The organism is Bradyrhizobium ferriligni, assembly GCF_056837965.1.
Genome location: NZ_JBXEJO010000001.1, coordinates 115,344 through 171,777, shown reverse-complemented (window position 1 = coordinate 171,777; position 56,434 = coordinate 115,344). Strand labels below are relative to the sequence as shown.

The window sequence follows — 56,434 nt, the reverse complement described above, 5'->3', positions numbered from 1 at the left end:
GGTGAGGCAAGCGGCTCGATACATCAAAACCGCAAATATTGGATTTTGACCGTGCCGCATATCGTCAAGAGCACGATCCTGGATGCACCGACCGACGCGGTGTGGGCCGTGCTGCGCGATTTCAACGGCCATGACCGCTGGCATCCGGCGGTCGCAACCAGCGGCATCGAGCGCGCACAGCCGTCCGACAAGATCGGCTGCGTCAGGCGCTTCAAGCTCAAGGACGGCGCCGAGCTGCGCGAGCAATTGCTGGCGCTGTCCGACCTTGAACAATCGTTCAGCTACTGCCTGCTCGATACGCCGATCCCGATGTTCAACTACGTGGCGCATGTCCGCCTGCTACCGGTCACCGACGGCGACCGCACCTTCTGGCACTGGGAGTCGCGCTTCACGACGCGGACCGAAGACAGCGAGCGCATCACGCAGATGGTTTCGGAAGACATCTACCAGGCCGGCTTCGACGCCATCCGCCGGCATCTGAAGGAGGCCGCGTAAGCGGGGAACGACATCATGCCCATTACGGTGAAGACCTTCACCAGCACCCATGACGCCGCGGCGGCGCTGTCGTCGGATCGCGGCGCCCGCTATCTCGGCGGCGGCACGCTGGTGATGCGGGCGCTGAACGAGGGCGACGTCTCGATCTCGACCGTCGTGCGCGCCAGCGACCATGCGATGACACGGATCGATGCCACGGGCTCGCGCATCACGCTGGGTGCCGGCGTCACCTTCGCGCGCATCCTGGCCGAACGCGACATCGGCTTCCTGCACGCCCCGGCGCGGTCGATCGGCGGACCGGCGGTGCGCAACATGGGCACCGTCGGCGGCAATCTGTTCGCGCCGGTGCCGTATGGCGACTTCACGGTCGCGATGCTCGCGCTTGATGCCACAGTGTCCGTCCAGGGCGGCCTCGGCGGGCGCGATATCCCGATCGAAGAGTTCCTGCAATCGCGCGACCGGCAGGCCGGATCGCTGGTGCTGGCGATCTCCTTTGCCAGGCCCGGCAGCACTGAGGCCTTCCGCTACCGCAAGATCGCACGGATCAAGCCCAAGGGCGGCGCGGTCGTCACGCTCGCGGCGCACCTGCCGGTCAACGGCAGCCGCATCGTCGGCGCCCGCGTCGCACTGGGCTCGATGGCGCCGACGCCGATCCGCGCCCGCGCCGCCGAGCGCGCGCTGGAAGGCCGCGCGCTCGACGCCTCGACCATCAGCGCGGCCGCTGCAGCAGCGGTCGAAGGAACGTCGCCCGGCGACAATGCGCTCGCCAGCGCCTGGTATCGCCGCGAGATCGTCGGCGTGCATCTCCGCCGCCTGTTGTCCGGTCAGGAATAAATCGTGATGGCCAAGACTGCCCTTCAATTCCAGCATAACGGCCGTGACGTCGCGATCTTCGTCGACGGCGGCACCAACCTTTTGGTCGCGCTGCGCGAGCTGATCGGCGACATGACGCCGAAATTCGGCTGCGGCCAGGGCGGCTGCGGCACCTGCAGCGTGCTGATCGACGGCGAATTACACCTCTCCTGCCTGACGCTCGCCGAAACGGTCGCCGGCCGCTCGGTCGAGACGCTCGACGGCATCAAGGACGGCCCCAACCTGCACCCGCTGCAGCGTGCCTTTGCCGATAATTTTGCGGCGCAGTGCGGTTATTGCACGCCAGGGATGCTGATGGCCGCGAAAGCGCTGCTCGACCGCAATCCGCAGCCCAGCCGCGCCGAGGTCGTCGAGGCGATCTCGGGCAATATTTGCCGCTGCACCGGCTATGAGCCGATCATCAACGCCGTGCTGGCAGCCGCGTCCGGCGGCCGCGCCCGCGCGTAAGGAAACAGTGCCATGCTGGAACTGCGCAAGGACATCTTCGCCGACGAGCGCGACGACAATCTGAAGGAGATCGGCAAAGGCACGCAGCGCCAGGACATGCTCGGCCATGTCACCGGCACCTCGCCCTATTTCGACGATCACAAGCTGCAGGGCATGCTGCATTTGAAGGTGGTCCGCAGCGCCCATTCTCACGCACGGCTGCGCCGCATCGACACGTCCGAGGCCGAGCGGTCGCAGGGCGTGCGGCGCGTGATCCGCGCCTCCGACGTGCCGCGCAACCTGAACACGCTGCTCAGCCTGATCAATTTCGGCAAGGATGACGAGCCGTCGCTCGCGGTCGACAAGGTGCGCTACAAGGGCGAGCCGGTCGTCGCGATCGTCGCGGACAGCCCGCGCGAGGCCTATGAGGCGATCGCCAAGGTCAAGATCGACTATGAACCGCTGCCGGGGGTGTTCGATGTCGAGGACGCGCTGAAGCCGGGCGCGCCCGTGGTCAACGAGGTCTATCCCAAGAACACCTTCACCTATCACGAGACCTACGATCACCAGCAGCTGCGCTTCGGTGACGCCGACCACGCGCTGGCTGCGGCCGATCATGTGCTGGAACAGCGCTACCAGATGTCGCCGATCGAGCACGCGCCGACCGAGACCAACGGCTCGATCGCGGCGCCCGACACCAACGGCCGCTACATCGTCTACACCTCGACGCAGGCGCTGTTCTTCTCGGTCGACACTTGCGCGAAAATCCTCGACGTGCCCTCCAACACCTTCCACTTCATCGGCGGCACCGTGGGTGGCGGCTTCGGCGGCAAGGTCGATACGCTGACCGAGCCGCTCTGCATCCTCGGCGCGATGCTGACCGGGCGCCCGGTGCGCTATGTGTTCGGGCGCGAGGAGGAGATGCAGTACGGCCCGCCGCGCGGCGCCGAGCGAATCTACATCAAAGACGGCGTGATGCGCGACGGCCGCATCGTCGCCCGCAAGGTGCGCGCCTATTTCGACAGCGGCGCCTATACGCGGCTGTCGAGCTATGCGGCAGTGAAATGCGCCGCTCATCTGCCCGGCCCCTACACGATCCCGAACGTCCATGGCGACGTCTACTGCGTCTTCACCAACCGGACGCCGGCGACCGCGATGCGCGGCTTCGGCGTCACGGCGATGGATTTCGCGATCGAATGCCAGATGGACAAGCTCGCTCATCTGGTCGGCACGGATCCCATGGAGTTCCGGATCCTCAATGCGTATCGCGACGGCGACATGAAGGCGCACCGCCGCGAGGCCAAGAACACCGCGCTGATCGAATGCGTGCAGGTCGCCGCGGAGAAAGCCAAGTGGCCGCTCCGCGAGGACTTCAAGCGGATGTCGTCGCGCAAGGATGGCGGCGGTGCGCGCGCCGCCGTGACGCCAACCCCGCGCGAGACGCATACGCCACCGGCCGCACCGTCCCAGCAGCGCACGACGTATGACCGCGCCCCGGCCGCAACCCGCGAGCCGCCGCCACCGCCGCCCTCTTCGCCGCCGCCGTCGTCTCCGCCGCCACGGCCGGCCGCGCCGTCGCATGGCGCCGCCCGATTCTCCTCCGTCTTTGGCACCAGGAGGCGCTGACCATGACCCGGCACCGTGGACGCGGCATCGCGTCGGTCAATTATCCCATCGGCATGAATCTCGGCGGCGATCCGAGCCAGGCGCTGGTGCATTCTAACCCGAGCGGCAAGTTCACCGTGGCGCTGTCGTCGATCGATCTCGGCCAGGGCATGAAGTCGGTGACACGGCAGATCTGCGCCGAGACGCTCGGCGTGCCGGTCGAGGACGTCTATGTCGATACTGCCGACTCCGACACCGGCCCGCACTGCATGGGCTCGTTCGCCTCGCGCGGCACGCATCGGGTCGGCAACGCCGTGATGGCGGCGGCGCGCGAGGCGCGCGGTGTGATGATGGAGGCGGCGGCCGAAGAGCTCGAAGTGAATGCCGCCGATCTCGAGACCGACGGCCGCGGCAATATCCATGTCAAGGGCGCGCCGCATCGCTCGATCTCCACCAAGGACGTCGCGATTGCCGCGCAGTTCAAGCAGGGCAAGACGATCTCCGGCCGCGGCATCTTCCTGGTGCCGCTGTCGGACGTCGATCCCGAGACCGGCGAGATGTCGCCGGCAACATGCTACGCGCATGCCTGCCTCGTCGCCGAGGTCGAGGTCGACGACGAGACCGGCGAGGTCGACATGGTCCGGATGGACTCCGCCTATGAACTCGGCCGCGCGCTCAATCCGCGCCTGGTCGAGCAGCAGCTGGTCGGCGGCGCCTGGATGGGCGTCAGCCATGCGCTCTACGAGACGCCGGAGCCCTATTATCCGGAGCCGGTGCACGGTCCGCGCGACTTCGTCGAATATCTAATGCCGGGTCCGGGCGACATCTGCCCACACGACATCGCAGTGCTGGAGCGCCCGGCACCCGACGGCCCGTTCGGCGCCAAGGGACCGGGCGAGATGTGCGCCAATCCGGTGCTGCCTGCGGTCGCCAACGCGATCTTCAACGCGGTCGGGGTGCGGATCGACGATCTGCCGATCACGCCGGAGAAGGTGCTGCGCGCGATCAAGGCGCAGGGCGGCGCGCGGCCGCAGCCGCGGCGCTGAGGTCTCGCCATGCCGGTCCGCAGCAACATCGTCGGCATCGACAGCCCCGAGGCGCTGGAGAAGGCGCTGCGCGCGGCCTATTACCTTGCCGACGACGGCATCGCGACCGCATCCTATCTCTCGCTCGCGCTCGGCAAGCCGCTGCTGCTCGAAGGCGCGCCGGGTGTCGGCAAGACCGAAGCCGCCAAAGCGATCGCCGCCGTGCTCGGCCGCAGGCTGATCCGCCTGCAATGCTATGAGGGCATCGACGCCGCCGCTGCCCTCTACGAATGGAACTATCCGCGCCAGATGCTGGCGATCCGGCAGGCCGGCGAGGAGAGCATCGACATCTATGGCGACGCGTTCCTGATCGAACGACCGATGCTGGCCGCGCTGCGCGCGCCTGATGCGACGGTGCTTCTGATCGACGAAATCGACCGCGCCGATCAGGAGTTCGAGGCCTTCCTGCTCGAATTCCTCTCCGACTTCCAGATCTCGATCCCCGAGCGCGGCACGGTGCGCGCTGCCGAACATCCCGTCGTGGTGCTGACGTCGAACCGGACGCGCGATCTGCATGAGGCGCTGCGGCGGCGCTGCGTCTACCACTGGATCGATTATCCGAATGCCGAGCGCGAGGCGCGCATCGTGATGATGCGGGCGTCCAGCGTGGCCGAGGCCACCGCCCGCGCGGTGGTCGCCGCCGTCGGCCGGCTGCGCCGCGAACCGCTGAGCAAGGCCCCGGGGATCGCCGAGGCGGTCGACTGGGCGGAGGCCGCGACCTTACTCAACAAGGGCGGCGCGCGCTGGCCGGATGCGTTCAAGCGTTCGATCGGCGTCGCGCTGAAGGACGAGGAGGATCTACATTTCATCTCACCCCGGCTCGATGCGATCATCGCGGATGCGGCCGCATGAGCGACGACCTGCAACTGCCGCGCGCCGCACGGATATTTGTCTCGTTCGTCGCGCTGCTGCGCGCCAACGGCTTCGCGGTCGCGCCGGAGCAGACGACGAGCTTCCTCGCCGCGATCGAGCTGCTCGGGCCGCGCAATCTCGAGCACATCCGCCAGGCGGGGCTCGCGACGCTGGCGCCGCCGCCGGAGCGCCGCGCGACGTATGACCGGCTGTTCGACATCCACTTCCGCGGTGCCGAGGCGATCGAGCAGGCCGAGGGCGAGGACGAGGAGACCGTGCGGCTGCAGGAGGAAGGCCGCGGCGAGGACGAGCCGCCGCTTGCCGATGAGGCCAATGAATCCGGCCTCGCCGCGGCGCGGGCCGAGGCGCTGGTCGAGCGCCGCTTCGCCCAGACCGCGACCAGCGATCCGCTGCGAAAACTGTCGCGTGAGGCGGCAAGGCGGCTGCCGCGAAGGCGCGGCCACCGGCGCCGTCGCGCACGGAGCGGCCCGTTCGCCGATCTGCGCCGCACGCTGCGCGACAGCGTGCGCAATGACGGCGAGGTGCTGCGGCTCGGGCGGATGCGTCGCCGCCAGCGCCCACGCAAGATCCTGTTTTTGATCGACGTCTCCGGCTCAATGAAGGCGCGCACCGAGGAGAACATGAAGCTCGCGCATGTGCTGGTGCAGGCGGCCGGCAATGTCGAGGTCTTCACCTTCGGCACAAGACTGACCCGCGTCACCCCGGCGCTGCGGCTGAAGCGGCGCGAGCAGGCGCTGAACGCGGCGTCGTTCCTGGTCAGCGACTGGGACGGCGGCACCCGAATCGGCGACGCGCTGCAGGCCTTCCTCGCCGTGCCGCGGTTCGGCGGATATGCCCGCGGCGCCGCGGTCGTGATCGTCTCCGACGGCCTGGAACGCGGCGATCCGGCTGCGCTGCGCGATGCCGTGGCAAAACTGTCGCGGCGGGCCTGGCGCCTCAGCTGGCTGACGCCGCTCGCAACCTCGCCCGGCTTCACGCCGCAGACCGAGGCGCTGATCGCGATCCAGCGCTTTGTCGACGATCTCGTGGACGGCGGGTCCAGCGCGGCTGTTGTCGCGCATCTGCTGTCGCTTGGAACAAGGAGAGCCGCGTGACTGGCATTGTCGACGGACATCATCACATCTGGCGGCAGGCCGATCTCGCCTGGCTGTCCGGCCCGATGCAGCCGCGCATCTTCGGCCCCTACGAGCCGATCCGCCGCGACTATCCGATCGAGGAATATCTCGACGACCTCAAGGGCTCCGGCGTCACCCGCTCGGTCTATGTCCAGACCAACTGGCCGAACGGCCAGTTCGAGGACGAGGCGGCCTGGGTGCAGCAGACCGCGGACCAGCACGGCTGGCCGCACGCCCTCGTCGCCTATGCCGATTTTTCCGTCGCCGACGTTCGACCGCAGCTCGATCGGTTGAAGCGCTATCCGCTGGTGCGCGGCGTGCGCATGCAGCTGCACTGGCACGAAAATCCACTCTATCGATTCGCCGCCCGTGCCGACCTCTGCACCGATCCCGTGATCCGGCGCAATGTCGGCCACCTCGCTCACTATGGCTGGAGTTTTGATCTGCAGGTGTTCGCGCCGCAGATGGCCGATGCGGCCGGCCTTGCGGAGGCCTGCCCTGACGTGACGTTCATCCTGCAGCATGCCGGCATGCTGGAGGATCTGTCGCCGCAGGGCCGCGCCGCCTGGCGCACCGGGATGACGCGGCTCGCGCGATGTCCGAATGTGGTGTCGAAGCTGTCCGGGCTCGGCACCTTCATCCATCGCAACGATGCGGCGCATATCGCCGGCGTGATGACCGACACCGTCGCGATCTTCGGCGGCGACCGCTGCCTGTTCGGCTCGAACTTTCCGATCGAGAAGCTGTGGACCAGCTATCGCGATCTCATCGCCGCTTTCAAGACGGCAGCCGAACGGCTCAGCCCTGCACAGCGCGAGGCGATCTTCAGCACGACGGCGGCGCGGGTCTATCGGCTGGGGCCGTAGCCGCAGCGCGGGCACGAACATAACAACGAACACGAATTGGGAGGGAGAACGATGCCGTTGGAGATCAAGATTCTGGACTACGGCGATATCGAGCTGGAATCGAGCTTCCTCGTGCTCGGGCACAATTGCGGCCGCACCCGCCGCGTGCTGACGCTCGGCTTCCTGATCCTCGGCGGCCCCTACCCCGTGCTGGTCGACACCGGCTATCGCTCCAACCAGATCATGGAGACGCTCGGCATGCGCGGGCTCCAGTTCCACGAGAACATGATCGAGAACCAGCTTGCCCGCCACGGCGTGCGGATGGGTGACGTCCGCTTCGTCTGCCACACCCATCTGCACATCGACCATGCCGGCAAGGACGACCTGTTTCCGATGAACACCACGGTCGTGCTGAACCGCAAGGAGCTGGAATACTCCGTCTCCGGCCTGATGCATCCCCAATACCCGGCGCCCGACATCAAGCACCTGATCGACCGCCTGCACACCAAGAGCGCGCTGCGCTTTCTCGACCTCGAAATCACCGGCCCGGTCGAGCTGATGCCGGGCGTCTATTGCGATGCCGCCAACGCCCATACCGAAGGCTCGATGAACATCCATGTTCACACCGCCGACGGCATCGCCACGATCTGCGGCGATGTGATCTATGATTTCAACGACCAGATCGTGAATCCCTTCAATGAAATCCACGACGCCGAGCCGCGCACCACCGGCAATCACGGCACCAGCAAGCGCGCCGAGAAGGCCGCCATCAAGAAGCTGCTCTCGAGCTCGCGCTATCTGCTGCCGGTGCATGATCGCCCGGCCAAGATCGAAGGCGGCATGGTGGTCGGCCGCCTGCATGACCAGGTACCCGGGCCTGTCGTGCAGAGCCTGCCGCAGCGCAACTGGTTCCCGGCGTAGAGGATTGAAGCGATGACGCATGTCACGCTGCGCAGCGAGTTCGAAGGCCTGATCGATCCTTACGCGCCGGTCGGCCAGGTCGGGACCGGCTTCGATTTCACGGAGGGACCGATCTGGCATCCGCTCGATCACTTCCTGCTGTTCTCCGACATGCCGGGCGACGTGCGCAGGCGCTGGGATGCGCGGCGCGGCGTCGTCGAGGTCAGGCGGCCGTCGAACAAATGCAACGGCATGACCTATGACGCAGACCTCAATCTGATCGTCTGCGAGCATGCAACCTCCTCGCTGATTCGCGAGCGGCCCGACGGGCGGCGCGAGGTGCTGGCCTCGCATTACGAGAACCAGGAGCTCAACAGTCCGAACGACGTCTGCGTGCACTCGTCGGGCGCGATCTACTTCTCCGATCCCTGGTACGGCCGGATGCCGGTCTATGGCGTCGAACGGCCACGCCAACTCGGCTTCCAGGGCGTCTATCGCGTGACGCCCGGCGGCGGAGCGTCGAAACTGCTGGTCGACCGCTATTTGTTCGAGCAACCGAACGGGCTGTGCTTCTCGCCCGACGAGCGCATCTTCTATGTCAACGACACCGTGCAGGCGCTGATCCGCGCCTTCGACGTCAACGCCGACGGCTCGCTTACCAATCCGCGCGTGTTCGCCTCCGGCATCCGCTCCGAGCTCGAGCCCGGCCTGCCCGACGGCATGAAGTGCGACCAGCGCGGCAATGTCTGGGTCACCGCGCCCGGCGGCGTCTGGGTCTATTCACCCGGCGGCGACCTGCTCGGCAAGGTGCGCCTGCCGGAGCTCGTCGCCAACCTCGCCTGGGGCGGCGCCGACTTCCGCACGCTCTATCTGACCGCCACCCATTCGGTCTATGCGATCCCGACCAAGGTCGGCCCACGCCACGAGCCCTATATGAGCGGCAAGCGCGGCGGCACGGGTGCCACATCGTCCACGCCTGCGCCGAACCTAACCGCCGGTGAGATGCAGCTCGATCCGCAACGCTGCGCGATGATCATTCAGGACATGCAGAACGACGTCATCATGGACGGCGGCGCGTTCGCCGAGTCCGGCGCGCCGGCGCACGCCCGCCAGCAGCATGTCGTCGAGAATGTCCGCCGCGTGGCGGAGGCTGCGCGAGCGCGCGGCGTCGCCATCATCCATGTCTGGTTCGTCGTCGAGCCGGGCGCGCCCGGCGTCACCTTGAACGCGCCGCTGTTCGAGGGGCTGGTCGACAGCAAGGCGATGGTGCGCGGCAGCTGGGGCGCGGCACCGGTCTCGGGACTCGAGCCGCGCCCGGGCGACTTCGTGGTCGAGAAGATGCGGATGAGCGCCTGGGAAGGTACGCGGCTCGAGACCATCCTGAAGGCGACCGGCCGCGACATGATCATCAACACCGGGGCCTGGACCAACATGTCGGTCGAGCACACCGCGCGCACCGGCGCCGACAAGGGTTATTTCATGATCGTGCCGGAGGATTGCTGCTCGACCATGAACGCCGACTGGCACAATGCCGCGATCAACTTCGCGCTCCAGAACGTCTCCGTCGTGACCAACGCCGACACCGTGATCAAGGCGCTCGGCTAGGGAGGCGCGGTGCCGAAGCTGCTGCATCTCAACTGCTCACCGCGCGCCGATTCGGAATCGGCGGCCGGGGCGCGCATCTTTCTCGATCGCTTCCGTCAGGCGCGGCCGGACTGGGAGATCGAGGCGATGAACCTGTGGCGCGAGCCGCTGCCGGAATTCGAGGGCTCTCTGCTCGAGGCCAAATACGCCCGGATCGGCGGCAAGAGCTTCACCAATTCGCAGCACGACGCCTTCGCAATCGCCGAGCGCCTCGCGCTGCGTCTGTCGCTGGCCGATCGCGTGCTGATCTCGACGCCGATGTGGAATTTCGGCATTCCCTACAAACTCAAGCAGTGGCTCGACGTCATCATCCAGCCCGGGCTGGCCTTCCGCTTCGATCCGGCGCAGGGCTATCTGCCGCTGCTCAAGGACCGCCCGACGATCGTGATCCTCGCAAGCGGCAGCGACTTCGTCACCGGCATGAACCGCGGCCGCATCGACATGGCAACACCCTATCTGCGCGAGGCCCTGCGCTTCATCGGCATCAGCGACGTGCGCTTCGTGCCGATCGGCCCGACCACCGGGCCCACCGAGCCGATCCGCGCCGCTCGCGAGGCGGCGCACCGCCGGCTTGCGGAGATGGCAGTGAGGTTTTGACGGATTCGCTTTTCCGTCGTCGTCCCTGCGAAAGCAGGGACCCATCACCACAGGGGTGTATTGTAGGAGTGAGCTGTGGCCCCAGCGCCGCAAGGCAATTCGCGTTGGTGGTTATGGGTCCCGGGTCGCGCTTCGCTTGCCCGGGACGACACCAAGTTTGTTGCCCGGCCGGCGGACATACATCCGCATTCTCGCGACAGCGCTAACCCACCCTACGTTTCCGCCGCCGGAAAGACCAGCCTGCACAGCAACCCCGGCGCATTGTCGCGCAACTCGATCCGCGCGCCGTGCAGGCTCGCGACCGCCGCGACCAGGCTGAGGCCGAGGCCGTTGCCCGGCGTGTAGCGGCTCTGCTCGAGCCGGTAGAAGCGCTTGAAGACGCGGTCGTGCTGGTCGGCGGGAATGCCGGGGCCGTCATCGGCGACCGAAATCACCGGCCCGCCCTCGTCGTTCTCGCAGGTCACCGTCACCCGTCCACCCGGGCGGCCATGCTTGATGGCGTTGTCGACGAGATTGGCAATCGCATCGAACAGCAAGTCGCGGTCGCCGGTGACCAGCACGGCCTGATCGCCGGCAAGATCGAGGCGTGTGGTCACCTGTTCGGCGGCGGCATCGTAGAGTTCGACCACCTCGCTCACGATCTCAACGAGATTAACGGTGCGAAACGCACCCTTGCGGGCTCGCGTCTCGATCTCGGAAATCCGCGTGATCGACGCGAACATCCCGAGCACCGCGTCGAGATCGGCGATGGTGTCGCCGATCAGCGCCGCATCCCCCTCCCCGCTCCGTGGGGCGTGGTAGGCTTTCTCGAGCCGGCCGCGCATCCGGGTCAGCGGCGTGCGCAGGTCGTGGGCGATATTTTCGCTGACCTGCTTGACGTCGCCCATCAAGGTCTGGATCCGGTCCAGCATCAGATTGAGATTCTCGGCGACGCGATCCCACTCATCATGGCTGCCGCGGAGCGGGATGCGCTGGTCGAGGCCGGAGAGCATGATGGCACGACTGGTCGCATTGATCGACTCGATCCGGCCGACCGTGCGCCGCGTGACGCCGATGCTGGCAGCGGCCGCAAGCCCGATGATCAGCAGGACGACGGCAATGCCGGCGGCCCTGATCTGCGCCATGAAGCCGTCGAGGTCGCTGATGTCGTGGCCGACCAGCAGCCGATCGCCGTTTGACAGGGTTTCCGTCACGCCGCGCAGCAGGGAGGTTCCCGAGGAGAGCTGTGGCAGGGAGGCACGAAATTCAGCCCATCCCTTCTCGGCGGCGCCCGCCGGCCACTGCCTGAGATTTCCCGCCAGCACGGTCGATGCGGGATCGACCAACAGGTACACATGATCGGCGAAGCCCTTGTCCGCGACGCGTTGCGCGATCAGCGCGGTCAGGCCATCGCGGCCGGACCGCGCATGGGCGTCAGCCAGGCTCGCCTGCTCGGTCATGATCGCGCGGTCGGACCTGTCGCGTACATAGGACAACGTCGACCAGTAGACATAGGCGAAGATCGCGGAAACGATCAGGCCGAAGGCACCGATGGCGATCAACGCCAGGCGGAACGTCGACGACTTGAGGGTCTTAGCCAGGAGCACGGAGGCAGTATCCGATGCCGCGGATCGTGTGGATCAGCGGGTAGGCTTGCTGGTCGTCGACCTTGCGGCGCAAACGCCCGACATAGACGTCGATGATGTTGGTCGAGGGATCGAAGTGCAGGTCCCACACATGCCGCAGCAGCATGGCGCGCGACACCACGCGGCCTTCGTTGCGCGCGAGGTATTCGAGCAGCTGGAATTCCTTCGGCAGCAGCGGAATCTTGCGGCCGCGGCGGCTCGCCGTGCGCGAAATCAGATCGATCGCGAGATCGCCGACCCGCAGGATGGTCTCCTTGGCAACGGTCTCGCTGCGGCGGCCGAGCGCCTCCAGCCGCGCCAGCAGTTCGACGAAGGAGAACGGCTTGACCAGATAGTCGTCGCCGCCGGCGCGCAAGCCCCGCACCCGGTCGTCGATTTCGCCGAGCGCGCTGATGATCAGGAACGGCACCGCAATGCCGCCGTCGCGCATCTGACGCATTACCGTGATGCCGTCGATGTCGGGCAGCATGCGATCGATGGTGATCACGGCATAGTCGCGCGCCGCACCCTGGCTCAGCGCCTCGCGGCCGTTCGCCGCCAGATCCACATCATAACCGCTGGTGGTGAGCTCCTCGACGAGCTGACCTGCGGTTTCCGGATCGTCCTCGACGACGAGAATGCGGCGGTGAGCACCGGTCATATTCCTGAACTCTCCGAGCTGTGTCGAACTCTCCGAGTTCTCAAACTCTCCGAGCGGCCGCCCCGCGACGATCGCCGCCAGACTATCCCATTCCGGGGCAGGATGGAACGTCTGGCGACGACCGCGACAACGGTGCGGTTGGTTGGGCGATCACCAATAGTCCCCGCACACATTGACCCATTGCAGACCGTAGGCCGTCCATACCCTGCGGTAGCAGCCGTAGTCATAGCCGGCATAGACATAGGGCGCGCCGATGAACGCGAAGCGATGGAAGCGGTGATGGCGGAAGAAGCCGCCATGATGGAAGAAGCGCGAACCGCGGAATCCGGCGCCGGCAAACCGCGGGCCGATTGCCGGTGCACCGACGAAGCGTGGACCACCAAAGCGCCCGCCAGCGAAATGGCCGCCGCCGCCGCCCATGGCGGCGAATGCCGCGCCGCCACCACGCATCCCGCCGCCGAAACCACCGCCATGCATGCCGCCGCCAAAGCCGCCACCATGCATGCCGCCACCCATGGCACCCATGGCACCACCGTGGCCGCCACCGAAGCCACCTCCGCCATGTCCGCCACCACCACCGCCGCCTCTGGCGAGGGCAGCGGGTGCAAGCGCAACGCTGACAGCGAGCGTCGCTGCCGTGAGACACGTGAGAAGCCTGTTCTTCATGAAACCCTCCCTGATTGGGACCGCGGCGAATTCGTATCGCCGCACGCGAGCATGATCAGAAGACGCAAGCCGATGCCCGACTTCAACTGACAAATGCGCCAGATTCTGACACCGGATTTAGAATTGGCGCGCCGGCATACCGAGCGGCAGTTGCCTGGACCGGCGGCCACGATTGCGTTGGCCGGGATCGACGGACATTTGGCTGGAATCGGCGGATAGCGCTCGTTGAATCGATCGGCCGCGGTTCTTAATCCTGCAGCTATCGGAGAACAACGACGGCGTCGAAGGATCGCAGACCCGCTTCACAATTTGTCGATCACCGGGCTCTCCCTTCCTCGCCGGCCGTCATCCATCCGCGATGCAATCGCCTTTCACCTGGCCTCCCCTCGGGCGCCGGGACGGCGAAGTGCTGACCTTCAGCAAGGAGCTTTCGATGAGCGAGGAGACCAAGAGACCGTTTCTGACCCACGCCTCCGGCGCCCCCGTTGCCGACAATGTGAACATCCTGACGGCGGGGCCGCGCGGACCCGCGCTGCTGCAGGACGTCTGGCTGATCGAGAAGCTGGCGCACTTTCACCGCGAGGTCATCCCGGAGCGGCGGATGCACGCCAAGGGCGCCGGCGCGCACGGCACCTTCACCGTCACCCACGACATCACGCGTTACACCAAGGCCAGCATCTTCTCTGAGATCGGCAAGCAGACGCCGATGTTCGCGCGGTTCTCGACGGTCGCCGGCGAGCGCGGCGCGGCGGACGCCGAGCGCGACATCCGCGGCTTCGCGCTGAAATTCTACACCGATGAAGGCAATTGGGACGTGGTCGGCAACAACACGCCGGTGTTCTTCTTCCGCGACCCCTTGCGCTTCATCGACCTCAACCACGCCATCAAGCGGCATCCGCGCACGGGGGTTCGCGACCCCGACATGAACTGGGATTTCTGGACGCTGCTGCCGGAAGCGCTGCACCAGGTCACCATCGTCATGAGCGAGCGCGGCATCCCGAAAAGCTTCCGGCACCAGCACGGCTTCGGCAGCCACACCTACAGCATGATCAATGCCGACAACGAGCGCGTCTGGGTGAAATTCCATTTCCGCACCCGGCAGGGCGTCCAGAACCTGACCGATGCCGAGGCTGAGACGCTGGTCGGCAAGGACCGCGAGAGCCACCAGCGCGACCTGTTCCAGAGCATCGAGCGCGGCGACTTCCCGCGCTGGACTCTGCTCATCCAGGTGATGACGGACGCGCAGGCCAAGGCATTCCCGTTCAATCCGTTCGATCTGACCAAGGTGTGGCCGAAGGCGGATTATCCGCTGATCGAGGTCGGGTATTTCGAGCTCAACCGCAATCCTGAGAACTTCTTCGCCGAGGTCGAGCAGGCGGCGTTCACGCCGGCGAATGTCGTACCCGGAATCGGCTATTCGCCGGACAAGATGCTGCAAGCCCGCCTGTTTTCCTATGGCGACGCCCAGCGCTACCGGCTCGGCGTCAACCACCACCAGATTCCGGTCAACGCGCCGAAATGCCCGTTCCACAGCTATCATCGTGACGGCGCGATGCGCACCGACGGCAATCTGGGCGCCACGCTGACCTACTGGCCGAACAGCCATGGCGAGTGGACCGACCAGCCGCAGCTGAACGAACCGCCACTCGAATTGTCAGGCGCGGCTGCGCATTGGGATCATCGCCTGGATGACGACCACTGGCAGCAGCCGGGCGACCTGTTCCGCAAGATGAATGCCGCGCAAAAACAGGCCCTGTTCGACAACACCGCCCGTCAGGTCGGCAATGCGTCGAAGCACATCCAGGAACGGCACGTCGCGAATTGCAGCAAGGCCGACCCGGCCTACGGCAAGGGCGTCGCGGATGCGCTGGCGAGGTTCGCCGCTGGTAAACTATAGCGAACGCGGCGACGAATTCGGTACCGGGTTCCGTCATCCTGAGGTGCGAGCGGAGCGAGCCTCGAAGGATGAACGGCCGCAGGCGGGCCCGTCGTGCTTCGAGACGGCCGCTACGCGGCCTCCTCAGCATGACGGGAACCGAATTGCGGCCGCTCCGCGGCTCAGGTCGGCTTGCCGCGTCCGCTCTTCTCGGCCGCGCGGCGCAGTGCGTCGGCGAGCGCGCTGCCGCCGGACTGCTCCTGCGGACTGCGCGGAGCCGACGACGTCATCTTGCCGCGCGAGAAATCGCGCGACGGCGCCGCATTGTCCTTCTTCGGCCCGATCTCGTCGTCAAGCCGCAGCGTCAGCGCGATGCGCTTGCGCGCGACCTCGACGTCCAGCACCTTGACCTTGACGATGTCGCCCGGCTTCACCACCTCGCGCGGGTCCTTGATGAAATTCCGCGACATTGCCGAGATGTGCACCAGCCCATCCTGATGCACGCCGATATCGACAAAGGCACCGAAGGCGGCGACGTTGGTCACGGTGCCCTCGAGGATCATGCCCTTCTTGAGGTCCTTGACCTCCTCGACGCCTTCCTTGAACACCGCCGCCTTGAACGCCGGACGCGGGTCGCGGCCGGGCTTTTCCAGCTCGCGCAGAATGTCGGTGACGGTCGGCAATCCGAACGTATCGTCGACGAAGGACTGCGGCTTGAGACCCCGCACCACGTCGGCATTGCCGATCAGCGCCTTGATGTCGCTCTTGGTCGCTTCGAGGATGCGGCGTACCACCGGATAGGCTTCCGGATGCACGCCGGACGAATCGAGCGGGTCCTCGCCATTGCTGATGCGCAGGAAGCCGGCGCACTGCTCGAACGCCTTCGGCCCGAGCCGCGGCACCTCCTTCAGCGCCTTGCGCGACTTGAACGGGCCGTTGGCATCGCGGTGCTGCACGATGCTCTGCGCCAGTCCCTGACCGATGCCCGACACTCGCGAGAGCAGCGGCACCGAGGCGGTATTGGCATCGACGCCGACCGCGTTCACGCAGTCTTCCACCACGGCATCGAGCGAGCGGGCGAGCTTGGACTCGCCGAGATCGTGCTGGTACTGGCCGACGCCGATCGCCTTCGGATCGATCTTGACCAGCTCAGCCAGGGGATCCTGCAGGCGCCGGGCGATCGAGACCGCGCCGCGAATGGTGACGTCGAGGTCGGGCAGTTCGTTCGAGGCGAAGGCTGAGGCCGAGTAGACCGATGCGCCGGCTTCAGAGACCACGATCTTGGTCATCTTGCGCTCGGGCAACCGCTTCACGAGCTCGGCGGCGAGCTTGTCGGTCTCGCGCGAGGCGGTGCCGTTGCCGATCGCGATCAGCTCGACGCCATGCTCGATCGCGAGCTTGCCGAGAATGGCGAGCGCCTCATCCCAGCGGCGCTGCGGCTCGTGCGGGAAGATCGCCGTGTGCGCCACCACCTTGCCGGTCGCATCGATCACCGCGACCTTGACGCCGGTGCGATAGCCGGGATCGAGCCCCATGGTGGCGCGCGCGCCGGCCGGCGCCGCGAGCAAGAGGTCGCGCAAATTCGAGGCGAACACGCGCACCGCCTCGGTCTCAGCCGCGGTCCACAGCCGCAGCCGCAAATCGATATTGAGATGGATCTGGATCTTGGTGCGCCAGGCCCAGCGCACCGTCTCCGTCAGCCACTTGTCGCCCTTGCGGCCCTGGTTGGAGATCGCAAAGCGGTTCATGATCTTGAGCTCGTAGAGGCCGGGCTGGCCTACGACCGGCTCCTGCGCCTCCGGCTTGATGGCGAGGTCGAGGATCTCTTCCTTCTCGCCGCGGAACAGTGCCAGGATGCGGTGCGACGGCAGCTTCGGCAGCGGCTCGGAGAAATCGAAATAGTCCTTGAACTTCTCGCCTTCGGTCTTCTTGCCGGTGCGGACGGTCGAGGCCATGATGCCGTTCGACCACATCTCCTCGCGCAGCGCACCGATCAGGTCGGCATCCTCGGCGAAGCGCTCGACCAGGATCGCGCGTGCGCCGTCGAGCGCCGCGGCGACGTCGGCGACCTGCTTCTCGGCATTGACGAAGGGCGTCGCGGCCTCGTTCGGATCGCTCTCGGGCTGCGTCAGAAGCTGATCGGCGAGCGGCTCGAGGCCGGCCTCCTTGGCGACCTCGGCCTTGGTGCGACGCTTCGGCTTGTACGGCAGATAGATGTCCTCGAGCCGGCCCTTGCTGTCGGCGGCCATGATCTGGGCCTCGAGCGCGGCGTCGAGCTTGCCCTGCTCGCGGATCGAATTGAGCACCGCGGTGCGGCGCTCCTCGAGCTCACGCAAATACGTCAGCCGTTCTTCCAGCGTGCGCAGCTGGGCGTCATCAAGCGCGCCGGTGAGCTCCTTGCGGTATCGCGCGATGAACGGCACCGTGGCGCCGCCGTCGAGCAGCGTCACCGCCGCCTCGACCTGTTCGTCGCGAACCCCAAGCTCCTGCGCAATCTGATGATGAATCTTTGCCACGCTCATCTCTCTAAAATTCCGTTGCGCCGCCGGATCACCGACGGCGCGGACGCCGCTTATGGACCATCCCGGAATGATTCATCAAGGCGCGCTGTGGATCAAATTGGGCGCACGCCGCAATCTATTTCCGGGATGTTGGCCGTCCGCGGCTTGACAAATAAACCCGCGCCGCATTGCCGCCGAAAATCGCAGCTCTTGCTTCACTTGACAAATCGGCAAGCAGGCTCTCCGCGGCTGCGAACCAGTGCGCATAGCCGCCGGCGAGGTTGACGACGGGCCAGTCGCTGCCCCACAGCATCCGCTGCGGCCCGAAACATGCCAGTGCATGATCCACGGCCTCGCTGAGATCGGCAACCTGCCAGTTCGGCGTCGCCTCGGTCGCAAGGCCCGAGAGTTTGCAGACGACGTTGGATCGTGTGGCGAGGCTTGCGATGTCGTCCTTCCAGGCCGCGATGTCGCCGGTCGCAAGGTGCGGCTTGCCGAAATGGTCGAGCACGAATTGCAGGTCCGGATGGCGATCGACCACCTGGATGAGCCGCGGCAGATGGCGCGGCAGCACCAGCGCGTCGAAGACGAGGTCATGCCGCGCCATGGCCTCGAGCGGCGCCGCCAGTTCGGGGCGCAGCAGCCAGTCGTCGTCGGCGATGTCCTGCACCATCGGCCGCAGCCCGACCAGGAGCTCGCGCCCGGCAATCGCATCGACCCGCGCCGCGGCATCGGCGGCGTCGAAGTCGATCCAGCCGACCACGCCTCGCACCTGCTCGGCCCCTTTGGCGATATCGAGCAGGAATGCGGTCTCCGCTTCGGTCGATGCGGCCTGCACCAGGATGGTGCCTTCGATCCCGACCGCGGCGAGATGCGGCGCCAGATCGGCCAGGCCGAAGTCGCGGTAGATCGGCCCGCGTTCGGGCGTCAGCCAGCCGTAATCGGCGCGGGCCAGGGTCCAGACATGGTGATGGGCGTCGATCCGCATCAGGCCGGCACCGGCGCATGCTGGTCGAGCAGCCCCTCATTCTTCAGGTCGCGCCACAGCGCGGCAGGCACGGGCGACGACAACGCGGCGACGTTGCGCTCGACCTCCTGCGGCGTCTGCGCGCCGAGCACGAGGCTTGCCACGGCCGGATGGCCGAGCGCGAAATGCAGCGCGGCGGTCGGCAGCGCCACGTTGTGGGCGCGGCAGACCCGATCGATCGCCGCCACTTTCCGCATTACGTCCGGCGGCGCTTCCTTGTAATTGTACTTGGCGCCGGCAACCGCGCCGGTCGCCAGGATGCCGGAGTTGAAGGCGCCACCGAGCATCATGCCGATGCCCTGGGCTTGTGCCAGCGGCAGGAATTCGGCAAGCGCGGGTTGCTCGAGCAGCGAGTAGCGGCCGGCAAGCAGCATGGTGTCGAACGTTCCGGCCTTGGCGAAGCGCACGCACATCTCGGCCTCGTTGACGCCGATCCCGATGCCCCTGACCACGCGTTCGGAACGCAACTTGTCGAGCGCAACATAGGCGCCCTCCATCGCCTCGCGAAACCGCGCCTCGATCGCGTCAGCGCCGTGGGTCCAGACGTCGACGTCGTGGATCAGGAGCAGGTCGATGCGATCCGTGCCGAGCCGCAGCAGCGACTGCTCCACCGAGCGCATGGTGCCGTCATAGGAATAGTCGAACACCGCGCGATGCGGCGCGCCGCCGGCGAAACTGGAGCCGTCGCCACGGCCGTGGAACGGGTCCATCCAGCGCCCGACCTTGGTACAGACCACGACGCCGTCGCGCGCTACGCGGCGCAGCGCGGTGCCGCTGCGGTGTTCGGCGAGGCCATGGCCGTAGAGCGGCGAGGAATCCAGCAGGTTGATGCCCAGCGCAAACGCCCGCTCCACTGCTGCGATCGCAGCAGCGTCGTCGAGCCGTGCGAACAGGTCGCCGAGGGGCGCCGTGCCGAAGCCGAGAATGGAGACATCGAGCCCGGTGCAGCCGAGCCTGCGGCGTGGCAGTGCCGGGGAGCCTCGATCGGAGGGTTGTTGTTGGGTCATTATCGCCTCCCGCCTACGTTTCTTGTTAGCCCTTCATCAGACTAGCGTCGTTGACCGGGATCGTGAAGAGACCTTGGGCGGCCGATGCCGCAGTGAGGTCTCTCATCGCGTGCGCACCACATCGCTAAAACGCAATGCACAGCTTCACGTTGCCTAGGGGCGGGAAATACGCTATGGGAGCGCTCCGCAACTTCAACGCAGGAGGCGACGATGTTCAGGTCTGTGCGCTTCCCGGGTTCGCCGCGCGATACTTGACGCGCGTCCCGGGATCGGATCCCGGGTGAAATCGCAACACCCACACGCAATCGAATCTGCTGCGGGCCTCCGGCTCCGCGCTTGCGGAACTTTTGTCATGACCTCGACGCTTCTGGTGGCCTCTCGTCGGGAGGCCACACGCTCCGTGCTGCTCGAACGTCAGCTGCGGAGGTATCATCCGCATGTTCAGGGAAAGGTCCGCGCGCTGGCCATGCGGCACACGCGTCTTGCGGACCTTGCCGCGAGCTTTCCTGCGCTGCTGTTCGCGCTGGCGGTCCCGCGAGCCGGGATCGCTTCGGCGCGCGCATGCGCATGCGTCATCGACGGCCGCTCGCTCGCGGACGCCGCCTCCGCGGGGGGCATTCCGCTGTGGTTGCGAAGATTGCCGCCGGAAGCGTTCACCGCTCCGATCATGGAACTGCTCGATGACGAGCTGTTTCGCCGGCAGATCGCGAACCACCTGCCGCCGTCATCGAAGCTCGCACCGATCTGGCTGAAATCCGTCACGGCGGTTGCCGAGCTCGCACATGGACCGGCGGCGGTCTGGATCGCGCGCGAGCTGGTCCGGGCGCCGCCGCGCACCGATCCTGCGCGATTGCGGCTCATCGGCCTGTGGGCGTGGTTCTCCGCGCAGCCGGCGACGCTGGGACATACGCTGATCGACCGGAGGTGGACGCCGAGCATACAGATCGGCTCGGCGCTCGCGGCCGCCGATGCGTGGAGCACGATGATCGCGCTGCATGTCAGCCTCGGCTCGGAGAAGATCGCGGATATGTGGCTGCGGCCGGGCCGCGTTGACGGTTACGACTTCATCTCGCTGAACTCGACCACGGATATCTCGGAGGAGGCGGAAGCGATGCAGAATTGCCTGCGCACCTACGGTCCCAACCTCGCCCACAATCGCTCGCGGCTGTGGAGCGTCAGGCGGAGCGGGCAACGCGTTGCCACCCTGAGAGTTGCGGCGCGTTTCGAGGGTCCGTTGCCAGGCATCGCTGAGCTCACCGGTATCCGGAACGCCGGGATGCCGCGCGAGGTCTGGTGGGCAGCGCGCCAATGGTTGCATAGCCACGACCTGTTGCGGATGGAGATCGAGCAACGCAGATGGGGCACCGCGCCTCTCGACGGCCCGACCTGGCGCGCGATCTGGCGTCCGTACTGGCTCGCCAGGCGGCAGATTCCGGAATGGCTGCCGCTCGCTCCCTCTCGCAAGGCGCTCAATGCGCTGTGATGCGCATCGGCCACCGCTGCATCGTTGCTAATCGTCGGCGACAATCTGCTGGGCAAGGTTGTCGACCACCACAGGACTCTCGAAATAGGTCACCGTCGGATCGGCGCCATATTTCTCCCGGGCGCGGGCGCGCCACGCATCGGTGTACAGCGCTTCCGCCTCCTCCCTCGAGTTCCAGAAATAGATGCCGCCGGCCGTCAGCCCGTCCTCGGACAGCACATAGGTCTTTCGGAACAGCCCCTGAATGCCGCGATAGATCGGCGCGGTGCTCAGGAAGATGCTGCGGGCCTCCTCGCGCGTGATCGGCTTCGGCAGCTTGAACGTCGTGACAGCGGTAATCATCCGGATCTCCTCATGTTCATTCTTGACATCATTGTCAATATTGACGATTGTGTCAAGAATGACCCGATGGAGCAGATCGAATGGTGGGCGTGCGTCAGTTCGACGAAGACGAGATGATCGCAAGCGCGCTCGACGTGTTCTGGCGCAAGGGCCTGCACGATGCGACCATGCAGGACCTCGCGGCCGCGACCGGCGTCCAGCGCGGCAGCCTCTACAACGCCTATGGCGACAAGGAAGCGATCTTCCTGCGCGCCTTCGATCAGTACGCCGCGCAATTCCTGGACGCGGCCGGCAGCGCACTGGTGCAGGGCGATACCTCGGCGAGGCTGAGGGGCTTCTTTGACATGATCATCGTCAACATGACGGACGGCACGCCGCAGCGGGGCTGCCTGACGACGCGCACCGCGCTCGACGCGTCCATATCGAGCACGGACGTGCGCCAGCGCGTGCTGGACGTGCTTACCCGGCTAGAGCAGCTGGTCGGCAAGGCCATCAGCGCGGCGCCGAACAGGCGCAGCACGGCCGATGCAAACCGGCTGGCGCGCGTCATTGTGACGTTCACGCGCGGACTCGCCGTGATGGAGCGCGCCGGATACAGCCGCAAGCAGTTGAGGGAATCCGCCACCACATTCATCGATGCCGTGATTGGCGACGCCTGAGGCGGGGTCCTTGTCCCGGCGTCATCGTAAGGGAGAAACCAGCATGCAGGAACGGAACGGCGGCTGCCTGTGCGGCGCGGTGCGCTACACGCTCAAGAGCGAACCGCGGAGCATCGCGATATGTCACTGCACACATTGCCAGCGGCAAAGCGGCAGCCTGTTTTCGTTCAACCTTGTGATCCGCGAAGCCGACTACCAGCAGTCGAGCGAGACGGTGGTGTTCGTCGACAAGGGCGACAGCGGCCATCCGGTCCATCGTCATTTCTGCGGGCGCTGCGGGTCCCCTCTGCTTGCTAAGACCGCATTGATGCCCGGCAAGGTCGTGGTGAAAGCCGGCACGCTCGACAGCATGGAGGGATTGCAGCCGCAAGCCGAGATCTATACCGATCGCGCTGTCGCATGGCTCCCGCCGATTCCCGGCGCTGCGCGCTTTGCCCGGAACGTATGACCGGATGCGCCGGTCACGCGCGCAGCGGGAAACAATTCAGCCTGGCTAGGGTTGCCTCCGTTCCGATTGCATCGGAACGGAGGCTCTCGATTTGTTTTGACGCGTTTTCTTCACGCGAACCGATATCCGCTTCGCGCGAAAACGGTCTGGCGATCATTGACCGGCCGGCAGTTCGGCGTAGTTGCCGTCCTTGTCGCGGCGATACACGACGTAGTCGATCAGGGTGATGTCACCCTTCGGCGTGTAGCTGATCTTGCCGAGCACGGTATCCCAGCTTCCGGCCTTGATGGCCGCCGCGACCTTCTTGGCGTCCGTGGTCTGGGCACGGGCTGCGGCCTGGCTCCAGATCTGGAACGCGGCGTAGCTGTAGAGCGTGTAGCCGTCGGGATCGATGCCCTTGTCCTTGAACTTCTTCAAGGTCGCGGCCGCGGTCACCTTCTTGCGCGGGTCGGGCGAGAAGGTGAACAGCGAGCCTTCGGCAAGCGGACCTGCGATCGCGGCGAACTGCTTGTCGACCAGGGCGTCGCCGCCCATCAGCACCGCATTGACGCCCTGCTCGCGCATCTGGCGCAGGATCAACGCTGCCTCGGCATAATAGCCGCCGACATAGACGAAATCGATCGACTCCTTCTTGAAGCGCGATACCAGGGCGGCAAAATCCTTGTCGCCCTTGGTATAGGCCTCATAAAGCTTCTCCTTCACGCCCGCGGCGTTGATGGCGTTCTTCGTTTCGTCGGCAAGGCCTTTGCCGTAGGTCGTCTTGTCGTGGATGATCGCGACGTTCTTGGTCTTGTAGTTCTTGATAATGTAGGCGGCCGCAACCGTGCCCTGCTGGTCATCCCGGCCGCAGACACGGAACGTGTTCCACAACCCGCGCTCGGTGAATTGCGGATTGGTCGAGCCCGGCGTGATCTGCAGCACATTGCCCTCGGCATAGGCGTCCGACGCAGGGATCGAGGTCGATGAGCAGAAATGCCCAACGACGAACGGAATCCTCGCGCCTGCCATCTTCTCGGCAACCGACACCGCCTGCTTCGGATCGCAGGCATCGTCGCCGACCTCCAGCTTCAGCTTCTTGCCAAGCACGCCACCCGCCGCATTGATGTCGGCGATCGCGAGATCAGCACCATTCTTGAACTGCTGGCCGAAGCTCGCCTCGGAGCCGGTCATCGGCCCGACCACGGCAACACTGATATCCTGTGCCATGGCGGCGCCGGACAAGGCCAGGCTCGCGCCGAGCGCAAGAAAATATCCTCGAAATGCAAACTTCATCACATTCTCCTCGATGGTCTCAAGTCGCCTCAATGCATCGCAGTCGACGAATCCGCCGATTGCAACGATCACCGGGGGCTGCCTTTTAAGCGCGGGACGATTGGCAGGCTCGGACTGGGGCGACGGGGGATTGGACATATGCGACATCGGGCAACAATGTGAAACACGTTGTCGTGCATTGTCGTCTGAAATCGCCCGCAGCGGACGTGATTGGCGGCGATCTTGTGTGCGCGACAGCACACAGGCTGGCGCAGAGCGCTGCTTGCGACGCGTCGCCGGGTGATGTGCCGGGTTGCGGCGAACCGCAGGCAACGACCTGCCGCCCTGCCAGGGAGATTGCGATATTCGGTCAGGAGCGCCGCGGCACGGCGCGGATATCCGACGGCGTCACGCCGTAATGCCGGCGGAAGGTGCGGTTGAAGTAGGACAGATCGCCGAAACCGACTTCGAATGCGATCGTACCGATGGTGCTGCCGCTGTGGCGCGGATCGGTCAGCAAATGATGCGCACGCGCCAGGCGCTGGCCGAGCACGAATTCCGAGAACGTCGAACCGACGCTTTCGAACAGCCGCTGGATATGGCGCGGCGTGAGCCTCAACCGGGCGGCCACCGCAGGCAAGGTGAGATCGCCATAGCTGAGATTATCGTTGATGTCGGCCTTGACCGCGGCGAGCCGCGCGGCCGCCAGCCCGCCGTCTTCCGCGGCAGCCGCAGCATCGCGGTTCGCGCCGATGATCAGCGCCCCGAGATCGACCAGATGCCGGACGACGGCGCCGCGCAGCTCGGCCGTCGCGAGCCGGTAGCTGTCGTCAAGCTCCCTGACGTAGAGCGCCAGCAGGCGCATCGCCTCGGTGTTCGCGGGCAACGGCCGGACCAGCATGTCCTCGGGATCGCGGACCAGCGATGCCAGCGCCTTGCGCGGCAGCCTGAGACCGACGAAACGGCTCGGCGAGACCGGGACCGCCATGTTGCCGGCCTCCGCGCTCGACTGCAGCACGGCCTGCCCCGGGCCGAGCTCGATGTCGCGGCCGCGCTGCGACGCGCGGGTGTTGCCGCTCGTGATGATCGTCAGCACGAGGTCGTCATTGCCATCGAGCAGCTCGCGCGACCGTGCGATCTTGAGGTTGCTGCACGCCCACGATCCGATCCCAAGCCCGGGCAGCTCGCGCACATTGGCTTCGGCATGGAACACGCCGGCGCTCAGCGGCTCCGGATCGAGCTTCACGATCATCCGCCCGATCTGCTCGCGAAAGATCGGCAACCGGTCGCGCTCGCCGAAATCCGCGGTCGAGAACCGAAACCCGGTGATATCCGGCGACTGCATCGTCATCGGCTGATCCTCATGGCGGCGGGAGGTCGCCGCCGATATGCGGCCGATTTGTGGCAGCATGACACCGATCGAGTGCACGGGACCGTGCTTACGCATCGGCACTTTTGCTGCAGACAGGCGATGCGCGCCGGATCATCCTGACGTTCTTGTCGGGTCTGAAATCGCAACCGAAATCGTGCTCGCTCGATGTTGCCCGACGTCGTCATCCATGCCGTTACGCGGATTATAATTGACTGACCGGACGGTCAATAGTAATCCAAGGCCACATCACGCAACCTTCGGCCGCCAGAAGCCGCAACGGGAGGTCATCATGGTCACCGATTTGGTGTTGACCGATATCCGCGCCGGATATCGCGTCCTGACGCTCAACAGGCCCGATCGCCTGAATTCCTTCAGCGCCGATCTGCACGCCGCACTGATGGCCGCGCTGATCGCGGCGGAACAGGACAAGTCCTGCCGCGCGCTGATCCTGACCGGAGCCGGACGCGGATTCTGCGCCGGGCAGGATCTTTCCGATGGCGTGTTCACACCCGGCGAAACGCCGGACCTCTCCGCGCCGATCGAAAAATTCTACAATCCGCTGGTGCGCAAGCTGCGCGGCATTCCGATGCCGGTCGTGTGCGCCGTCAACGGGGTCGCCGCGGGCGCCGGCGCAAACCTGGCCCTTGCTTGCGATATCGTGATCGCCGCGCGGTCGGCCAAGTTCATCCAGGCCTTCGCCAGGCTTGGCCTCGTCCCTGACACCGGCGGCACCTGGCTGCTGCCGCGGCTCGTCGGCGGCGCGCGAGCGCGCGCACTGGCCATGCTCGCCGAGCCGATCTCCGCCGAGCGGGCGGAGACATGGGGCATGATCTGGAAGGTGGTCGAGGATTCCGACCTGATGGCCGAGGCCCACGCCCTCGCCGCCTCGCTCGCGACACAGCCGACCGATGGTCTTGCGCTGATCAAACAGGCGCTCGACGCCTCCGAGACCAACACGCTCGACGCGCAGCTCGATCTCGAGCGCGAGCTGCAGGGCCGTGCCGGCCGGTCGGCGGACTATGCCGAAGGCGTTACCGCCTTTCTCGAAAAGCGCGCCCCGCGCTTTGTCGGACGAGCCAAGGATTGAAACGTTTCCGATTGAACATTCCGCCGCCAAGGCGAGACGCATCATTGATCCCAAGTCAGAAGGTCCAATTGCGATGACACAGCCTCAATCCAGCGGTCCACGGACGGCGGACAACGTCATGAAGCTCGACAGCTTCGTGCGCGGAAAATGGTCCGGCCCGGGCGAACCGGCAGCCGAGATTCACAGTGCCGTCACCGGCGATGTGGTGGCGGTCACGACCGGAAGAGATCTCGACATGCGCGAGATCCTCGCCTATGGCCGCGCGGTCGGCGGCAAGCATCTTGGAAAACTGACGTTCCACCAGCGCGCAGGCTTGCTGAAGGCGCTCGCCGACTATTTGACCCAGCACAAGGACCGGCTCTACAAACTATCGTTCCATGCGGGCGCAACCCGCACCGACGCTGTCATCGACGTCGACGGCGGCATCGGCACGTTGTTCGCCTATGCCGGCAAGGGACGCCGCGAGCTTCCAAACAGCAAATTCCTGCTCGACGGCAATGTCGAAGGGCTCTCCAAGGGTGGCGCATTCGCCGGTCAGCATATTATGACGCCGCTGCACGGCATCGCCGTGCACATCAACGCGTTCAACTTCCCGTGCTGGGGCATGCTGGAGAAGCTGGCGCCGGCGCTGCTGGCCGGCGTGCCCGTCGTGACCAAGCCCGCGACGGTCACCTCCTATGTCGCTTACGAGCTGGTCCGGATCATCACCGAATCCGGCGTGCTGCCCGAAGGCGCTCTGCAATTCATCGTCGGATCGACCGGCGACCTGTTCGACCATCTGACCTGCCAGGACGTGGTGTCCTTCACAGGCTCGGCCGACACGTCGCAAAAACTACAGCGGCATCCGGTCATCGCGCGCGAGGCGGTCAGGTTCATCGCCGAACGGGATTCGCTGAACGCCGCAATCCTCGCTCCGGACGCCGTACCGGGCAGCCCGGAGTTCGACCTCTTCGTCAAGGAAGTGGCCAAGGAGATGACGGTCAAGGCGGGGCAGAAATGCACCGCGATCCGCCGCGCGCTGGTGCCGTCGGCGCAGCTCGACGCCGTGATCACGGCGCTGCGCGACCGTCTGGCCAAGGTCACGATCGGCAATCCCGAAAACGACAAGGTGAGGATGGGGCCGCTGGTCGGGCTCGGCCAGCGTAGCGATGTGTTTGCCCATGTCACGAAGCTTCGCGCCGAAGCCGAACTGGTGGCCGGCGATCCCGGCAACTTCCCGCTGCTCGATGCCGACGCGAAGCGCGGCGCCTTCGTTCCGCCGCTGCTGCTGCATTGTGCGAAGCCGCTCGCCGCAACCGCAGTCCACGAGATCGAGGCGTTCGGCCCTGTCAGCACCGTGATGGGATACGACGATCTGGATCAGGCCATCGCGCTGACCAATCGCGGCGGCGGCAGCCTCGTCGCATCCATCTACACGCACGACATCCCGGCTGCGACCGAACTTGCCTTCGGCATCGGCAGTTTTCACGGCCGCGTCGCACTCATCGATCGTGACTGCGCGAGCGAACACACCGGACATGGCTCGCCGATGCCGCAGATGGTTCACGGCGGCCCCGGCCGGGCCGGCGGCGGCGAGGAACTGGGCGGCGTCCGCAGCCTCCAGCACTACATGCAGCGCACCGCCTTGCAGGGCTCGCCGGCGATGCTGAGCGGCGTCACCGGCCGCTGGTTCAAGGGCAGCCCGACGCTCGAAGGCGACCTCCATCCGTTCCGCTATCACTATGACGATCTCGAGATCGGCCGCACGCTGGTCTCGAAGTCGCGGCAGATCACGCTCGACGACATCGAGCACTTCGCGCATTTCACGGGCGACACCTTCTACGCCCATATGGACGAGGAAGCGACCAAGGGGCATCCGTTCTTCCCGGGCCGCGTCGCGCATGGCTACCTGCTGCTGTCGTTTGCCGCCGGCCTGTTCGTCGATCCCGACTACGGGCCGGTGCTGGCGAACTACGGCCTCGACTCGCTGCGCTTCGTCAAACCCGTCCAGCCCGGCGAACAGATCCAGGTGCGGCTGACCGCGAAGGAGAAGATGCCGCGCAACAAGCAATATGGCGAGGTACGCTGGGACGTCGAGATCACGACCGGTACCGGCGAAACCGCGGCGACCTATGAGCTACTGACCATGAATGCGATGCGGGCTTAACGGCCCGCGTCAGAGCAACTCGGCCTGCCGGCTGCGGCCGGCCGATTTGGCCCTGCCGCGCGGCCGAGTGACGGTGGCCGCGGCATCGTCGGCGCCGGCCAGCACGAGCTGCGCGACGAAACCGGCATATTCGGCGCGGGTCATCGGCCCGCCCTCGCGGAACCACATGTAATGCCAGTTCAGCATGCCGAAGACGCTCATCGTCAGCGGCTTGAGTGCGCGCTTCTGCTTCGCCGCCGGTACTGCGGCGGCGAGTGCATCCGACATGATCCCGACCAGGATCCGCTCGCTTGCGAGCAGCGGCTGCTGCTTGTCCTTCGGCAACAGCTTGAGGCTTGAGATCTGGACCTGATGCTCAGCGTCGGCATGCCGGTAGAGCTCGAGCAGGGTCGCAACGATCGTCCTGAAGCGTGCGACCGGATCGCCGGCCTGTGCGCTCGCCTTGCGGACCGCCGCCACCAGCTTCGCGAGATGCGACGACAGGATATCGAACAGGATCGCTTCCTTGTCGGGATAATAGTGATAGAGCAGTGCCTTCGAGACACCGCAGGCGTCGGCGATGGTGTTCATCGACGTGCCGACATATCCCGATGCGGCAAACAGCTCGGCCGAGCGATGCAGCATCGAGAGGCGCTTGTCGTCATAGTCCTTGGCGCGCGATCGGGCCATGTCTTGTCCGTTCCACCAGGCGGCCGTTCGGCCATCGTCCAGGGATGTCAGCCAATAGTCGCAAGGTTCCGGGACCGCAGCCCCGCCTCCGAACCGCTATTTATTGACCATCCGGTCGGACAATTCCATAAGCCCGGCGATCGGGCAACATTGCCCGGAATGAATTTTCCTGGCGCCACGTCGCGAGAGTATCTCTCTGCTGCAAAACGCCTCGCCATGCGCGTCTGATTGCAAACTTCGCGGCGCCGCCGAGTTTCGCGCGCGTCCCGAACAGGGCCATGTTATCGTTCGTCGAACGGCTCGGAATGCGAAGGAGGCTCTGGGTGCGGACATCCTCTTGGCTCCACGTCCTTCGTCGCGCGGCCCGCCGGCTGAAGAGATGGCAGCGTCGGTTGGCGCGCGCCGCCAACCCCGACGGCAAGGACATGCACGAACTCTTTCTGTTTGGTCCTCACGGCTGATTGCTGGTTGCCCTCGACGCATGCCCAATCGAGACCGCGGCAGATGTGATCCATCGCCACGCTGACGTCAGTCTGCCCACGCCGCGCATGTCGTGCGGCCGGATCACGCACAGAGCGATAGCATGACAGCTCCTCGAGCGCGTCACGTCATCATCGTCGGCGGGGGCGCGAGCGGCGTCCTGCTGGCGCACCAGCTACTGCGTCAACCGACGGACCATGTCCGCGTCAGCCTGATCGAGCAGCGTCCCGACATCGGGCGCGGCATCGCCTATCACACCGGCAATCCAGATCATCTGCTCAATGTACGGGTCGCGAATATGAGCGCGCTGCCCGACCAGCCGGATCATTTCTGGCGCTGGCTGATCTCGCGCGGGGCGGACGCGCCGCTCTGCCCTGATCCCTATTGCTTCGTGCCGCGGCGCATCTTTGGCGACTACATTGCCAGTCTGCTCGAGCAACAGGCGTCCGATCAGGCCGACATCCAACGCCTGTCGATCGTGCACGGCAGGTGCATCGCCATCCGCGAACGGCGAGGCGACGTCACCGCCAGCCTCGACGACGGCCGGCAGCTGATCGGCGACACCGTCGTTCTCGCAACCGGGCACGATCCACGCGCGAACAGTCCGGGACATGCCGATCCCTGGGCAGCACCGTCTCCCGCTGCGATCGCCGACGACGCGACCGTCCTGATCCTCGGCACGGGGCTGACGATGGTCGATTACGTGCTGTCGTTGCTGCGCGACGGATATCGCGGGCCGATCGTTGCGATGTCGCGCCGGGGCCTTCTCGCCAAACCGCACCGCCGGGTCGACGCCATGCGCATCGAGGAGGCGGAGGTCCCCTTCGGCGTCGGAATCGGCAGCCTGCTTCGCTGGCTTCGCGGCCGCATCGACCGGCACACCGCAGCGGGCGGCGACTGGCGCAGCGTGATCGACGGGCTTCGCCCCCACACCCAGCGGCTGTGGCGCGAGCTCCCACTTTCGTCCAAGCGCCGGTTCCTCGAACACGCACGCGCCTGGTGGGACGTGCATCGGCATCGCATGGCGCCGGAAGTAGAGGTCCGGATCACCGAAGCGATCTACGGAGGCCAGCTCACCCCGATGGCCGCGAAGCTGATCTCGGCCGAGCCCGACCGGACAGGCGCGACCGTGAGTTACCGGCGACGCGGCGAGACCAAGCTCCATCGCATGCATGTCGGCGCCATCATCGACTGCACCGGCATCGTCAAGGATCCGCGCGCAACCGCCAATCCCGCGGTGCGCAGCCTGCTCGAGCTTGGCCTGGCGCGCGTCGATCCGCTCCGCATCGGCATAGAAACCGATCGCAATTGCGCAATCATCGGTCGCGACGGCGTGCCGTCACGCCGCTTGTATGCCGTCGGCCCGCTCACGCGCGCCGCGTTTTGGGAAATCAGCGCAATTCCCGACATCCGCAACCAATGCGCCGAGCTTGCCGCTCTGCTGGTTCGCGCCGACGAGGCGCGGCGACTCGCATCCCCCGCGCGCGTCTAGGGCTTCGGCTCTGATTGAATCAGAACCGAAACTCCAGCCTTTTGTTCTGACGCGCTCTCTTCACGCGAACCGGCGTCCACTTCGCTCGAAAACGCTCTAGCTGCTGCCGAAGCCGGCCGGAATGAACGCCGGCAGCTTCTCCTCGATGAAGTGCCTGACCTCCGGCGAGTTGAAGACCTGGATGAAGGCCTTCAGGCGCGGATCGTCCTTCTTGTCCGGCCGCGCGGTAAAGCGCAGCACGAGACCATCATCGACCGTGCGGTCGATCACCAGCGCCGATTTCGGATCACCGCCGGCCGGTATCAGATAGGTGATATTGACGAGCGCAAGCGTGACGTCGTCGAGCGAGCGGTAGGTCTGCGCCGGATCGAGCTCGACGATCTTCAGGTTCTTGGGATTCTCGATGATATCAAACCGGCTCACCGAAAAACCCTTGCCCGGCGCCAGCTTGATCAGGCCGGCGCGTTCGAGCAGGATCAAGCCACGCGCGCCGTTGAGCGGCTCGTTCGGGATCGCAACGCTGTCGCCGGACTTGATCTCGTCGAGCGACTTGATCTTCTTCGAGAACAGCCCGACGGGCGCGATCACGCCGACCTTGTCGACCTGGATCAGGTTGAAACCGCGCTGCTTGTTCTGGATCGCAAGATAGGTGGCGTGCTGGAACAGGTTGGCGTCGACATCGCCGCTGTTCACCACCTCGTTCAACGCGACCCAGTCCGACAACTCGACGATCTTGACGTCCTGCCCCTTGTCCTTGGCGAGCTTGGCGGCAAAGCCAGCCAGCTGACCGACCGGGCCGGCGCTGGTCGCGATCTTGAGAGGTTCGTCCGCAACGGCGGCGGCAGTCATGGCAAGCAGCACGCCAGCTGCCTGCGCCAGGCGCAATAATGTCTTCATGGTCTCGGTTTCAACTCCGTCTTCAGGGATCGATCAGGCCGCCTTGCGGCCGCTGCTTCCCGCCTCAGCCTCGGCCAATGCCTGGGTGAGGTCGGCAAGGATGTCGTCGGGATGCTCGATGCCGACCGAAAGCCTGATGTAGCCGGGGGTCACGCCTGCCGCGAGCTGCTCCGCGGCGCTCAGCTGCTGATGAGTGGTCGACGCCGGGTGGATCGCCAGCGAGCGCGCATCGCCGATATTGGCGACGTGATAAAACAGTTTCAGCGCATCGATGAAACGACGGCCGGCCTCGACGCCCCCTTTCAGCTCGAAGCCGACCAGCCCGCCATAGCCGCCCTTCAGATAGAGATCGGCGCGGCGCCGGTCCTCCCCGCTCTGCAGTCCGGGAAAGATCACATGCGAAACGGCGGGATGCCGTGCCAGGAAGTTCGCGACCTTGATCGCGTTCTCGTTGTGCTGACGCAACCGCAGCGGCAGGGTCTCGAGTCCCTGGATGAACTGAAATGCGTTCTGGGGAGCGACCGCGGCACCGAGATCGCGCAGCAGCTTCACGCGTGCGCGCAGGATGTAGGCGATCGGCCCGAGCGGCTTGGCTGCCTCGGTCCAGATCGCGCCGTGATAGGCATCGTCCGGCTGCGTCAGCAGCGGGAAGCGCTCGGCGTGCGCCGCCCAGTCGAAATTGCCGCCATCGATGATCGCACCGCCAATCGACGTGCCGTGGCCGCCGATATACTTTGTCGCGGAATAGACGACAATCGCCGCGCCGTGCTCGAACGGGCGCGCAATGAGCGGGACGGCGGTGTTGTCGAGAACGAGCGGCACGCCGAGCGAACGGCCGATGTCCGCGACTTCCCTGATCGGGAACACGTTGAGCTTCGGGTTCGGCAGCGTCTCGGCGAAGTAGGCCCGGGTCTTTGCATCGGTCGCCCGGCGGAAGTTTTCCGGATCGGCCGGATCGACGAAGCGAACCTCGATGCCGAACTGCTTCAGCGTCTGCGACAGCAGCGTCCAGGTGCCGCCGTACAGATCCGTCGATGAGACGATATTGTCGCCGGCTTGCGCGATGTTGAAGATCGCGTAGGCCGTCGCCGATTGGCCCGACGCCACGGCCAGCGCGCCAACGCCGCCTTCCAGCGCGGCCAGGCGCTCCTCGAATGCGTCAGCCGTCGGGTTCTTGATCCTGGTGTAGATCTGTCCGATCGCTTCCAGGGCGAACAGCCGCGATGCGTGATCGGTATCCTCGAATTGAAAGGACGTCGTTTGGTAGATCGGAACGGCGACGGCGCCGGTCGCCGGGTCGGACCGGTACGATCCGCCATGCAAGGCGAGCGTCTCGGCATTCTTGGTTTCGATCGGCATCTCGAAAATCTCCTGAAATCCGTGGACCCAGCATCAAAAGGCAAAGAATGATGCGCAGCAGCGTCCGCGACTGTCGAGACATCGGAGAAAATAGCGATGAGCGTGCTGGCGGCGCGTCTGATGGCGTCGCTAATTTTTCAGCCGTTGCGCCGATCGCGTAACATTTGTTTCACTGCGCCGCTGGTTTGAACGGCTCAGCGGAGCTGATAGGCCATCTGCTGATCGCGCCTGCAAATCGGTACGCAATGTCGCGCATGCCGTCATTTCGAATAGCACGACGAAGTCGAACAAACGAATCTCTGCTGCGCCAGATCGAAGACGAAGCACGATTTTGATCCTGTCTTTCCAAATAGAAAATAAAGCCGCGCAGCTGACGTGATAAATCACCTCTCAGTCCTCAATTGGCGGAATCGCGCGATGACCAGACCGAAGGAACTTCGCTTCAACGCGTTCAACATGATGGCGCCGAGCCACAACTGGGCCGGCCTCTGGTCGCATCCGCGCGACACCTCACTCAACTACAACTCGCTCGACTATTGGGTGGACTACGCCAGAACGGCCGAACGCGGCCTGCTCGACGGCATCTTCCTGGCCGACGTCTTTGGCATCTATGACGTCTACGACGGCAGTCCCGAGACCGCGCTACGCCACGCCGTTCAGTTGCCGAACGCCGAGCCGACCCTGGTCGTCTCCGCCATGGCTTACGCAACGACGCATCTCGGCTTCGGCGTCACGTCCAACCTCACCTACGAACATCCCTACCAGTTCGCCCGCCGCTTCTCGACGCTCGATCATCTCACTCGCGGCCGGATCGGCTGGAACATCGTCACCGGCTATCTCGATAGCGGCGCCCGCGGAATGGGTCTTGAGGCCAACCGCGCGCATGATGAACGCTACGAGGCGGCCGAAGAATTCCTCACGGCGGCCTACAAGCTGTGGGAAGGCAGCTGGGAGGACGGCGCGGTCCGCCGTGACCGGACAGCGCGCGTATTCACTGATCCGGCAAGGATCCACAATGTGCGGCACCAGGGACTTCATTACCGGGTCGACGGCATCCACCTCGCCGAACCCTCGCCACAGCGCACACCGTTGCTGTATCAGGCGGGAACCTCGAAGCGCGGCCGCGCCTTCGCGGCGAGGCACGCGGAGGCGATCTTCCTCAACGGCCAGACCAAGCCCATTCTGGCCCGCGCCGTACGCGAGATCAGGGAGGCGGCCAAGGCGTTCGGACGCGATCCCTATGATATCCGCCTGTTCGCCGGCGCGACCGTGATCGTTGCCCCGACACGCGCGGAGGCCAACGATCTGCTCGAGGAGTACGCAGGGTATGTCGATCAAGCCGGCCAGCTGGCCCTGCTCTCGGGCTGGACCGGCATCGATTTCTCGAACTATCGTCCCGATCAGGCGGTACAATATGTCGAGAGCAACGCGATCCAGTCGATGGTCGAGAATTTCACGTTGCGGAGCGATCGGCCGGTCAAGGTCGGCGATCTCGCGACGCTGAGCCGGGTCGGCGCACGCTCGCCATTCGTGGTCGGCTCACCCCAGGACGTGGCGGACGAGCTGATCGCCTGGGTCGACGAAACCGACGTCGACGGCTTCAACCTGTTCCGCCTCGTCGCGCCGGAATCGCTGACGTCATTCGTCGACCTCGTCGTGCCGGAATTGCAGTCACGCGGAGTCTACAAGACAGGCTATCGCGAAGGCACGCTCCGCGAGAAGCTGTTCCCCGGACGCGGTCCCTATCTTGACGCTACGCATCCCGGCGCCGGCTTCCGCCGCGCCTCGCCGACAGCGCGCACCGAGGCCGCTGAATAGATCAGCCTGGAAACCTCCCGGCGATGGGCGATCAACGCCCCTCACCAGGTTGCGATGTAGGTGCCCTTGAAGCGCTTCTCGAGGAATGCCTTGACCTCCTCGGAATGGTAGGCATCGATCAGCTGCTTGACCCAGGGCTTGGCCTTGTCCGCCTCGCGCACGGCAACGATGTTGACCCACGGGCCATCGACCGCCTCGCGGGCAATTGCATCGGTGGCGGGATTGAGCCCGGCCTGAACCGCATAATTGTTGTTGATCGAGACCAGATCGACATCTTGCAGGGAACGCGACAACTGCGCGGCATCAAGCTCGACGAAGCGCAGATGCTTCGGATTATCAGTGATGTCGGCAATGGTCGACGCAACGTCGTTGGGATCCTTGAGCTTGATCACGCCGTGCAGCGCAAGGATCATCAGGCCGCGCGCGCCATTGGAAGGATCGTTGGCGATCGCCACCCGCCCGCCATCCGGAAGATCGGCCAGCTTCCTGTATTTCAACGAGTAGACACCCTGCGGCGACGCAATCGTGTTGGCGACCTTGACGATCTTCCAGCCGGTCTTCGATATCTGGTTCTTCAAATAAGGCTCGTGCTGGAACGAATTGGCCTCGAGATCCCCGAGCGCGAGCGCCTGGTTCGGGATCACGTAGTCGGTGAATTCGACCACCTTGATGTCGAACCCATGGCCCGCAGCCACCTTCTTGACGACTTCGAGAATCTCGGCGTGTGGTCCGGCCGTGACGCCGACCCGGACCGTCTCGGCCCTCGCGGTGCCGACCAAGAGCGTTACCGCGGCAACCGCCGTCATCAGAATACGCATCATCTTCCCTCAGCAATTGGATCGACAACTACCAGCCGGGCAACACCGCGCCCTTGAACTTGGTCTGGACGAATTCCTTGATCTCCGGCGCGTGGTAGCTATCGACCAGGATCTTGACCCACGGCTTGTCCTTGTCGGCGGAGCGAACCGCGATCAGATTGACGTATGGCCCTTTCGGATCCTCGCGCAGGATCGGATCCTTGACCGGATCGAGACCGGCCTGCGTCGCATAGTTGGTGTTGATGACCGCCGCATCGACATCGTCGAGCGCCCGGGGCGCCTGGGCTGCGTCGACTTCGACGAATTTCAGCTTCCTGGGATTTTCGGTGATGTCGATAACAGTCGGCTTGAAGCCGACATCGCTCTTCAGCTTGATCGCGCCCTTGTCGCGCAGCAGAAGCAGCGCCCGGCCGCCGTTGGTCGGATCATTGGGAATTGAGACCTTGGCTCCGTCAGGAACGTCGGCCCAGCTCTTGTGCTTGCGCGAATAGACGCCGATCGGAAAATTGACCGTCAGTCCCACCTGCTCGATCTTGTAGCCGCGATCGGCTTTCTGGTTGTCCAGATAAGGCTGGTTCTGAAACGAGTTAGCCTGGATGTCGCCGGCGTCGAGCGCGGCGTTCGGAACGACATAGTCGGAGAACTCGATGAGCTGAAGCTCGAGCCCGCTCTTCGCCGCGATCGGTTTCACGGCCTCGAGGATTTGTGCATGCGGCCCGGGCGTCACGCCGATCTTGATCGTTTCTGCCGCGGCGGCGGTCGACCAGATCGCAACAACGCCTGCAAGAGCGAAAATGGATCGAAGCAACATATTGGTCTCCATGGAACTGAACTCGCTATCAAGCTCATCGCCCGCGCCGGGGACGAAATCAATGAAATGAGAATCCAAATTTTTTCCCATGACGAGTCGCCGCTGCTGTGGCCGCGATGAAAAGAGAATGGAGCCGGCCGGGCATATTGGCGCAGCGAGCGACTTATCTGCTGATGCCGGCTGCAACGCGCAGGCCAAAAATACTTTTCTCGCGGACTTCGCTTGCAGAGAAAATTGCACTCGTTCGGCCGAATTCTCCGCGATTGCCTCCGGCGCACCGATTGCACACAAATGGCAACAGATCGAACCGGCTAAGGACGACGTGCCATGCCCATCTTTGCCCGCCCCATCCCGCCAGCGCAGGCTGCATCATCGGCGACTGCGATGTCGCGCCGTCTTGCTGTCGCCGCCATCGGGCTGCTTGCGATGACCTCGCTGGTTCGGCCTGCGGCGGTCGAGGAAATCCGGATCGGCTACCAGAAATCGTCGACGCTGACCGCGATCCTGAAGACCAACGGCGCGTTGGAGAAGGCGTTGGCGCCGCTCGGCATCACCGTGTCATGGCACGAGTTCACCAGCGGCTTGCCGCTGCTCGAAGCCATCAATGCCGGCAGCATCGATTTCGGAGCCGACGTCGCCGACACCGTGCCGATCTTCGCCCAGGCCGCTGGCGCCAAGCTCGCTTACGTCGCCGAGGAAGCCTCTTCTCCATCGGCGCAGGCGATCCTGGTGCCGAAGGAATCCGCGATCAAGTCGCCGGCCGATCTCAAGGGCAAGAAGGTCGCGGTCACCAAGGGCGCGGGCAGCCACTTCCTGCTGCTTGCGGTACTTGCCAAGGCCGGACTGTCCTTCAAGGACATCACGCCGGCCTATCTGACGCCGGCCGATGGCCGCGCGGCGTTCGTCAGCGGCAATGTCGATGCCTGGGTCGCTTGGGATCCGTTCCTCAGCAGCGCGCAACGGCAGTCCGGCGCGCGCATCCTGACCGACGGCAGCGGCGGCCTCGCAAGCTACAAGCGCTACTATCTCGCCTCGGCCGCGTTCGCCGAAAAGCGGGCCGATGCACTGAATATCATCCTTGCCAAGCTGGTCGAAACCGGCACCTGGGTCAAAGCCAATCCGAACGAGGCCGCGGCGCTGCTCGCCGGCCTGTGGGGCATCGACGCCGCCACGGTGGAGGAGGCCAACAGCCATCGCTCCTACAAGGTCGGCGTGGTCACCGCGGCCGGCCTTTCCGAGCAGCAGAAGATCGCCGATATCTTCACGGCCGAAGGTCTGCTGCCACGCAAGGTCGATACCGGCGACGTCAAGATCTTGGCGCCGAAGGGATCGTGACGCCGCCGCACCTTCAGCGGTGGCGCAGCCGGCGATTGACGCGGCGCGCCAGGTAGTCGCCGGCGGTCTGGACGGTCTGAACCAGCGCGATCAGAACGACGACGACCGCCAGCATCATTTCGGGCATGAAGCGCTGATAGCCGTAGCGAATGCCGAGGTCGCCGAGGCCGCCGCCTCCGACGGCCCCGACCATTGCAGAGTAGCCAAGCAGGCTGACCACCGCGAGCGTCAGGGCCAGCACCAGGCCCGGCAAAGCCTCCGGGATCAGGACCTTGAACACGATCTGCAACGGGCTTGCACCGAACGAGGACGCCGTCTCGATCAGACCGGCATCGACCTCGCGGATCGCCGCCTCGACCAGACGGGCGATGAACGGCGTTGCCGCGATGGTGAGCGGCACAATTGCCGCGCCCGATCCGATCGAGGTGCCGGCAATCAGCCGCGTGAAAGGAATAATCGCAACCACCAGGATGATGAACGGCGTCGAGCGGGCCGCATTGACGATCACGCCGAGCACGCCATTGGCTGACGGCGCGGCGAACAGCTCCCCTTTCCGGCTGGTCGCCAGGAAGACGCCAAGCGGAAGGCCCAGCGCGGTCGCAACCAGCGCGGCCACCGAGACCATGAACAGGCTCTCGCCCGTGGCCTGAACGATCAGGTTGATGAGTTCACGCGACATAGCCGAGACGCTCCACCAGAATGTCATGCTGAGAAAGATAGGCCAGGGCCTGCCTGGCCACGGCTTCACCGCCGGGGATGCCGAGGATCAGCGAACCCACGTGCTGGCCGCCGATCTCGTCGATGCGGGCCGACAACAGCGCCACGTCATGGGACAGTTCGCGCGAAAGCCGCGCCACCACGGTGTCGCCGGCTTCGGTGCCGCGCACCTGCACGCGAAGGACCGCCTGCCCGCCTGCAACCGGTTGCGGCGAAAGGCGGCTCGCCAGCGAGACCGGAACACTGTCCCCGATCACCTCGGAAAGGAACGCCTGCGTGACTGGATGCCGGGGATGCGTGAAGATTTCCGCGACATGACCTCGCTCGACGACCTGGCCGCCGTCGATCACCGCAACCTCCTTGGCGAGCTGGCGGACAACGGACATCTCGTGGGTGATCAGCACGATCGTGACTCCGAGCTCGCGATTGATGTTGGCCAGCAAGTCCAGGATCGCACGCGTGGTCTGCGGATCGAGCGCCGACGTCGCCTCGTCGGACAGCAGCACATTCGGCCGTGTCGCCAGCGCGCGGGCGATGCCGATGCGCTGCTTCTGGCCACCGGACAATTCCGATGGATAGCGATCGTACTTGTCGGCAATGCCGACGAGCTCGAGCAGCTCTGCCACGCGGACGGCGATATCAGCCCTGGACCAGCCGGCGATCTCGAGCGGCAAGGCGATGTTGTCCGCCGCCGTCCGCGACGACAACAGGTTGAAGTGCTGGAAGATCATGCCGATCGAGCGCTGCGCCAGGCGGAGCTCGCGGCCGGCAAGCACCGAGATCTCGCTGTTGTCGACGACGACGCGGCCGCTCGACGGCTTCTCAAGCCCGTTGATGAGGCGAACGAGGCTCGATTTGCCGGCGCCGGAGCGACCGATCACGCCGGTGATCGAGCCGCGCGGAATCGCGAAGTCGATCGCCTGCAGGGCATGGACGCTCGGCTTGTCGCGATAGGCCGGATAGACTTTCGAGACCGCTTCGAAGCGGATCATGGCATCGCTCGCGTTCGGAGCGAGCGGAATGGGCGGCAGCGGCGCAACAGGCTGCGCCGTCGTCAGGGATTGATGTACATTCATTCGGTCGGTCCAATTGGGAAATGGCTTCGGTCGCCGGGCGCAGCCCGGGCTCAATGACCAAAGAGCAGATAGCTGCGGTCGATGCCGCGGAGATCGCGCGTCTCGTCGGTCCAGCCGACCGCGCGGCGGTAACTGCCCAACGCGGCAGTCTGCCGCAGCGCGACCACATCGGTCGGGCGAGGCTCCTCCGCATAAGGCGACACGTAAAGCGCGTCCTCGGGACAATACAGTTCGCAGAGGAAACAGGTCTGGCAATCGCCCTGACGGGCGATCACCGGAATCCCCTCCGTCTTGTCGAAGACATTGGTGGGGCAGACATTCACGCAGATGTCGCAGGACGTGCAGCGCTCGGCGTCGATCACCTCGATCATTCCGCGGCCTCTGCATAGCTGGCCTCGGCATGCGGCCGCACCGTGGTCCAGACCTCGTCGAGGCCGCCGCTCGTCACGTAATGGCGTTGGCGGTCGTCCTGATCGGGATAGTCGTCGCGGCGATGCATGCCGCGGCTTTCGTTCCGCGCCAGCGCGCTGCGGTACATCCAGCGCGACGTCGCCAGCATGGCCGCGCTCTCGCGGGCGCGCAGCAGATCGTCTTTGCTCGCCGCATCGGCCGCCGAGGCGTCGGACCATTCCGCATCGAGCCGCGCCAGCGCGCCTTCGAGACGCGAGGCGTGCCGGAAATAGTTCAGCTCATACGGATAGACCTCGTCCCGGACCGCCTTTGCCAGCACGGCCGGCTCAAACGCGCGATCCGCTCTGCTTCGAAACGCAACGGTTCCGGCTGACGCCAGCCGTCGCTGGCGTGCCGGGCCCAGCTGCCTTGCATAGCCGGCAGCGCCCCATCCGGCCCAGGTCCCCGATGACATCGCCCAGGCAGCGTTGTGGCTACCGCCGCCGGTGAAGCCGCCGCAGATCAATTCGCGCGCCGCTGCATCACCGGCGGCGTAGAGTCCCGGCACGCTGGTGGCGCAGCTGTCGTCGACAATGCGAAGGCCGCCGGTGCCGCGCACGGTGCCTTCGAGCCGCAAGGTGACGGGGAAACGCTCCCTGAAGGGATCGATGTCGGTGCGATCGAACGGCAGGAAGAAATTAGGTTGCGACGCGCGCATGTGACGCTGCACGTCGTCGTCGGCCTTGTCGAGGCGGGCATAGACCGGTCCCTGAAGCAGCGCGCGCGCAATCGCCGATCGCCCGCCCTTGGACGCCGCACCGGGAACGACGCTGCCGTCCTCATAGCTGAAGGTCGCCCAGCCATAAAACAGCGTCTTGGTCACGGAGCCGAACGCCGGCGAGATCGCGTAGGGGTTGGAGAATTCCATGCTGCTGAACTCGGCCCCGACCTCCGCGGCCATCAGATAGCCGTCCCCGGTCAGCACGTTCGATCCCAGCGTCTTGCTCAGGAACGCGCAGCCGCCGGTCGCGATGACGACGGCCTTGGCGCGCACGATCCAGCGATCGTGCTTCTGGCGGCGCAAGCCGCTGGCTCCCGCAACCAAGCCGTCGTCATCCACCAGCAGTTCGAGGGCCGGACTGTGATCGAGAATGGTGACGCCGGCCTGCTTGGTGCGCTTGCGCATCAGGCGCATGTATTCCGGCCCTTGCAGCGAGTTGCGCTGCGACTTGCCACTGTCGTCGACAGGGTAAGGGTAACCCCAGGCTGCCAGACGATTGCTGTCCTCGTAGGTCTGGTCGAGCACGCGCGCCATCCAGCGGCGATCCTGCAGGTGCCCGCCCATCTTTTCGCGATTGGCCATCGCCGCCTCGCGCAGCGCCGGCTTGGGATCGACATACCAGACGCCGGTGCCGGCAGCCGCGGTGGCACCCGACGTGCCGCAAAATCCCTTGTCGGCGAGCACGACGCGCGCGCCGCGCTCGGCTGCGCTCACCGCAGCCCACGTGCCTGCCGGCCCGCCGCCGATCACCAGCACGTCAGCGTCGAATTCGACCGAGCCGCCTGGCGCGGTTCGCTGTTCGGCGCGTCGCTCGTGGACTGTCATGGGTCAGTTCTCCGGGCGGCACCGATTGCTTGCAACGCGCCGCAACAGCATCGTTACGCGCGCAGGCTGCTCTGGCAATTTCAGATATTTGCGCAGACTTGGACGAAGCTTCCCCTGCCGCTGTGCGCCGAAGAATATTCATGCGGCGACGGACAGGACGTTCCGTTCATCGCAGAGGATCGACACGGGATTTGTCTGCAGATCGCACGGGAGAGACGGATATTTCTTTTTGCATGGACGCGCCGGCCATTCGTTTTCATGCGGCCAGACAGGCGATACTTCGTGAATCGTCTCACCTCAATGCGTGGCAGCCATGTCCGATCGTCAACTTCACCTCAATGTCAACCTGCTGCACTCCGGCGTATACGCGTCGGCGTGGCGGCTGCCCGAAAGCGATCCTCGCGCCTGCTTCGACGTCGGCCATTATGTGCGCGTGGCTGAGATCGCCGAGCGCGGCAAGCTCGATGCGATCTTCCTTGCCGACACGCCGGCCATCACCGACCGCATCGACTACCGCTCCTTCATGTCGATGGAACCGACGATCGTGCTGGCGTCGGTGGCCGCGGCGACCAGCCATGTCGGGCTGATCGCGACCGCCTCGACCACCTACAACGAGCCCTACAACATCGCGCGCCGCTTCGCGACCCTGGACCTGGCGAGCGGCGGCCGCGCCGGCTGGAATGCGGTAACCACGGCCGACGCGTCGGCCAGCCGAAATTTCGGCCTCGGCAACGTGCTGGAGCACAAGGCCCGCTACGAGCGCGCCAAGGAGTTCGCCGAGGTCGTCCACGCACTGTGGGACAGTTGGGAGGACGACGCCTTCGTCGGCGACAAGTCCTCGGCGCGATTTGTCGATACGTCGAAGGTTCATCCGATCGCGCATCGCGGCGCCCATTACTCCGTGGCCGGTCCGCTCAACGTGCCGCGTTCACCGCAGGGCCGCCCGGTGACCGTGCAGGCCGGCGGCTCGAGCGACGGCCGTGACCTCGCCGCCGCGCAGGCCGAAGCCGTGTTCACGCTGGCCCAGACGATCGAGGAAGGCGTCGCCTATGCGCGCGACCTGCGCGCCCGCGCCGCGGCCTACGGTCGCGCCGGTGACTCCATCGTCATCCTGCCGGGCCTTGCCACCGTGATCGGCAGCACTGAAGCCGAGGCGAAACGGCGGCAGGATGAGCTGTGGGAGCTGGTTCCGATCGAGTACAGCCTCGCGCGTCTCGCCGGCACATTGCAGGTCGATCCTGCGATCCTAGAGCTCGACAAGCCGTTACCCGATCCACTGCCACTGCCGGCCAACGCCAACCACACCATGTTCCAGGGCACGGTGAACCTTGCGCGCCGCGGCAACCTCACCGTCCGGCAATTGTTGCGGGCACTCGGCGGCGGGGTCGGACACCGGATCATCGTCGGCACGCCCGAGCAGATCGCCAACGACATCGAGGCCTGGTTCAGGGCTGGCGCGGCCGACGGATTCAATCTGATGCCCGACGTGTTGCCGACGGGGCTCGAAATCTTCGTCGACAGCGTGGTGCCGATCCTGCAGCGCCGTGGTCTGTTCCGAACCAATTACGCCGGCACCACCTTGCGTGAGCATTTTGGCTTGCCTCGGCCGATCAGCCGCTTTGCGCGTCAGACGGAAACCGCCGCAACCGCGTGACGCAGCTACCGCGAACCCGCCAGCAGTGCTCGGGTATCATTTGCAAAAGATGACGCTGCGCGGACGCGCGGGATGATCTCCTTCGCAAAGCGCTCCATCTCGGCCTCGAAAGGCTGGAACTGCAGCATGAACAACTCGATGCCCGCGGCATGGAACGCCCCGATCCGGGCGGCCACGTCATCATAGCTGCCGACCAGCCCGGCAGCGGTGCCGCCGTTGCTGCCGACCCGCTCCGACTTCTGCATGGTCTGCATCATCACGACCTTCGGATCGGTGTTCTGCCGCTGGACCGCCTTCATCGAGGCGTCCTTCCGCGACAGCTCCAGCAGCCGCTCATAGGCGGCCTGGGCCTCGGCCTGCGTCTGGCGCGCGATCACGAAGGCGGACAGCCCGAAGCGAAGCGGCGCCGAGGTCCGTGGCCGCGCCGTCACGTCGGCAATGAGGCCCGCGACATCCTCGAGCGGCTGACCGTTGATGAACCAGACGTCGCCATGGTCGGCGACCAAAGCACGCGCCGGCTCGGACTCGCCGCCGACATAGATCAATGGTCGCGGTCGGTAGAGGCTCGTCGGCCGCAACAGATAGTCGCGGACGTCGAAATGTTCGCCCTTGTAGGTCAACCGCTCGCCCTGCATCAGGCGCGAGACAATCGTGATCCACTCGCGGCCATAGGCGTAACGGGCATCATGCTCGGCAAAGCCGATGCCGGCCTTGTCGAGCTCGGGCCGGTTCCAGGCATTGACCAGGTTGATCGCGAAGCGTCCGCGGCTGATGTTCTCGATCCCGAGTGCGAGCTTGGCGAGAACCACCGGGTGGTAGAGATAGGGCTTGATGGCCGCGATGATCTCGATCCGGCTGGTCAATGCCGCAACGGCCGCCGCCGCGCTCCAGGCCTCGAGCTGATCGAAATCCTCCTGATGCGGATTGATGGTGTGCTGCGCGATCAGCGTGGAATCGTAGCCCAGCGCTTCGGCGGCAAGCACGAGGTCGCGATTGCGCTCCCACGATGCGTCATACGGCTCCTTCGGATCCTGATAGGCCGCGCGCGAACCATGGACCAGCGCCCAGATGCCAAAGCGAAGCGGTCGTGTCGACATTCTGTCTCTCCGATTTCCCTGACGTTACGTCGGCGTGTTTTCAAAGAAGCACGGCGGCAGATCAAGCAGCGGCGCATCAAAAGATTATCCTTGCCGCGCGGCGCGCGCCGATAAACCAGAAAACTCCGGACGCAGCGACAATTGGAATACGGCTCTATTTCTGTTCGAGAAAATTCGTGGGACAGTTTGCGTCGCATGAGCCGCGCGCCCTTTCGAACGACGACGAACCGTCGATCGAGAGAACGGCAGACCATGCCGCGCGCGATCAATGACGTCCGCGCGCCGTGTTGGATGAGGACCGAACAGACTTGAGCAACCTCGAACAGGCTGCGCCATCAATCGCGTTTGATTCAACGCCGCGCAGCGATCAACCCGCCTCGCCGTCCCGGAAGCCACGAGTAGAGATCGGCCGGCGCGGCATGCTGCTGCTGTCGTGGCTCGCCCCGGTCGTGCTTCTGATCGTCTGGGAATTGCTGGCGCAGGCCGGCTGGCTCTCGCTGCAGGTGCTACCGGCACCGAGCAAGGTCGTCCGGACGGCATTCAAGCTGGCGACGTCCGGAAGCCTGCTGAACGACCTCGGCGTCAGCCTGCTGCGCGCAACGGCCGGTTTTGCGATCGGCGGCAGCGTCGGGTTCGCGCTCGGCATCCTCGTGGGCTTCTCACGAATCGCGGAAGCCGCGATCGACCGCAGCATCCAGATGATCCGCGCGATCCCGTTTCTCGCCGCGCTGCCGCTGGTGATCGTCTGGCTCGGCGTCGGCGAAGCCCAGAAGATCTTCCTGGTCGCGCTCGGCGTTGCCTTCCCGATCTACATCAACACCACGCTGGGTATCCGGCAGGTCGACCCGAAGCTGCTCGAGCTCGGCCGCGTCCAGGGCCTCGGAACGCTCGCGCTGATCCGGCGCGTCATCCTGCCCGGCGCCCTGCCCTCGATCCTGACCGGTGTGCGCTATGCGCTGGCGACCGCGTGGCTGGCACTGGTGGTCGCGGAGACCATCGGCGCCCAGTCCGGCATCGGCTTTCTCGCCATGGATGCGCGCGAGTTCCTGCGCACCGACGTGATCGTGCTGACGATCGTGATCTATGCGCTGATCGGTGTCGCTGCCGACGGCATCGCACGCGCCCTGGAGCGACGGCTATTGGCCTGGCATCCGAACTATGGAGGCGCGCGATGACGCTGCACGCCGTGCCCTCACCGGCCGCGATTGCGCCGGCCGTCGTGGTGACGGGACTACATCGCGCCTATGGCAGCCGCGTGGTGATCGAGAACCTCAACCTGCGCATCGAGCGCGGCGAGTTCGTCGTCCTGCTCGGCGAAAGCGGGTGCGGCAAGACCACGCTGCTGCGGGCGCTGGCCGGCCTCGATGCGATCGACGGCGGGCGCATCACGGCACCACGGCGTCCGGCCGTCGTTTTCCAGGAGCACCGCTTGCTGCCGTGGGACAGTCTGTGGCGCAACGTCTCGCTCGGCCTCAATGCGAGCGACGCCCGTCAGCGCGCCGCCACCGCGCTCACCGAGGTCGGACTCGGCGGCCGTCTCGATGACTGGCCGCGCAACCTCTCGGGCGGACAGGCGCAGCGCGTGGCGCTGGCGCGCGCGCTGGTGCAGGAGCCCGAGCTGCTCCTGCTCGACGAGCCCTTTGCCGCGCTCGACGCGCTGACCCGCATTCGAATGCACGATCTGGTGCGCGAACTGGTCGCCGTCCATCGGCCCGGCGTTCTCCTGGTCACCCACGACGTCGACGAGGCGATCGCGCTCGCCGACCGCGTCCTGGTGATGCGTGAGGGCCGGATCGCGTTCGAGCATCGCATGAAACGTAACGGCGCAGCGCCGATCGCCCGCACCGACCTGCTGGCGGAGCTCGGCGTCGGCACCTCTCACCCCATTCCTGCCTGAGGACCATTCGATGTCTATCCCACGGTTCACCAACCCCACCCGTCGCAGCTTCCTTGGCGGTGCCGCCCTCGGCATCGGCGCGCTTGCCGGCTTTGACCTGTCCGAGCCGGCGCATGCGGCGACCGGCCGCGTCACCGACACTGTACGTCTGACCTGGGGTTTGAGCGGCCTCAATCTGATCGCCAAGGAGCGCGGCGAGTTCGAGAAGCTGCTGGCCAGGGACGGCATCAAGGTCGAGTGGCTCGGGCCGTTCCCCAATCATGCACCGACGCTGCAGGCTGTGACCGGCGGCAGCGCCGATTTCAGCTTCGGCGGCAGCACGACGCCGGCACTCGCCGCGATCATCGCCGGCTCGCCGCTGGTGTTCACGCAATTCGTGGTCTACGAGCCGCGCACCACTGCGATCATCGCGCGGGATGACTCCGGCATAAACAAGGTCGAGGATCTCGTCGGCAAGTCGGTTGCGGTGAACCGTTCGGGTCTCGGCGAATTTCTGCTGGTTGCGGCGCTCGAGAAGCACAAGGTCGACCGCTCCAAGGTGACGTTCGTCTATCTTAACCCGCCGGACGCAGCGCCGGCGCTGGCCTCCGGGAAGGTTGACGCCTGGTCGATGTGGAGCCCGGGCGTCGACATCGCGCGGCTCGAATACAAGGCGCACGACATCTTCCTGGAAGGTCGCGATCTCGAGTTCCAGATCGACTACACGTCCTACCTGACCACCCGAAAATTCGCGACCGACAATCCTGCGCTGGTTCGGGCCGTCAACGATGCCTTCCGCGCCGAGGGCAAGTGGATCTCCGCGAACAGCAAGGATGCCGAATACATCGCGCAAAAGGCCGGCAAATACAGCGACCAGGTCCGCGACCAGTTCATCGCATTGAACCGGCAGTATCGCTACTTCGCCGCCAACGACGAAAACTTCCTCGCCGAGCTGCAACGGGCCGCCGACTGGCTGGTCGCGCGCAAGGTGCTCCCGGAGCCGATCAAGGTCACCGACCATTTGGCCCAGGTCTGATCCACAACCGTCCGACTAATCAACGCGCTTCGAGTGACACCAATGAACAAGCCCTTATCCGCTACCTCGCTGGAGCCTTCCGACCGCCTCCGCAGCCACGCGCCCGATATCGACGCGCTGCTTGGCCGCATCGCGGAAGGCGCCGCCGACCGCGAACGCGAGCGCGTCCTGCCGTTCGCGCAAGTCGATCTCATTCGCAAGGCCCGCCTCGGCGCGTTGCGGCTTCCGACCGAAGCCGGCGGTGCCGGCCTGTCGATTCGTGCATTGTTCAAGATCGTCATCGGTCTCGGCGAAGCAGACGCCAATGTCGCGCATATCTTGCGCAACCATTTCAGCGTCGTCGAACGCCTGGTGCGCCGGCCGAAGGACGATCAGCACAGGCAGTGGCAGAAGGCAGTCGCCGACGGCGCGATCATCGGGCTTGCGGCGACCGAGCTCGACACGCCCAAGGTCGGCAACGTCACGCCGAACACGACACTCACTTCCGACTGCGACGACTTTTTGCTCAACGGCACGAAATACTACAGCACCGGCACGCTGTATTCGGACTACGTCCTCGTTCGCACCGCCGACGCATCCGCCACCAATGCCGCCGTGCTGATTCCGGTCAACCGCGAAGGCATTGAGCTCATCGATGACTGGGACGGCCTCGGGCAACGGTTGACGGCGACCGGCACCACTCACTTCCGTAACGTGCGCGTCAAGCGCCAGGAGGTCGTGTTCGATGCACCGGACACCGGCTATGGCATTCCCTACTCCAACACATTTGCCCAGCTGTTCCTGACCGCGATCAATGCCGGCATCGCGCGCGCCGTGCTGCGCGACGCCAGCGCCTTGGTGCGGACCCGCAAGCGGACGTTCTATTACGCGCCGAGCGAAATTCCGGCGGACGACCCGCTGCTGCAACAGACCGTCGGCCAGATCGCCAGCGGCGCATTCGCCGCCGAGACCGTGGTGCTTGCCGCCGCGGAGGCGCTCGATGCCGCCACAGACGTTTTCGATGCAGGCAACGAAAACGCCGTCGATGCCGCGCACAAGGCGGCGCTGCTGTCGGCCAAGGCCAAGATCGTTGCGGACGAATTCGCGATCCGGAGCGGCAGCCTGCTGTTCGACGTCGGCGGTGCATCGGCCACCAAGAAGGCGACCAATTTCGACCGCCACTGGCGCAACGCGCGCACGCTGGCGTCGCACAATCCAAACACCTTCAAGGCGCGCTCGATCGGACAATACGAGATCAGCGGCACGCCGCTACCCGCCAAGGGCTTCTTCTAGAGCCCCGCTCCGATCGAATCGGAACGGAGCTCTGGATTGTTGTTTTGATGCGTTTTCTTCACGCGAACCGGTATCCACTTCGCTCGAAAACGCTCTGGCGAGGTCCAATCCGGCGAGGCAATGCAAGGGAGAATCCCGATGAGCAAGCCGGATATTCATCTTGTGGACGCCGACCACGAGATCGAGCGTCAATTTCGCCTTGTCATGCGCCGCCTCCCGGGCGGCGTTTGCATCATCACCGCAGGACAGGGTGAGGACATCACCGGCATGACGGTGACCTCGCTGACGTCGCTCAGCGCCAGCCCACCCCGGTTGCTGGTCAGCATCAACCGGCAGGCGTCGTCCTTCGCGCCGATCGCCCGCCATCGGCTGTTCGGTGTCAACATCCTCGGCTCCGACCAGCAGGCCCTGGCCGAGCGCTTCAGCAATGGCCGGCTGAAGGGCAGAGAACGCTTCGAGGGCACCGACTGGACCCATGGAGCCTCGGGCGTGCCGTTGCTGCAGCGGTCGCTTGCGATGATCGAATGCCAGGTCGAGGAGATCATCGAGCGGCATTCCCATGGCATCATCGTGGGCCGCCTCGCCAGCATGGAATTGTCGCATCGGCTGTCCGGCCTCACTTACTGGAACGGACAGTATGTCCAGATCGATCACGAAGCCGATCTCGACCTATTGGCCGAAGTCAGCATTCCTCTGGCGCATGTCCGTTAGAACAGAGAAAGGGTGCAGCATGAAACGCGAATTGCCGCCAGCATCGCCTCCGTCAACGGCCGGCGCGGTCAGCAGACCACCAGGCCGCTGGCAGCTCGACCGGATCGTGGCCGAGTTGCGCACGTCGCGGGAGGAGACCCACAGCATCCGGCAAGACGGCGAGGCTCGCCGTGCCCCCTCGCGCGACGCGCTGGAGGCGATCCTCGACGGCCTCACCGAGGCGCTGTTCCCGCGTCACTACGGCCAATCGGACCTCGACGGCGAGAATATCGACTATTTCGTCGGCAATACGCTGAGCACAGCATTGGATTCGCTCGGCGCGCAGATCCATCGCGGCGCGCTGTTCGTTGGCGACGAGCTGGAGCCCGGCTTTGTGCATGAGGAGGCGATCGAGCTGACACGCGCATTCGCCACCCAACTGCCGTCGGTCCGCGGATTTCTGATCAACGATCTGCGCGCTGCATTCGTTGGCGACCCGGCGACGCGGAATTTTCCCGAGATCCTGATCGGCTATCCCGGGATGACCGCCATCATCCAGCATCGCCTTGCGCATCTGCTCTACCAGATCGGCGCGCGGCTGGTGGCTCGCCTGATGTCGGAGATTGCCCACACAAGGACCGGCATCGATATCCATCCCGGCGCCCGGATCGGCTCCGGATTCTTCATCGATCACGGAACCGGCGTCGTGATCGGCGAAACCGCCATCATCGGCAACAACGTCCGGGTCTATCAGGCCGTCACGCTCGGCGCGCGGCATTTCCCGACCGACGACGAGGGCCATGTGATCAAGGGCGACGCCCGCCATCCGATCGTCGAGGATGACGTCGTGATCTACGCCGGCGCAACCATACTCGGCCGGATCACGATCGGCCGCGGGTCGACCATCGGCGGCAACGTCTGGCTGACCAAGGACGTGCCGCCGAACAGCATTGTGACGCAGGCCACCGCACGAAACAGTCCGAGCGGCGCCTGAACCACGATCTCACGCGGCAACCTGTGCCTTCCATCGCATCAAGCGTCGTTCTAGCGCCTCCAGGACGGCATTGAATGCCAGCCCGATCGCGGTGATCCCGATGATGCCGAAATACATCTGCGGGATCAGGAAGCTGTACTGGCTGTTGATGATGAGATAGCCGAGACCGGCCTTGGCGCCGACCATCTCGGATGCGACCAGCACCAGCATGGCTGACGCACTGGCGAGGCGAATGCCGACAAAGATCGTCGGCAGCGCCGCCGGAAGGATCACCTTGCGGAACAGCTGCTGCGCGGTCGCGCCCATGGTCCGCGCGGACTTGATCAAGAGCGGATCGACCTGCTTCACCGCGGCGATGGTGTTGAGCAGCAGCGGCCAGGCGCAGCTATAGACCACCATCGTGACCTTCGAGAGCTCACCGATGCCGAGCAGCAGGATGAACACCGGCAACAGCGCAAGCGGCGCGGTATTGCGGCAGATCTCGATGAACTGGTTCAGGAGATCGCCGAGCCTTGTGTACCAGCCGACGGCCAGCCCGAGCGGGACGAACAGCACGACCGACACCAGAAACCCGCTCAGGGCGCGGAGCAGGCTCGCGGAGGCGTCGTCATAGAGCTCGCCGGTTTGCGCGAGCTGCCAGCCTGCGGCGATAACGTCAGAGAAGGGCGGCAGGAACACCGCGTCGATCAAGCCGAGCCTGGGCGCGGCCTCCCAGATCGCCAGAAGGGCGATCAGCAGCAGGGAGCGGCGCCCGAAAGCTGCCAGACCGCGGGTCGCGGCGCGGACCGCGCTCACCAGCGGTGACCGCGCCGCCGGCGTGTGCTCGTCTCGCCGCCCATGCGCGAGCTCCAGCAATGTCAGCATCTCTAGGCTAGACATGAGCGACTTCCTTCACTTCACGGTCGACACGGCCTGCGCTGACCCTGCCCGCCGATTGCCCCTGCTGCGCCTTCTGCACTTCCTCGCGGAGCAGGCTCCAGATCTCATGGCGCACGCGACCGAATTCCGGCAACGAGCGCACATCCTCGGCTTCGCTGCGCAAGGCCGCGGGGATGTCGACAATCTGTTTGATCCGGCCCGGACGCGACGTCATGACCGCCACGCGCTGACCGAGCACAACGGCCTCGTCGATGCCATGAGTGATGAAGATGATGGTCTTGCCGGTGGCACGCCAGATCCGCAGCAGCTCGCCTTGCAGCGTTTCGCGCGTCTGGGCATCGAGCGCGGCGAACGGCTCGTCCATCAGCAGCACCTCCGGATCATAGGCAAGGCTGCGCGCGATCGCGACGCGCTGCTTCATGCCGCCGGAGAGCTCATGCGGATAACGGTCAGCAAAACCCGATAACCCGACCAGGTCGAGGAAGTGCCGCGCGATCTCACGGCGTTGTTTCGGCTTGAGGCCGGCGATATCGAGCCCGAACTCCACATTCTGCGCGGCGGTGCGCCACGGAAACAGCGCGTATTGCTGGAACACGACGCCACGGTCGCGCCCGGGTCCGACGATCGGCCGGCCATCGAGCAGGATGCGGCCGCTGGTCGGCGTCGCAAGCCCGCCGAGCAGATCGAGCAATGTCGACTTGCCGCAACCGCTTGGACCGACCAGGGCCAGGAATTCGCCGGCGCGCACGTCGAACGTGATGTCCTCGAGCGCGGTGAAGCGGCCCGCTGGCCGGCCTCCCTCGCCTCGGGTGACGAACTCCTTGCGGACCTTGTCAAAACTGATCTTGACCGACGTCATCGCGCCTCCGCCGTCTTTCCGGGACGGAAATAGTTGAACTCGTTGGTGTAGGTGTCCGAAGCCTTGATCTGGCCCGGCTTGAGCAGGCCGTCCTTGACCAGCCAGTCGATCCAGACCTGCAGCTCGGCATCCGAGATCACACCGCCCTTGGACGCGACGCCGGTGCTCTTCCAGTACTTGATCGAGGAGGCATCCTCGTTGCGCTTGCGCTCCGCGATGATCCGGTCGAAGCGGGCCCGCACTTCATCGGGCGGCGTTGTCTGCGCCCACTGAATGGCCCGCGAGATACCCTCAACCAGCTTGCGAGCGGTGTTCGGATTGTCCTTGATGAACTTCTCCCGCAGCACATAGGCACCGCCGGTGAATTGTCCGAACAGATCGGTATCGTTGAAGAGCGAACGGATTCCACCACGCTCCAGCGCCTTGTCGCGCAACACGCCGCTGAGCGCGCTCACCTCGACCTGCCCTTGCCGCAGCGCCTGCTCGCCGGTGACGGGTGGGACCGCCACCAATGTCACCTGCTTGGCCTCGCCGGCGCCAAGGCCGTTCCGCGCCAGATACTCACGCAGCACGAACTCCAGATGGGCGCCAAGCGTATTGACCGCGACCTTCTTGCCGATCAGGTCGCGGGCCGTCTTGATCGGGCTGTCGTCCTTCACATAGTAGCCGTAATAGGTGTTCGCGTCGGAACCGTAGTAGCCGACCACCGCCTTGATCGGCGCCTTGGCCGCGATCAGCTTGATAATCGCGCCATAGAAAGCGCCGCCGACGTCGATGTCGCCGGTGACGACGGTCTGGATGTCCTGCGGTCCGCTGATGGTGTTGCCGACCCATTTGAGCTTGAGGGGCGCGAGGTAGCCGAGGTCCCCGGCGAGCTCGGTGAACGTCACCTGCCCGGCCCAGCCCTGATAGCGGATCTCGGTCTTCTCGAGCGGTGGCTCGGCGAAGGCCGGAGCGATCAGGCCCGCCGCAAAGGCGCCGGCCAGCAGCAATCGCGCCGCCCGGCGCGCGGCGGCTCGCCGCGCGCGCAGAATTCGAATGATGGTATTCATCGTGTTGCTCCAATAGGCGACAAACTCAGGCGGCCTTCGCCGCCTGCTGCTTCGGCGATTTGATCCGCGTCACGCTGTGGCGGCCGTCGACGCTGACCGGAACCTCGCCATCGATGGTGGCGCGGCGCACCACGCGATGCTGCTCGCCGTAGTCATTGACGGCGTAATGCTGGGTCGCGCGATTGTCCCAGATCGCGACGTCTCCGGCCCGCCAGCTCCAGCGCACGGTGTTCTCGGGAGCCGTGATGTGAGACTGGAACAGATCGAACAGCTTCTGGCCGTCATATTTCGGCAGGCCGACAAAGCGCTGGACGAAATTGCCGAGCACCAGGGTATGCTCGCCCGTTTCGGGATGGACGCGCACGACCGGATGCTCGGTCTCATAGATCGTCCCGGTGAATACCTCGTCGAAATGTTTTCTGTCGGCGTCGGTGGCGCGAGACTTCACCGCGTAATCATAGGCATTGCTGTGAACCGCCCAGAGCTCGTCGGCGAGCTTGCGCAACGGTGCAGGCAGGTCGAGATAGGCCGCCGCCGTGTTCGACCAGACGGTGTCACCGCCATAGGGCGGGATCACCACGCCGCGCAGCACCGAGATCTTCGGATAGGCATCGACGAACGTGACGTCGGTATGCCATTGGTCCGCGCGGCCGCCACCACGCCCCGAATCCAGCTCGAGGATCGACGACGTGCCCTTGCTCGGGCCGATGGTCGGATGCGGCACCAGTTTGCCGAGCCTGACCGCGAAGCGCTCCTGCGCGGCGTCGTCGAGGTGCCCCTGGTCGCGAAAGAAGATCACCTTGTGCTCGAGCAGCACCTGGTTGATGGCACGGATGACCGCGTCGGGAAGGTCACCCGACAGCTGCACATTCTTGATCTCGGCACCAAGCCGGGCAGCACGCTTGACGATGTCGGCGCGCGGAATGACGTTGTCGATGGTGGTCGTGTTGCTCATGATGTTGGTCTCGTCGCCGCGATCCCCTGGACAAGGCTCCGCTATGCGCGGTCGCGGAAACGACGGCGGAGATGAATGATGTGGTCGTGATCCTCGCTATTCCGCCGCGACGGGCTGCGGCGGCCGCCAGACAGCCGGCGCATAGAGCTCGGCGGTGAAATCCGCCGCGATCTCTCCGTTGATGCGCGCCTCATGAGATGCGAGGTCGGCCAGGAACAGATCGCGGCTGATCCTGGCCGTGACCCCCGGAATGTCGCGCTTGAAGCTTGGCACGTCGCCGATCGGCAGGCCGAAGCTGACAAATGCCGCCGGGTTGAAGACGTGAATGTCCTTCAGATACGGCGCGCGGCCCGGAACTTTCTCCAGATACTCGTGCCCGGACCCAAGATAAGGATAGGCTGCCAAGCCATCGTCTTTTTCGCCGTCAGGCGGCACGAAGTGATCTCGCCACAGCAGGATTTCGTCGGCGAAATCGGCGAGCTCGGACTGCGCGCCAAGATCGACGGAATAACCGGTCCCCGCAATCGCGAAATCGAACGCGAACTCACCCTGCGGAGTGATGGCGACCGGCCGTACCCCCTTCAATTGCGCCGAAGTCCATGGCGCGCCCAGATGCAGATGAAAATTGGGAAAGGCGACCGCGCGCGAGATCGCATCCGGCGGCGGGGTCGACCCAGCCTGCCTGAACCGGATCGCCTGATGCCAGCGCATCGCATCGGGCAAGCTTCCATAATTGTCATAGGCTCCCGGGTAGCCGCGGATCCGAATGACCGGCAACGCGGCCAAGGTCTCCCGGCGCGCAAACAGATGAACGTCACGCGCTCCGGCCTCAAGGGCCGCGGCCGCCGCATCGAAGGCCGACGCAGCACTCCCGACCACCGCAACGGAGAGACCACGCAGCGTCCTGAAATCGATCTTTTCCGAAGTATGCGCATGGAATCGCTTCGGCAGGGCCCGCAGCGCATCAGGGACATAAGCGCCCCCGCTACCCGCAAAACCGGTTGCGAGCACCAGCTTGCGCGTGGTCTCGACGGACGTGACCCCGCTCCGCTCCAGATGTAACCGCAGATGATCGGCTGCGGGCTCGATGCGGAGCAGCCGCGTACCGTAACGAATGCCGGCGCCAGTCACGCGGCGATACCAGTCGAGATAGGCCGCCCAGTCGAGCCGCGGAATCCGATCGAGCGCGTCGAAGGCCGCCGCGCCATGGCGTGCTTCATACCATGCCTGGAAACCAAGACCGGGCAGACCGAGCTCCGGACCTGGAATCGTCTTCGGGGTACGGAGCTTGTGCATTCGCGCGCTCGTCAACCACACGCCGGCCTTGCTGGCGTCGGCGGCGGCATCGATCACCGAAACCCTGCCGATCCCGGCGCGCCGAAACGCAAACGCGAAGGCCGCGCCGGACTGGCCACCGCCGACCACGACGACGTTGTGATCGATCCCGTCGCGATCAGGCACCCAGTTCTGCGGGTCGGCCCCGATCAGCCGGAGGGCCTCGCGGGCGACGCTGTCAGGATCGGATTGCGGCATGAATGACCACCTCGCTTTGACGTTGCAAATCGTAAAAGCGATCGACATTCAGTCAATGAAACGAAACCAGCTTTGTTTTCGATAGCAGGCAATGTTCGCGTCGTGGACAACGCAGGCATTGAAATATTTGCGATGATCGCCGCCTGACCGATCGTCTCAAGTGCATTGCGACGTGCGGGATCGACGCGATCGATTGGGAAAACCTCCCAAATCATGCACCGCCCGGATCGGCGCGATCGCACTCATCTCCGGTGAATGACGAACTCGTCACGTTCATGCTCGCTTGCCGCGCAACAACGCAAATTCATTTCATCGCCGTCGACATAGAGTCTGCCGCAACGCACGCGCCTGACGTCGACGCGCGGCGAGCAACGATGGGTCTCTCGAAATGCCGCGAACTGTTGGCGACATCAGCCTTGAACACGATACTCCGGAGCTCGCCCGCTCCTATGATGAAGCGGGACTCGTTCAATTTCGCCAC

General features: G+C 65.3%; 52 protein-coding genes and 1 pseudogene (1 of these 53 running past the window's edge). 28 read left to right on the top strand and 25 right to left on the bottom strand.

Features of this window, described 5'->3' with window-relative positions; all coding sequences use genetic code 11:
- The first annotated feature begins 51 nt into the window (after positions 1-51).
- From AC1VNY_RS00815 to AC1VNY_RS00765, 11 genes are read left to right on the top strand one after another with little or no spacing between them, the layout of a single operon-like run.
- Entirely contained in the window at positions 52-495 is a 444-nt protein-coding gene (locus AC1VNY_RS00815) for an SRPBCC family protein (RefSeq protein ID WP_050387585.1), read from the top strand.
- A gap of 15 nt (positions 496-510) precedes the next feature.
- On the top strand, positions 511-1,329 hold the full coding sequence (locus AC1VNY_RS00810; protein WP_482403732.1) for an FAD binding domain-containing protein: 819 nt from the start codon (positions 511-513) through the stop codon (positions 1,327-1,329).
- Positions 1,330-1,335: 6 nt separating this feature from the next.
- Entirely contained in the window at positions 1,336-1,815 is a 480-nt protein-coding gene (locus AC1VNY_RS00805) for a (2Fe-2S)-binding protein (RefSeq protein WP_018273433.1), read from the top strand.
- Positions 1,816-1,827: 12 nt separating this feature from the next.
- Complete coding sequence (locus AC1VNY_RS00800) at positions 1,828-3,420, top strand: xanthine dehydrogenase family protein molybdopterin-binding subunit (protein ID WP_482403731.1); 1,593 nt, start codon at positions 1,828-1,830, stop codon at positions 3,418-3,420.
- Between the two features lie 2 nt (positions 3,421-3,422).
- Positions 3,423-4,445: a xanthine dehydrogenase family protein molybdopterin-binding subunit gene (locus tag AC1VNY_RS00795; protein WP_028333322.1), complete on the top strand. Its 1,023-nt coding sequence runs from the start codon at positions 3,423-3,425 to the stop codon at positions 4,443-4,445.
- 9 nt (positions 4,446-4,454) lie between these two features.
- Entirely contained in the window at positions 4,455-5,336 is an 882-nt protein-coding gene (locus AC1VNY_RS00790) for an AAA family ATPase (protein ID WP_482403730.1), read from the top strand.
- Positions 5,333-6,451 (top strand): vWA domain-containing protein, encoded by a 1,119-nt coding sequence (locus AC1VNY_RS00785; protein ID WP_482403729.1) that lies wholly within the window; start codon positions 5,333-5,335, stop codon positions 6,449-6,451. The genes AC1VNY_RS00790 and AC1VNY_RS00785 overlap by 4 nt, the downstream gene beginning before the upstream one ends.
- On the top strand, positions 6,448-7,338 hold the full coding sequence (locus tag AC1VNY_RS00780) for an amidohydrolase family protein (RefSeq protein WP_482403728.1): 891 nt from the start codon (positions 6,448-6,450) through the stop codon (positions 7,336-7,338). The genes AC1VNY_RS00785 and AC1VNY_RS00780 overlap by 4 nt, the downstream gene beginning before the upstream one ends.
- 51 nt (positions 7,339-7,389) lie before the next feature.
- On the top strand, positions 7,390-8,238 hold the full coding sequence (locus tag AC1VNY_RS00775; protein WP_026193286.1) for an MBL fold metallo-hydrolase: 849 nt from the start codon (positions 7,390-7,392) through the stop codon (positions 8,236-8,238).
- 12 nt (positions 8,239-8,250) lie between these two features.
- Complete coding sequence (locus AC1VNY_RS00770) at positions 8,251-9,822, top strand: isochorismatase family protein (RefSeq protein WP_482403727.1); 1,572 nt, start codon at positions 8,251-8,253, stop codon at positions 9,820-9,822.
- A 9-nt stretch (positions 9,823-9,831) separates the two neighbouring features.
- On the top strand, positions 9,832-10,458 hold the full coding sequence (locus AC1VNY_RS00765) for an FMN-dependent NADH-azoreductase (protein WP_482403726.1): 627 nt from the start codon (positions 9,832-9,834) through the stop codon (positions 10,456-10,458).
- A gap of 212 nt (positions 10,459-10,670) precedes the next feature.
- Here AC1VNY_RS00765 and AC1VNY_RS00760 read toward each other — a convergent pair.
- The 3 genes and pseudogenes from AC1VNY_RS00760 to AC1VNY_RS00750 all read right to left on the bottom strand — a co-directional run.
- Positions 10,671-11,606, bottom strand: a pseudogene (locus AC1VNY_RS00760) (sensor histidine kinase); the annotation flags it as partial.
- Between the two features lie 424 nt (positions 11,607-12,030).
- Positions 12,031-12,723, bottom strand: coding sequence for a response regulator transcription factor (locus tag AC1VNY_RS00755; RefSeq protein WP_016842578.1), 693 nt, complete (start codon positions 12,721-12,723; stop codon positions 12,031-12,033).
- A 150-nt stretch (positions 12,724-12,873) separates the two neighbouring features.
- Positions 12,874-13,389, bottom strand: coding sequence for a hypothetical protein (locus tag AC1VNY_RS00750; RefSeq protein ID WP_482403725.1), 516 nt, complete (start codon positions 13,387-13,389; stop codon positions 12,874-12,876).
- A 433-nt stretch (positions 13,390-13,822) separates the two neighbouring features.
- Here AC1VNY_RS00750 and AC1VNY_RS00745 point away from each other — a divergent pair, with 433 nt between their 5' ends.
- The gene (locus AC1VNY_RS00745; protein ID WP_482403724.1) at positions 13,823-15,286 is read left to right on the top strand and encodes a catalase; all 1,464 of its coding nucleotides are present in this window, start codon (positions 13,823-13,825) and stop codon (positions 15,284-15,286) included.
- Between the two features lie 161 nt (positions 15,287-15,447).
- Here the strand turns inward: AC1VNY_RS00745 and AC1VNY_RS00740 are convergent, their stop codons facing one another.
- From AC1VNY_RS00740 to AC1VNY_RS00730, 3 genes are all read right to left on the bottom strand, one after another.
- On the bottom strand, positions 15,448-17,787 hold the full coding sequence (locus tag AC1VNY_RS00740) for a Tex family protein (protein WP_482403723.1): 2,340 nt from the start codon (positions 17,785-17,787) through the stop codon (positions 15,448-15,450).
- A gap of 115 nt (positions 17,788-17,902) precedes the next feature.
- Positions 17,903-18,757, bottom strand: coding sequence for an amidohydrolase family protein (locus AC1VNY_RS00735; RefSeq protein ID WP_482403769.1), 855 nt, complete (start codon positions 18,755-18,757; stop codon positions 17,903-17,905).
- Complete coding sequence (locus tag AC1VNY_RS00730) at positions 18,754-19,800, bottom strand: aldo/keto reductase (protein ID WP_482403722.1); 1,047 nt, start codon at positions 19,798-19,800, stop codon at positions 18,754-18,756. The genes AC1VNY_RS00735 and AC1VNY_RS00730 overlap by 4 nt, the downstream gene beginning before the upstream one ends.
- A 352-nt stretch (positions 19,801-20,152) precedes the next feature.
- Between AC1VNY_RS00730 and AC1VNY_RS00725 the strand changes: the two genes are divergently transcribed.
- Complete coding sequence (locus AC1VNY_RS00725) at positions 20,153-21,283, top strand: hypothetical protein (RefSeq protein WP_482403721.1); 1,131 nt, start codon at positions 20,153-20,155, stop codon at positions 21,281-21,283.
- A gap of 27 nt (positions 21,284-21,310) precedes the next feature.
- Here the strand turns inward: AC1VNY_RS00725 and AC1VNY_RS00720 are convergent, their stop codons facing one another.
- A complete protein-coding gene (locus AC1VNY_RS00720) occupies positions 21,311-21,625 on the bottom strand; it encodes a monooxygenase (RefSeq protein WP_482403720.1) in 315 nt (104 codons plus the stop codon).
- A gap of 80 nt (positions 21,626-21,705) precedes the next feature.
- Here AC1VNY_RS00720 and AC1VNY_RS00715 point away from each other — a divergent pair, with 80 nt between their 5' ends.
- Together AC1VNY_RS00715 and AC1VNY_RS00710 are read left to right on the top strand one after the other, a co-directional pair.
- On the top strand, positions 21,706-22,284 hold the full coding sequence (locus tag AC1VNY_RS00715; RefSeq protein ID WP_482403719.1) for a TetR/AcrR family transcriptional regulator: 579 nt from the start codon (positions 21,706-21,708) through the stop codon (positions 22,282-22,284).
- Between the two features lie 43 nt (positions 22,285-22,327).
- A complete protein-coding gene (locus tag AC1VNY_RS00710; protein WP_482403718.1) occupies positions 22,328-22,732 on the top strand; it encodes a GFA family protein in 405 nt (134 codons plus the stop codon).
- A 153-nt stretch (positions 22,733-22,885) separates the two neighbouring features.
- Here the strand turns inward: AC1VNY_RS00710 and AC1VNY_RS00705 are convergent, their stop codons facing one another.
- Both AC1VNY_RS00705 and AC1VNY_RS00700 read right to left on the bottom strand, forming a co-directional pair.
- Entirely contained in the window at positions 22,886-24,004 is a 1,119-nt protein-coding gene (locus AC1VNY_RS00705; RefSeq protein WP_482403717.1) for a branched-chain amino acid ABC transporter substrate-binding protein, read from the bottom strand.
- A 349-nt stretch (positions 24,005-24,353) separates the two neighbouring features.
- Positions 24,354-25,430: an AraC family transcriptional regulator gene (locus AC1VNY_RS00700; protein ID WP_482403716.1), complete on the bottom strand. Its 1,077-nt coding sequence runs from the start codon at positions 25,428-25,430 to the stop codon at positions 24,354-24,356.
- A gap of 214 nt (positions 25,431-25,644) precedes the next feature.
- Between AC1VNY_RS00700 and paaG the strand changes: the two genes are divergently transcribed.
- A complete protein-coding gene (gene paaG, locus AC1VNY_RS00695; RefSeq protein ID WP_482403715.1) occupies positions 25,645-26,442 on the top strand; it encodes a 2-(1,2-epoxy-1,2-dihydrophenyl)acetyl-CoA isomerase PaaG in 798 nt (265 codons plus the stop codon).
- Positions 26,443-26,560: 118 nt separating this feature from the next.
- Entirely contained in the window at positions 26,561-28,588 is a 2,028-nt protein-coding gene (paaZ, locus tag AC1VNY_RS00690) for a phenylacetic acid degradation bifunctional protein PaaZ (protein WP_482403714.1), read from the top strand.
- Positions 28,589-28,597: 9 nt separating this feature from the next.
- Here paaZ and AC1VNY_RS00685 read toward each other — a convergent pair whose 3' ends face one another.
- Complete coding sequence (locus AC1VNY_RS00685) at positions 28,598-29,257, bottom strand: TetR/AcrR family transcriptional regulator (protein WP_304497027.1); 660 nt, start codon at positions 29,255-29,257, stop codon at positions 28,598-28,600.
- 583 nt (positions 29,258-29,840) lie between these two features.
- Here AC1VNY_RS00685 and AC1VNY_RS00680 point away from each other — a divergent pair.
- Positions 29,841-31,229, top strand: a complete 1,389-nt coding sequence (locus tag AC1VNY_RS00680; protein ID WP_482403713.1) for an FAD/NAD(P)-binding protein — start codon at positions 29,841-29,843, stop codon at positions 31,227-31,229.
- Positions 31,230-31,325: 96 nt separating this feature from the next.
- Here AC1VNY_RS00680 and AC1VNY_RS00675 read toward each other — a convergent pair whose 3' ends face one another.
- From AC1VNY_RS00675 to AC1VNY_RS00665, 3 genes are all read right to left on the bottom strand, one after another.
- Positions 31,326-32,126 carry a MetQ/NlpA family ABC transporter substrate-binding protein gene (locus AC1VNY_RS00675; RefSeq protein WP_482403712.1) on the bottom strand — a complete coding sequence of 267 codons (801 nt, stop codon included), beginning with the start codon at positions 32,124-32,126 and terminating at the stop codon, positions 31,326-31,328.
- 33 nt (positions 32,127-32,159) lie between these two features.
- A complete protein-coding gene (locus AC1VNY_RS00670) occupies positions 32,160-33,485 on the bottom strand; it encodes an O-acetylhomoserine aminocarboxypropyltransferase/cysteine synthase family protein (RefSeq protein WP_482403711.1) in 1,326 nt (441 codons plus the stop codon).
- 129 nt (positions 33,486-33,614) lie between these two features.
- Positions 33,615-33,872 (bottom strand): hypothetical protein, encoded by a 258-nt coding sequence (locus AC1VNY_RS00665; RefSeq protein WP_482403710.1) that lies wholly within the window; start codon positions 33,870-33,872, stop codon positions 33,615-33,617.
- A 30-nt stretch (positions 33,873-33,902) separates the two neighbouring features.
- On the opposite strand from AC1VNY_RS00665, the gene AC1VNY_RS00660 reads away from it, so the two are divergent.
- Positions 33,903-35,303, top strand: coding sequence for an LLM class flavin-dependent oxidoreductase (locus AC1VNY_RS00660; protein WP_482403709.1), 1,401 nt, complete (start codon positions 33,903-33,905; stop codon positions 35,301-35,303).
- Positions 35,304-35,344: 41 nt separating this feature from the next.
- Here AC1VNY_RS00660 and AC1VNY_RS00655 read toward each other — a convergent pair whose 3' ends face one another.
- The gene (locus AC1VNY_RS00655; protein ID WP_482403768.1) at positions 35,345-36,121 is read right to left on the bottom strand and encodes a MetQ/NlpA family ABC transporter substrate-binding protein; all 777 of its coding nucleotides are present in this window, start codon (positions 36,119-36,121) and stop codon (positions 35,345-35,347) included.
- Positions 36,122-36,149: 28 nt separating this feature from the next.
- Positions 36,150-36,932 (bottom strand): MetQ/NlpA family ABC transporter substrate-binding protein, encoded by a 783-nt coding sequence (locus tag AC1VNY_RS00650; RefSeq protein ID WP_482403708.1) that lies wholly within the window; start codon positions 36,930-36,932, stop codon positions 36,150-36,152.
- Positions 36,933-37,259: 327 nt separating this feature from the next.
- Here AC1VNY_RS00650 and AC1VNY_RS00645 point away from each other — a divergent pair, with 327 nt between their 5' ends.
- Positions 37,260-38,267, top strand: coding sequence for an aliphatic sulfonate ABC transporter substrate-binding protein (locus tag AC1VNY_RS00645; RefSeq protein WP_482403707.1), 1,008 nt, complete (start codon positions 37,260-37,262; stop codon positions 38,265-38,267).
- Positions 38,268-38,280: 13 nt separating this feature from the next.
- Here AC1VNY_RS00645 and AC1VNY_RS00640 read toward each other — a convergent pair whose 3' ends face one another.
- The 4 genes from AC1VNY_RS00640 to AC1VNY_RS00625 are packed head-to-tail and all read right to left on the bottom strand — an operon-like array spanning position 38,281 to position 42,056.
- The gene (locus AC1VNY_RS00640; RefSeq protein ID WP_038382360.1) at positions 38,281-38,946 is read right to left on the bottom strand and encodes a methionine ABC transporter permease; all 666 of its coding nucleotides are present in this window, start codon (positions 38,944-38,946) and stop codon (positions 38,281-38,283) included.
- A complete protein-coding gene (locus tag AC1VNY_RS00635; RefSeq protein WP_482403706.1) occupies positions 38,936-40,060 on the bottom strand; it encodes a methionine ABC transporter ATP-binding protein in 1,125 nt (374 codons plus the stop codon). The genes AC1VNY_RS00640 and AC1VNY_RS00635 overlap by 11 nt, the downstream gene beginning before the upstream one ends.
- A gap of 50 nt (positions 40,061-40,110) precedes the next feature.
- A complete protein-coding gene (locus AC1VNY_RS00630; protein ID WP_016840109.1) occupies positions 40,111-40,431 on the bottom strand; it encodes a 4Fe-4S dicluster domain-containing protein in 321 nt (106 codons plus the stop codon).
- Entirely contained in the window at positions 40,428-42,056 is a 1,629-nt protein-coding gene (locus AC1VNY_RS00625) for an FAD-dependent oxidoreductase (RefSeq protein ID WP_482403705.1), read from the bottom strand. The genes AC1VNY_RS00630 and AC1VNY_RS00625 overlap by 4 nt, the downstream gene beginning before the upstream one ends.
- 313 nt (positions 42,057-42,369) lie before the next feature.
- On the opposite strand from AC1VNY_RS00625, the gene AC1VNY_RS00620 reads away from it, so the two are divergent.
- Positions 42,370-43,710 (top strand): LLM class flavin-dependent oxidoreductase, encoded by a 1,341-nt coding sequence (locus tag AC1VNY_RS00620; RefSeq protein WP_482403704.1) that lies wholly within the window; start codon positions 42,370-42,372, stop codon positions 43,708-43,710.
- Between the two features lie 5 nt (positions 43,711-43,715).
- Here AC1VNY_RS00620 and AC1VNY_RS00615 read toward each other — a convergent pair whose 3' ends face one another.
- Positions 43,716-44,807, bottom strand: a complete 1,092-nt coding sequence (locus AC1VNY_RS00615) for an LLM class flavin-dependent oxidoreductase (RefSeq protein ID WP_482403703.1) — start codon at positions 44,805-44,807, stop codon at positions 43,716-43,718.
- A gap of 419 nt (positions 44,808-45,226) precedes the next feature.
- Between AC1VNY_RS00615 and AC1VNY_RS00610 the strand changes: the two genes are divergently transcribed.
- The 6 genes from AC1VNY_RS00610 (at position 45,227) to epsC (ending at position 50,675) form a co-directional block, all read left to right on the top strand.
- Positions 45,227-45,982 (top strand): ABC transporter permease subunit, encoded by a 756-nt coding sequence (locus AC1VNY_RS00610; protein WP_482403767.1) that lies wholly within the window; start codon positions 45,227-45,229, stop codon positions 45,980-45,982.
- On the top strand, positions 45,979-46,704 hold the full coding sequence (locus AC1VNY_RS00605; protein ID WP_482403702.1) for an ABC transporter ATP-binding protein: 726 nt from the start codon (positions 45,979-45,981) through the stop codon (positions 46,702-46,704). The genes AC1VNY_RS00610 and AC1VNY_RS00605 overlap by 4 nt, the downstream gene beginning before the upstream one ends.
- Positions 46,705-46,714: 10 nt before the next feature.
- Entirely contained in the window at positions 46,715-47,719 is a 1,005-nt protein-coding gene (locus AC1VNY_RS00600) for an NrtA/SsuA/CpmA family ABC transporter substrate-binding protein (protein WP_482403701.1), read from the top strand.
- Between the two features lie 42 nt (positions 47,720-47,761).
- Positions 47,762-48,991, top strand: coding sequence for an acyl-CoA dehydrogenase family protein (locus AC1VNY_RS00595; protein WP_482403700.1), 1,230 nt, complete (start codon positions 47,762-47,764; stop codon positions 48,989-48,991).
- Between the two features lie 138 nt (positions 48,992-49,129).
- Complete coding sequence (locus AC1VNY_RS00590) at positions 49,130-49,702, top strand: flavin reductase family protein (RefSeq protein ID WP_057017437.1); 573 nt, start codon at positions 49,130-49,132, stop codon at positions 49,700-49,702.
- A 19-nt stretch (positions 49,703-49,721) separates the two neighbouring features.
- Positions 49,722-50,675, top strand: coding sequence for a serine O-acetyltransferase EpsC (gene epsC, locus AC1VNY_RS00585; protein ID WP_482403699.1), 954 nt, complete (start codon positions 49,722-49,724; stop codon positions 50,673-50,675).
- A gap of 9 nt (positions 50,676-50,684) precedes the next feature.
- Here epsC and AC1VNY_RS00580 read toward each other — a convergent pair whose 3' ends face one another.
- The 5 genes from AC1VNY_RS00580 to AC1VNY_RS00560 form a co-directional block, all read right to left on the bottom strand.
- Entirely contained in the window at positions 50,685-51,554 is an 870-nt protein-coding gene (locus AC1VNY_RS00580) for an ABC transporter permease (RefSeq protein ID WP_482403698.1), read from the bottom strand.
- On the bottom strand, positions 51,547-52,413 hold the full coding sequence (locus AC1VNY_RS00575; RefSeq protein ID WP_482403697.1) for an ABC transporter ATP-binding protein: 867 nt from the start codon (positions 52,411-52,413) through the stop codon (positions 51,547-51,549). Before AC1VNY_RS00575 ends, AC1VNY_RS00580 begins: the two co-directional genes overlap by 8 nt.
- Entirely contained in the window at positions 52,410-53,465 is a 1,056-nt protein-coding gene (locus AC1VNY_RS00570) for an ABC transporter substrate-binding protein (protein ID WP_482403696.1), read from the bottom strand. The genes AC1VNY_RS00575 and AC1VNY_RS00570 overlap by 4 nt, the downstream gene beginning before the upstream one ends.
- Before the next feature lie 25 nt (positions 53,466-53,490).
- A complete protein-coding gene (locus AC1VNY_RS00565) occupies positions 53,491-54,420 on the bottom strand; it encodes a TauD/TfdA dioxygenase family protein (RefSeq protein ID WP_482403695.1) in 930 nt (309 codons plus the stop codon).
- 96 nt (positions 54,421-54,516) lie between these two features.
- Positions 54,517-55,953: an FAD-dependent oxidoreductase gene (locus AC1VNY_RS00560; RefSeq protein ID WP_482403694.1), complete on the bottom strand. Its 1,437-nt coding sequence runs from the start codon at positions 55,951-55,953 to the stop codon at positions 54,517-54,519.
- A gap of 388 nt (positions 55,954-56,341) precedes the next feature.
- Here AC1VNY_RS00560 and AC1VNY_RS00555 point away from each other — a divergent pair, with 388 nt between their 5' ends.
- Positions 56,342-56,434: the 5' portion of a class I SAM-dependent methyltransferase gene (locus AC1VNY_RS00555; protein WP_482403693.1), read on the top strand. 732 nt of this gene lie beyond the right edge of the window; 93 of the gene's 825 nt are visible here — the first part of the coding sequence; the start codon lies at positions 56,342-56,344; its stop codon lies off the right edge, out of view.

Bases quoted from the DNA above. Each gene is read 5' to 3' on its own strand.
- AC1VNY_RS00810 (WP_482403732.1), top strand. From the start codon at position 511: ATGCCCATTACGGTGAAGACCTTCACCAGCACCCATGACGCCGCGGCG.
- AC1VNY_RS00805 (WP_018273433.1), top strand. From the start codon at position 1,336: ATGGCCAAGACTGCCCTTCAATTCCAGCATAACGGCCGTGACGTCGCG.
- AC1VNY_RS00800 (WP_482403731.1), top strand. From the start codon at position 1,828: ATGCTGGAACTGCGCAAGGACATCTTCGCCGACGAGCGCGACGACAAT.
- AC1VNY_RS00795 (WP_028333322.1), top strand. From the start codon at position 3,423: ATGACCCGGCACCGTGGACGCGGCATCGCGTCGGTCAATTATCCCATC.
- AC1VNY_RS00790 (WP_482403730.1), top strand. From the start codon at position 4,455: ATGCCGGTCCGCAGCAACATCGTCGGCATCGACAGCCCCGAGGCGCTG.
- AC1VNY_RS00785 (WP_482403729.1), top strand. From the start codon at position 5,333: ATGAGCGACGACCTGCAACTGCCGCGCGCCGCACGGATATTTGTCTCG.
- AC1VNY_RS00775 (WP_026193286.1), top strand. From the start codon at position 7,390: ATGCCGTTGGAGATCAAGATTCTGGACTACGGCGATATCGAGCTGGAA.
- AC1VNY_RS00770 (WP_482403727.1), top strand. From the start codon at position 8,251: ATGACGCATGTCACGCTGCGCAGCGAGTTCGAAGGCCTGATCGATCCT.
- AC1VNY_RS00755 (WP_016842578.1), bottom strand. From the start codon at position 12,723: ATGACCGGTGCTCACCGCCGCATTCTCGTCGTCGAGGACGATCCGGAA.
- AC1VNY_RS00750 (WP_482403725.1), bottom strand. From the start codon at position 13,389: ATGAAGAACAGGCTTCTCACGTGTCTCACGGCAGCGACGCTCGCTGTC.
- AC1VNY_RS00745 (WP_482403724.1), top strand. From the start codon at position 13,823: ATGAGCGAGGAGACCAAGAGACCGTTTCTGACCCACGCCTCCGGCGCC.
- AC1VNY_RS00740 (WP_482403723.1), bottom strand. From the start codon at position 17,787: ATGAGCGTGGCAAAGATTCATCATCAGATTGCGCAGGAGCTTGGGGTT.
- AC1VNY_RS00730 (WP_482403722.1), bottom strand. From the start codon at position 19,800: ATGACCCAACAACAACCCTCCGATCGAGGCTCCCCGGCACTGCCACGC.
- AC1VNY_RS00725 (WP_482403721.1), top strand. From the start codon at position 20,153: ATGACCTCGACGCTTCTGGTGGCCTCTCGTCGGGAGGCCACACGCTCC.
- AC1VNY_RS00720 (WP_482403720.1), bottom strand. From the start codon at position 21,625: ATGATTACCGCTGTCACGACGTTCAAGCTGCCGAAGCCGATCACGCGC.
- AC1VNY_RS00715 (WP_482403719.1), top strand. From the start codon at position 21,706: ATGGTGGGCGTGCGTCAGTTCGACGAAGACGAGATGATCGCAAGCGCG.
- AC1VNY_RS00710 (WP_482403718.1), top strand. From the start codon at position 22,328: ATGCAGGAACGGAACGGCGGCTGCCTGTGCGGCGCGGTGCGCTACACG.
- AC1VNY_RS00705 (WP_482403717.1), bottom strand. From the start codon at position 24,004: ATGAAGTTTGCATTTCGAGGATATTTTCTTGCGCTCGGCGCGAGCCTG.
- AC1VNY_RS00700 (WP_482403716.1), bottom strand. From the start codon at position 25,430: ATGCGTAAGCACGGTCCCGTGCACTCGATCGGTGTCATGCTGCCACAA.
- paaG (WP_482403715.1), top strand. From the start codon at position 25,645: ATGGTCACCGATTTGGTGTTGACCGATATCCGCGCCGGATATCGCGTC.
- paaZ (WP_482403714.1), top strand. From the start codon at position 26,561: ATGAAGCTCGACAGCTTCGTGCGCGGAAAATGGTCCGGCCCGGGCGAA.
- AC1VNY_RS00685 (WP_304497027.1), bottom strand. From the start codon at position 29,257: ATGGCCCGATCGCGCGCCAAGGACTATGACGACAAGCGCCTCTCGATG.
- AC1VNY_RS00680 (WP_482403713.1), top strand. From the start codon at position 29,841: ATGACAGCTCCTCGAGCGCGTCACGTCATCATCGTCGGCGGGGGCGCG.
- AC1VNY_RS00675 (WP_482403712.1), bottom strand. From the start codon at position 32,126: ATGAAGACATTATTGCGCCTGGCGCAGGCAGCTGGCGTGCTGCTTGCC.
- AC1VNY_RS00670 (WP_482403711.1), bottom strand. From the start codon at position 33,485: ATGCCGATCGAAACCAAGAATGCCGAGACGCTCGCCTTGCATGGCGGA.
- AC1VNY_RS00660 (WP_482403709.1), top strand. From the start codon at position 33,903: ATGACCAGACCGAAGGAACTTCGCTTCAACGCGTTCAACATGATGGCG.
- AC1VNY_RS00655 (WP_482403768.1), bottom strand. From the start codon at position 36,121: ATGCGTATTCTGATGACGGCGGTTGCCGCGGTAACGCTCTTGGTCGGC.
- AC1VNY_RS00650 (WP_482403708.1), bottom strand. From the start codon at position 36,932: ATGTTGCTTCGATCCATTTTCGCTCTTGCAGGCGTTGTTGCGATCTGG.
- AC1VNY_RS00645 (WP_482403707.1), top strand. From the start codon at position 37,260: ATGCCCATCTTTGCCCGCCCCATCCCGCCAGCGCAGGCTGCATCATCG.
- AC1VNY_RS00640 (WP_038382360.1), bottom strand. From the start codon at position 38,946: ATGTCGCGTGAACTCATCAACCTGATCGTTCAGGCCACGGGCGAGAGC.
- AC1VNY_RS00635 (WP_482403706.1), bottom strand. From the start codon at position 40,060: ATGAATGTACATCAATCCCTGACGACGGCGCAGCCTGTTGCGCCGCTG.
- AC1VNY_RS00630 (WP_016840109.1), bottom strand. From the start codon at position 40,431: ATGATCGAGGTGATCGACGCCGAGCGCTGCACGTCCTGCGACATCTGC.
- AC1VNY_RS00625 (WP_482403705.1), bottom strand. From the start codon at position 42,056: ATGACAGTCCACGAGCGACGCGCCGAACAGCGAACCGCGCCAGGCGGC.
- AC1VNY_RS00620 (WP_482403704.1), top strand. From the start codon at position 42,370: ATGTCCGATCGTCAACTTCACCTCAATGTCAACCTGCTGCACTCCGGC.
- AC1VNY_RS00615 (WP_482403703.1), bottom strand. From the start codon at position 44,807: ATGTCGACACGACCGCTTCGCTTTGGCATCTGGGCGCTGGTCCATGGT.
- AC1VNY_RS00610 (WP_482403767.1), top strand. From the start codon at position 45,227: ATGCTGCTGCTGTCGTGGCTCGCCCCGGTCGTGCTTCTGATCGTCTGG.
- AC1VNY_RS00605 (WP_482403702.1), top strand. From the start codon at position 45,979: ATGACGCTGCACGCCGTGCCCTCACCGGCCGCGATTGCGCCGGCCGTC.
- AC1VNY_RS00600 (WP_482403701.1), top strand. From the start codon at position 46,715: ATGTCTATCCCACGGTTCACCAACCCCACCCGTCGCAGCTTCCTTGGC.
- AC1VNY_RS00595 (WP_482403700.1), top strand. From the start codon at position 47,762: ATGAACAAGCCCTTATCCGCTACCTCGCTGGAGCCTTCCGACCGCCTC.
- AC1VNY_RS00590 (WP_057017437.1), top strand. From the start codon at position 49,130: ATGAGCAAGCCGGATATTCATCTTGTGGACGCCGACCACGAGATCGAG.
- epsC (WP_482403699.1), top strand. From the start codon at position 49,722: ATGAAACGCGAATTGCCGCCAGCATCGCCTCCGTCAACGGCCGGCGCG.
- AC1VNY_RS00580 (WP_482403698.1), bottom strand. From the start codon at position 51,554: ATGTCTAGCCTAGAGATGCTGACATTGCTGGAGCTCGCGCATGGGCGG.
- AC1VNY_RS00575 (WP_482403697.1), bottom strand. From the start codon at position 52,413: ATGACGTCGGTCAAGATCAGTTTTGACAAGGTCCGCAAGGAGTTCGTC.
- AC1VNY_RS00570 (WP_482403696.1), bottom strand. From the start codon at position 53,465: ATGAATACCATCATTCGAATTCTGCGCGCGCGGCGAGCCGCCGCGCGC.
- AC1VNY_RS00565 (WP_482403695.1), bottom strand. From the start codon at position 54,420: ATGAGCAACACGACCACCATCGACAACGTCATTCCGCGCGCCGACATC.
- AC1VNY_RS00560 (WP_482403694.1), bottom strand. From the start codon at position 55,953: ATGCCGCAATCCGATCCTGACAGCGTCGCCCGCGAGGCCCTCCGGCTG.